The organism is Marinifilum fragile (assembly GCF_963677365.1).
Classification (GTDB): Bacteria; Bacteroidota; Bacteroidia; order Bacteroidales; family Marinifilaceae; genus Marinifilum; species Marinifilum fragile.
In genome coordinates this window covers 3979336-4037006 of record NZ_OY781962.1, presented here as the reverse complement: position 1 = coordinate 4037006, position 57671 = coordinate 3979336, and the positions used below count along the sequence as shown (strand labels likewise).

Below are 57671 nucleotides of genomic sequence, written 5' to 3'. Positions count from 1 at the left end.
TGTCAAGCAACTTGAAAATGCTAGATATGTAATTTACTTCTAGGCCTTGGAGTTCAACATTCGAAATATCTTTCAATATGAAAGTATTATTTTTAAAATAAGATATTAAATGCCAATTAATAAAGCATGCAATACATAGCATGAAAATTTAAAATAATAACTTTACACAAACTCACTAAATAATTATTAATAAAGTTTTTTGTTATAAAACATTAAATACCATCAATATACACTAAACAATAGTACAATAGCCAATTATACCATTATAACAATCCCAAAATCCTTAACATTCTTATAACTTATAGATAATTTTTTATTTAACTTGTTAATGTTATAAATTTTATTACATTTGATCTTTTAAACAATTAACATATTTGAAAATGAAAAAATTTTTTACTCTAATTTTAGCCTGCCTTACATTTGCAGGTGTTGCTACAGCACAATCAGATTCGTTTAAATCCTTCAGAGTTGATGCAGGTTTACTTTATGCTATGCCAGGTGGTGATGCATTAGATGCTGGAGTTGGTTATTATTTAAATCCAAAGTATCATATTACTGATAACGTATTGTTAGGTGCAAAATTAGAAGGTGCTGTTATGGGTGCTGCTAATGACGATGCTTTTGATGTTTCAGCAGTAGTATCTTACGCTGCTACATTTGATTATTACTTCAACACCAATTCTTTCCGTCCATTTGTAGGTGCAGATGCTGGTATTTATAGCTTAGGTAATGTTGAGTTCAATGGTTCAAATGAATTTGCTACTGTTGAAGGTGAAATTGATCTTGGAACAAAATTTGGTTTTGCTCCGAAAGTAGGGTTTTCATACGGACATTTTGACCTTGCTCTTCAATATAACCTAATCATGGGTCAGGAAGATGGATATGACGAGTATAACTATTTCTCTATTAAAATGGGATTCCATTTTGGTGGTGGAAAAAAATAGTAACAACTTATAGAAACGATAAAGGATGTCATATTATGACATCCTTTTTTATACTACAAAAAGTGAATCAACACTCATAAATAATGCGGAAAATCTCACGCAAGCATTCTTGTCTTTGCTCAATAAAGCCCATGTGTCCTGATGTTTGCAATACAAAAGGAGTTAAATTATTCTCTTTGGCAATTTGCCCAGCTACCTGTAGTGGAATAAAATTGTCCATTTTTCCAATGATACTCACTTTGGGCATATCCAGAGCTTTTACCACATGATTTCGATCAGGACGATTCATCATGGCTTCCAAGGCAGCTATAATTCCTTTATCAGAAGTATTACAAGCAATTTTGGTGATTCTTTCTATTTCGTGTTCAAACTTTTTCAGGTTGTTATTCGAAAAGGTGTTAGGAATGCTGGTTTTACAAATCAGTTCCTTTTTTCCACTTTTCACCAGTTCAATTTCCTTCTTTCTATTGGCTTTTTTCTCTTCGGTATCAGGATTCGGTGTTGAATGAAACAAGCAAAAACTTTCCAGTTTTTCCTTAAATAAATCGGCGTAAGCCAATGCTACATATCCCCCCATGGAGTGTCCTATGATATTAATTCGCTTCAAATTCAAATGCTCAGCCAATTGGTCAACAGCTTCTGCCATCTGATCAATACTGCAAGAATCGCTTTTTAATTCAGAATATCCATGCCCTGGTAAATCAACCGTAATTACTCTGGCCAATCGGGAAAGATCATTGGCAAAAGTTTCGAATGTTTCTACGGATTCAAGATATCCATGAAGAAGAACTACCGTATTTCCCCTCCCATTATCTCTGTATCGTAATCGACAATTTTCCAGTTCTAAATACTGATCCATATGCAAATTTGATATTTTAACAAGTAACACACAGCAAAAGAGCAAATTGTATTCTTATCGGATAAAACAATTTTTTACAAGTTTTAATGACATTCTAAATTAGTAGAATATCAAAAAAGCTTGTTCTATAACATACAAATATTTAATAAATTGCATCGTTTTGAAAAAATACATTACAGAAAATATTCCTTAATTGGTTTATAGTTAGAATTATACCTAGTTTTATGATTCTAATTTTCTAAAAATCTGAATTATAGGATTATCCTAGAATCAATCTAAATAAATTGTATATGTTCCTAAATATTGTTTCAGCCATAGGGAGCGTCTACATTTGCAATGAATTATAGTAAAAGCTTATAATAAACAGTCTAATTAAATCTTTAAACTTATGAGCAGTTTTTTAAGTTCATCTATTGGAAAGAAGTTGATAATGAGTTTATCAGGTCTTTTCCTTGTACTATTTTTATTGGTGCACTTGATCTTGAACTCCTTCTTGATGTTTGATAACACAGGAGAGTTATTTAATGCAGGAGCACACTTTATGGCAATGCCGGTAATCCGCTTTGGTTTACAGCCAGTTTTATTTGGTGGTTTTATCGTGCACATCATCTATGCAATCATCTTGACTTTGCAAAACCAGAAAGCTCGTCCTCAAAAGTATGCTTCGCAGAACTTGAGTAACAGCAGTACTTGGTCTTCAAGAAACATGTTTGTTTTAGGTGGTCTTGTATTGGTTTTCATTGCAATGCACTTGATGCATTTCTTCGTGCCAATTCAGATTCAAGGAAATGTACATGACGATTATCAATTGGTAAAGAACCTATTTACTAATGGATCAACAGGCCTGGTATACACTGGTCTTTATGTAGTTGGTGCAATCTTATTGGGATTACACTTAGCTCACGGTTTCTGGTCAGCATTCCAGTCTATCGGAATGAGTAATATTATTTGGAGAGCTCGTTTGGAAAAAGCGGGTTACATCTACGCAATTATTATTTCTGGCGGATTCATTATTATTCCTTTGTATTTACACTTTTTTGCTTAATTGTTAATATTTAAACGGTTATGACAGTATTAAATTCGAAAATTCCAGCCGGACCATTAGCTGAAAAGTGGTCGAAACACAAAGCTGCTATTAAAGTAGTTAGTCCTGCGAATAAGAGAAAATTAGATATTATCGTTGTAGGAACCGGTTTGGCCGGTGGATCTGCTGCCGCTTCTTTGGCAGAAATGGGATACAACGTAAAAGCATTTTGCTACCAGGATTCAGGCCGTAGAGCTCACTCTATTGCTGCTCAGGGTGGTATTAACGCTGCTAAAAACTATCAAAACGATAATGACTCTATTTATCGTTTGTTCTATGATACAATTAAAGGTGGTGACTACCGTGCACGTGAGGCAAACGTATACCGTTTGGCTGAGGTAAGTGGTGACATCATCGACCAATGTGTTGCTCAAGGTGTACCTTTTGCACGTGAGTATGGTGGAACTCTATCTAACCGTTCATTCGGTGGTGTATTGGTAAGCCGTACTTTCTATGCTCGCGGTCAAACCGGACAGCAGCTATTATTAGGTTGTTACGCTTCTATGAACCGCATGATCGGACAAGGTAAGATCGAAATGCACGAGCGTAACGAAATGTTAGATCTTGTGATTGTTGACGGAAAAGCTCGTGGTATCATCACTCGTAACTTGGTTACTGGTGAAATTGAACGTCACGGTGCACATGCAGTTGTAATTGCAACTGGTGGTTACGGTAACGTATTCTTCCTATCAACCAACGCAATGGGATGTAACGGTGGTGCTGCTTGGCAAGCATACAAAAACGGAGCATTCTTCGGAAACCCATGTTTCGTGCAGATTCACCCAACTTGTATTCCTGTTCACGGTGAGCAGCAATCTAAGTTGACTTTGATGTCTGAATCTCTTCGTAACGATGGACGTGTATGGGTTCCTAAGAAGAAGGAAGACGCAATTAAATTGCAGAAAGGTGAAATGGGACCAAATGATATCGCTGATGAAGATCGTGATTTCTATTTGGAAAGAAGATACCCATCATACGGTAACTTAGTACCACGTGACGTTGCTTCTCGTGCTGCTAAAGAGCGTTGCGATGCTGGATTCGGTGTTAACGCTGAAGGAAAAGCTGTTTACCTTGATTTTAAATATTCAATCGAAAGATTAGGACAGGATGTAATCGAAGCTCGTTATGGAAACTTATTCCAGATGTACGAAAAGATTACTGACGTAGACCCTTACAAAGAGCCAATGCAGATTTATCCTGCAATCCACTATTCAATGGGTGGAACTTGGGTTGATTATAACTTGATGACTACTGTTCCAGGTTTGTATGCAATTGGTGAGGCTAACTTCTCTGATCATGGTGGTAACCGTCTTGGTGCTTCTGCTTTGATGCAAGGTTTGGCTGATGGTTACTTCGTATTGCCATACACAATTGGTGATTACTTAGCTGACGAAATTCAGACTCCACGTATCGACTTGAATCACCCAGAATTCGACAAGAAAGAGAAAGCTGTTAACGAACGTCTACAGAGACTATACAACGTAAAAGGTAGCAAATCTGTTGACTCATTCCACAAGCGTTTAGGAAACATCATGTGGGATTACGTGGGTATGGCTCGTAACGAAGAAGGTTTGAAATATGCAATTACTGAGATTGCTAAGATCAAAGAAGACTTCTATAAGGATGTTCGCATCCCAGGTGATTTCGATGCAATGAATATCGAACTTGAGAAAGCAGGTCGTGTAGCAGATTTCCTTGAATTGGGTGATTTGATGGCTCGTGATGCTTTGAATCGTAACGAATCTTGTGGTGGTCACTATCGTGAAGAATCAGTAACTGAAGAAGGCGAAGCTAAACGTGACGATGACAACTTTACTTATGTGTCATGCTGGGAGTACAAAGGTGAAAACCAAGAGCCAGTATTGCATAAGGAAGATTTAGTGTTTGAAACTGTAGAATTGACACAACGTTCATACAAGTAAACCATGGCAGATAAAGTAATTAAAGAATTAACTATAAAGGTTTGGCGTCAAAAAAACGCTAAAACTGCAGGTAAGTTTGAAACTTACAAAATCAATGACATTTCTGGAGGTACTTCTTTCCTTGAAATGTTGGATATTTTGAATGAGCAATTGATTAACGATGGACAAGAGCCTATCGCATTTGATCACGATTGTCGTGAGGGTATCTGCGGTATGTGTAGCTTGTTTATCAACGGACGTGCTCATGGACCAGACGATGACATTACAACATGTCAGTTGCACATGCGTAAATTCAACGAAGGCGAAACAATCACTATTGAGCCATGGAGAGCCGGTGCTTTCCCTGTAATCAAAGACTTGATTGTTGACCGTACTGCTTTTGAAAAAGTATTACAAGCTGGTGGTTACATTTCAGTAAATACTGGTGGTGTACCTGATGGTAATGCAATTCCAATCTCACAAGATGATGCAGAAGAAGCAATGGATGCTGCTGCTTGTATCGGTTGTGGTGCTTGTGTTGCAACTTGTAAGAACTCTTCAGCTATGTTGTTCGTTTCTGCTAAAGTTTCTCACTTGGCTAAATTGCCACAAGGACGTGTTGAAGCTTCTCGTCGTGCGAAGAACATGGTAGCGAAAATGGATGAGCTAGGTTTTGGTAACTGTACCAACACTGGTGCTTGTGAGGTGGAATGTCCTAAGGGAATTTCTATCGCAAACATCGCTCGTTTGAATCGCGAATTCTTATCAGCTAAGATTAAAGACTAATTAGACTGAAATCCAAATATGGTGAGCGCTGCCCTTAGGTAGCGCTCTTTTTTTTATTGCACTAATGCATATGATTTTCTCAGACCGAGAATAAGTCTGGATGAAATCGTATTTTTTCCTAATGCAAACTTGAAGATAGAGATTGGTTGGAAACAGGTTTCAAAACTTGTTTGACCTTAATGTAATCCTCATCCTTTGTATAGATTGAAATCCGAACGCGAAAAATTCCCTCATTTAAATTTCCGACTTGTTTTGCTGCTTCTTTGGATAAATCTATAATACGTCCTTTTGCAAAGGGACCTCTATCATTAATTAAGACGATTACAGAGCGTTTATTTTCCAAATTGACCACTGTCACCCAAGTTCCAAAAGGAAGGCTCCTGTGAGCTGCTGTGTACTTCCATTGGTGAAATATCTCGCCAGAACTCGTTTTTCTTCCTTCAAAATAGTCAGAGTAAAAGCTAGCTTTACCTTCTTCAGAATAATCTACTTTCTCCTGAGATTTTACCGAGGAGAAAAAGAAACTCAAAAATAAAGCGATACAAATTATCTTCATCTGTCTTTTAATGTGATGATGAAATAAAGATGCATAAAAAAATCCGGCCTATTGACCGGATCTTAATCTATATTTTTAGCCGAATTTATTCTCCAGTATCTTGTTGCATATTCATTTGGTATGCTTCTCTTGCTACTCTGTCAACCAAATTCTTAACAAAGTACATATCGTGCATCGAGCTAAAGATCTCATTAAGTTGTTCTAAGGTTTCTTCTCCAATCAATTCTGATAGGATCACTTCCTCTTGCGTACCGTCTTCATTTGTAAAAGTAATTTGGATATCAAATCCATGACGACAGAATGCATCATCTGATTCATCTTCCTCACCCTCTTCAGTGTTTGCTTTTGGAAGAACTGTAATTACAGCATCCTCTTCCAATTCACCATCACGATATACCATATACTCTTCGCTTGAAGAATTCTTCACAATCTTGATATTGCCTATTGTCAAAGCATATTCGTATTCTGCTTCAGCTTCTTCTGTAGAACGAATATATTCCACTTCTTCCATGAATAATACTTCACCATCTTTCTTCAAATTGTAAGCGAATTCGGTTGTATCGCCAAACTGAAACTCATGACCCACTGAATATCCATTAGGGAAGCTAAACTCTGATTCGTAATCCCAGCTCATATTTGTTGACATGTTCATGTTCCAATCAACAAAAATTGCTCCTGCAGCTTCTTCTTCAATTGTAATATCAGCATCTAATAAGTAGTCAAACTCAAACCCTTCGCTATTCATTACTGTTGAAGAGTTGTATTGTGAAGCGGTAATATTAAAATCATTATCTAATTCTGAATCACCATCTTCCCCTACATACAGTTTCCAAGGTCTTGTAGCCTTTTCCTGAGGTAAATTGATTACGAAAAAATCACTATCTCCCACTCTTTCAAATGCTGAATTCCAATAACCATTACCCATTTTAGTACTAGTTCCTTCATCTGGTACAGGAAGAATATAATCATAAACACCTTTAATATCTTCAAGAGTAATGGTGTGACCATATGAAAATCTTTCGTCCGATTCTTCTTCTGTTCCTTCTTTTGTATTATCACTCATGGTGATCAGTCCATATCCTTCTGAGGCAGTAATTTCATCAACAGCAACTGCTAATGATTGAGTCTCTGAAGTAAGATTCTGTTCTAATGATTGATTCTGTTCTGGTGTTTTATCATCAGAACTTGAACAACTCCAAAGTGCGGCTGAAAAAGCCAACAACATTCCTACAGCAACAATGTTTCTTTTCATATCCTTAAATTTTAGTTGATAATCTTTCGAATGTGATTTTCCAGTATTTTACAACTGGTTTCGATTAAAAATTTCGTTTAATTTCTCATCTTAAATCCTTTACAATTAAAATACCGAAATCATACGAATATATCCTACCTGATTCCTAAATTAAACTAACAACCTATAAACGTATTAGTTATGACTTTTATTGCAAACTCTCAAAATATCGTTGTAAGCGAAAAAAATAATCAATTGTGGAATTTAATGGACAATTTCTGTGGAATTGTTCTACAAAATCAATTTAAAATTAATACATTCGTTATGCGAACGGTAAAATAGAAATATATATTTTATGTACATTCGCTAATCACAATACCATTATTGCTTAAACCAGATTAATTAATGCCTTACCGCAGATTACCAAATACCGATACGGCACGTGTACGTGCTCTTAAAGCAGCCTTAAGTATCAGCATGAGAGTAAATCGTTTTGACTTGGCTTTCTCCTACTCTTTGTACCAAAGAATCGAAACTTTTGTACCTCATTACGAGCTTGCAATAAGAAATCACAGGCAGGCATTAAGTCAACAATCGAGTAAAAGTAAGGAGTACAACGAGAAATTGAGAAAAGCTCGCTTGTATGTATCTCATTTTATACAAGTTTTAAACTTTTGTATCATTCGAGGTGAAATGAAGCCTGAGGTTCGTGAATTTTATGGAATTCGGAAAAATTCGAAAGCCACTCCTTCCCTATTAAAAGATTCGAAAGTAATTGAGTGGGGAGAAAAATTGGTTAAAGGTGAACAGGAAAGAACCAGAATGGGGGGAAATCCAATTTACAGTCCTTCCATTGCACTGGTGCGCGTTAATTGTGAAAATTTTAAACAAGCATTCAATTATCAAAAAACACTACAAAACAACACCCATCGTTTTTCTGAAAAAGTTGCAGAGTTTCGTGAAGATGCTGATAAGCTTATTCTTGATCTTTGGAACCAGGTTGAAAAGAAGTTTGGATCGCTAAGTGATGAAGAAAAGCGTGCAAAATGTTCAGAATACGGTGTTGTATATGTTTGGAGAAAAGGTGAACTTGAAAAGTTAGAACAAGTTAAAATGGCCGAGAAAGCATCTCTAAGCCTTCCTTTTACAGATGCTTCTGAAAACTCGTAGCAACAACAATACAATTATGACCGAAATTAAACCTGTGAACCAATAATTTTCGTTGGCTCCTATGGTTTCCATTTCTTTTGGAACATTTCCTTTATCGATATAATATTTGGTAATAACAGCCATTCCGTTGTTTACCAGGTGTGCGATTATTGGCACCCATAAACTTCGTGACCAAATCAATAAATATCCGAAAAGTATTCCCATTGCCATACGTGGCAATAAGCCATAAAATTGCATGTGAAGTGCCGCAAAGAAGAATGCCGTAATAATAATTCCCCAATGAATATTATTTGTAAGCTTTCCGAAAATTCCCTGTAAAACTCCGCGAAATAAAAGTTCTTCTCCAATCGCAGGAATCAATGCAATAACCAGAAGATTCACCAATAAATCCGAAGTTGAGTTCATAATCAAAAACTTCTCGGTTACAACTTTTGCTTGTTCCTCACTATTTTTCATCCAGGTTTCGATACCCGACATGAATTCTGGTAAACTTAAATGGGAATTTAGCTGTGCCAGAAGGTTAATCATGGGAAGTGAAAAAATGATAATAAATGTTGCCAACAGTACCTTTGAAACATTGGTACTTTCGGCTAAAAACAAATATTCACGAACTTTTTTACTTACCAAAAATGCAATAATAAAAGGAGGAATTATAAACATTCCAACAGAATAAACCGATTGATAAAATTTCAAAACCGAAATATTTACAGAGTCACTGTTTATATCAATAGCTTGTAAATCTGTAAAAATGTTAATGTCAAAAAATATTAATGCCAACACAGTACCTACAAACATGGCTAGCAGGAAAGATACAACTACTGCAATTAAACTAATTATCAAATGGGTAAATGGGCTGTGATGACTAAAAGATCCTTTTAACATGTTTCTTTTTTTTAGTTGAAACACAAAATTAGCAACAAAAGGCAATTATCAAATTCCAAATCTCAAATCAATACTCCGTTATGAAGCAAATCATGTGTGTGGTAATTTGACAATTCGACTGTTCGAGACTTTATTATATCTTTGTGCACTGATTTTTACCGAATATAAAAAAAGCTGAAGTGAAGATAGGAAATTTGGACTTAGGGAAACAGCCAGTTTTATTGGCTCCAATGGAAGATGTTACCAATCCTCCATTTAGAGTGTTGTGTAAGCGTTATGGTGCCGATTTAATGTACACGGAGTTTATCTCATCGGATGCATTGATTCGTTCGGTAAACAGAACTATGAAAAAGCTTACCATCTTGGAAGAAGAGCGTCCTGTGGCCATTCAGATTTACGGGAAAGAGGTTGATCCAATGGTTGAAGCTGCCAAAATTGTTGAAGAAGCCAAGCCGGATTTTCTTGATTTAAACTTTGGTTGTCCGGTAAGAAAAGTTGCCAGCAAAGGTGCAGGATCGGGAATGCTTCGAAACATTCCACAGCTTCTAAAAATTACTGAAGAAGTTGTAAAAGCAGTAGATATTCCCGTAACGGTTAAAACCAGATTGGGTTGGGATGCTGATTCAAAAATTATTGTTGAGCTTGCAGAACAACTTCAGGACGTTGGTATTGCAGGCCTTACCATTCACGGAAGAACCCGTTGCCAAATGTATAAAGGTGAAGCAGATTGGACCTTAATTGGTGAGGTAAAAAACAATCCAAGAATGCACATTCCGATTATTGGAAATGGTGATATTACCAATCCTGTAAAGGCAAAAGAGGCCTTTGATAAATATGGTGTTGATGCCATTATGATTGGACGTGCTGCCGTAGGAAAACCATGGATTTTTAGGGATGTGAAACACTATCTGAAAACTGGAGAATTGCTTCCTCCCGCAACCGTTGCTCAACAGGTAGACATGCTAAAAGAACAAATCGATGCTGCTATTGACTGGATTGATGAAAGAAGAGGAATCTTACACATGCGCAGACATATGGCAGGCATGTTTAAAGGATTGTACAATTTTAAGCAAACTCGTATCGATATGCTTCGTGCGGATCACTATGATGATTTAATGGTAATTCTGAATAAAATTACTTCAGAATGGGGCGAACTACAAATAGAAGAAGATTAAAAAAATCACATACTAACCGACACAAAAAACGCAAAGATGAGATGTCTTTGCGTTTTTTGTGTTTTTTGCTCTCTTAACCAAGCACTATTTTAAAATCTTAGGTAGCTCTTTAATAAAATAATCAGGGTTAAAAACATCGTATTCTTCTACCCTCCTGCTCCATTGCATACTTGATTTTGTAATGTATCCTTTCTGTAAAGCTCTAATTTGATCTTCACTTAAAGTAAGTTCAGCTTTAAATATCGTAAAACCGTAATTCGGATATTCTTTGGGCTCAAAATCTCTTGTATAATTCAGGCTTACAATTTCACCATTAGACAATTCTAAATCGATTTTTGACCTCTTTGTGATAAAACCAAAAAATCGAAAACCTTCCTCATCCATTATTTTCCATTCGGTTTTAAGAATCACTTTTTCTTCATCTGCTACCAACTGGAAATCACATTTTACAATATTCTTGTTTTCCGAAAACTTTTTGAGTTTTAAACTAACTCCTTTTATAACTGTTTCAGGTTTTAATTCGGCCTTTTTCAGTAAAATTGGTTTAGATAATTCAATGTCTGATTTAACTGGAACCTTTGGTTTGGGATCCGCCTTTTTTACTTCTTCATACTTCCAAGTTCCATTGTCATAAAGCAATACAACTCTTCCATCAGGAGTTCTCAATCTCATTTGTGCATCTACTGTATAAATGCCACAAAAAAGAAGTACTGCAACAAGCAATAAGTTCTTCATTATTCAATAATTTGAGATAATGATTTTATAAAATATGAAGGCGCAACAACTTTATATTCTTCTGTTCTTCTGCTCCAAGTCATATATGCTTTATAAACTATAGAGTTTCTCAACAAACGAATTTGTTCTTCGTTTAATTCCAGTTCTGCTGAGTAAGTCGAAAATCCATATTTCTCATACTCTTTAGGCTCAAACTCTTTGGTATAAACCAAATCAATTGTTTTGCCGCCTATTAACTCCAACGAGATTTTGTTTCCTTCTTTTATGAATCCAAAATACGAATAGGCTTCACCGTTCATAATTTTCCAATCTGTTTTCAATACGGCTTTTCCATCTTTCGATATTAAAGTAAAATCGCAACGAACAATATTTTTGTCTTTAAAATATTTCGAAAGTTTTTCACTTTGTCCTTCAATAAATGCCATTTTTTCAAGGGTGGCATCTTTCAAACTAATAGGAGAATTATCTACAACAGATACATTGGTTGGTACTGTAACTTCTCCTGCTTTCTTTTGAATCTCCTTAGTATCTGTATTGGGAAGTTTTACATCGGCATAAGTCCAGGTTCCATTGTCGTAAAGAATCACAACTTTTCCATCGGAAGTTAAGGCTGTTTGCTGAGCATTTACAAAGATTGAAATTCCAAATGCTAGCACACAGAATACAAAAATCTTCTTCATTTCGGTAATTTTTAATAAGTTATTGCCATTAGAAATCAACTTGATTCCTATTCATTAATCGGTAGTGGGAAATACTTATCAGTTAAACTGCAAGTATCTTTTGGTAATGTATTGTACAGGAAAACGCGATGCGAAATACCCAATCAATACAACCGTTATAAAGATGATAAAAATATCAGAAAGATGCACATTTACAGGATAAGAGTTCATAAAGAAACTTCCTGCGGCCAATTTTACAAATCCGAATTTGATCTGTAGAAAACAAACTATTATGCCCAAAATTACCCCTAAAAGCGCACCCGAAATGGAAATCAAACAACCCTCGATTAGAAACAATTGTCTTATGGTTTTCTCATTGGCACCCAAACTTCTTAAGGTGCTAACATCCTCTTTTTTATCCAATATCAGCATGGTTAATGAACCTATGATATTAAAGGAGGCAATCACCAAAATAAATGATAAAATGAAAAAGACTGCGGTCTTTTCTGTCTTCATCATTTTATAAATAACATCATGCAATTCGAAACGATTTTTTACCTGAAAATCATCACCGATTATTTCTTGTATTTCAGATTTTACCTCATCAATATCTTCAGAATCATTTATTCCGAGCTCGATGGCACTTACTTCGTTTTGATAACTGAATAATTTTCGTGCAAAACTTAAAGGAACCAAGGTATATTGTGTATCAAAATCGGCTTGAATCTGAAAAAAACCCGATGGCCATATGATCTCAGAATTAAATGCATTCATTGGATTGTGTCCGACCGTAGCATTACGTTTTGGCACATAAAACTTTATTGGATCAACAAAGGTTAATCCTACACCCAAATCTAATGCTACACCATACCCCAACACGGCAAACTGATACTTTTTTGTATCCAACACAAAACTCCCATCCGTTATCATGGTATCAATTCCCGTCATCAGGCTAAAGTTTTCATCAACTCCTTTTACAATTGCAGGTCGTTGACGATTGCCATATTTGAGAAGTGCATTTTCTTCCAAAACTTCGGAATAGAATGCCACTTGTTCCATGTCTTTAATTTGTCTGAAAATTGAATCGGGAACAAATGTTTTGCCTTTTGCAGGAAGTATTTTTAAATCGGGATCAAAACTACTAAACTGCTTATCAATAAATTGATTCAAACCATTAAAGGCAGACAGCACAATCACCAAAGCCATGGTACCAACCGTAACACCAACTACTGAAATTAGTGAAATGATATTGATAACATTCTGTTTTTTCTTGGAAAACAGGTATCGCCTGGCTATGTGAAAAGGTAGATTCAAATTCGGTGGAAGAGTTTATGACAATAGGTTGTCGATATTCTCAATATAATCCAAAGAATCATCAATATAGAATGCCAATTCGGGAACCACTCTTAATTGTTTACCAACTTTGGTTCCTAGAATTCTACGGATGTTTTTGGTGTTCATTCTAACCACCTCAAGCGTTTCTTCCGACTTGTCTGAAGGGAAAATACTAAGATACACCTTTGCAAGTCCCAAATCCGGGCTAATTCTTACAGTGGTAACCGATATCATTTTTCCTCCAAATAGATTTCGTCCTTCCTGCTGAAAAATCAATCCTAAATCCTTTTGTAATAATCTTGAAACTTTGCTTTGTCTTGTGGTCTCCATATATACTTTTCTAAATTTTATACAAAGATATAATAAAGTCTTGAAAAGTCTTGAAAAGTAGAAGAGCGGAAAAGTTAAAGTTCTTTAATAAAAGCATTTGCTTTTTATACATTTGCAGCATGCTTGAATTCATCGAATATGGATATTGGGGATTGTTTCTGGCAAGTTTTTTGGCAGCAACCATTCTTCCTTTTAGCTCAGAGGCAATTCTTAGCCTTTGTGTTTATTCTGGTTTTGATATCAGCTTGACTATAGCAATTGCAAGTTTAGGCAATTGGTTAGGTGGCTTAACGGGTTACTATTTAGGATACTTGGGTAAATTGGAGAGAATCGAAAAATGGTTAAAAATTAAACCTGATAAAGCGATTAAATCCAAAGAGTTTCTCAGAAATAAAGGAAATGCGCTTGCCTTTTTTGCTTTTCTTCCTTTTATAGGGGATATGATTCCAATCGGATTAGGATTATTACGCACCAATCCATACTGGATGGCACTTTTTATGGCAGCCGGTAAAGTTTGCAGATATGTGGTTTGGGCCTGGCTAACAGTGCAAGCTCTGTCTTAAAATCCCAAACATCAAATCTCAAAAATCAAATTAAATTTTCAATAACGATAGAATTACCTAATACTATTTTATTTATCGGATAGGTTTCATAATTTTGTCGAACTAAAATTTTTAAGTATAAACAGCTCATATTTGAGCGATTAATGAATTGAATAATGAAGACAGTAGTAAGTGGAATTCGATCTACAGGTAACTTACACCTGGGAAATTACTTCGGAGCGGTGAAGAACTTTGTGCAAATGCAAAACGATAACAATTGCTTTTTCTTTATTGCTGATTGGCATTCCCTGACTACGCACCCAACTCCTGCAGATCTTCACATCAATGTAAAGCGCGTATTAGCTGAGTACCTGGCTTGTGGAATTGATCCTGAAAAAGCAACAGTTTACGTACAAAGTGATGTACCAGAAATTCCTGAATTGTATTTGTTGATGAACATGAATGCATATTTGGGTGAGTTGGAAAGAACAACTTCTTTTAAGGATAAAGCTCGTAAACAACCAGAAAATGTTAATGCAGGTTTGTTAACGTATCCTGTTTTGATGGCTGCGGATATTTTGATTCACAAAGCTCATCAAGTTCCAGTAGGAAAAGATCAGGAGCAAAATTTGGAAATGGCACGTAAATTTGCGCGTCGTTTCAATAACATTTATGGCGAAGAAACTTTCCCAATTCCTCAACCTTATTCATACACAGGTGAGTTTATTAAAGTTCCTGGATTAGATGGATCGGGTAAAATGGGTAAATCGGAAGGAAATGCAATTTGTTTGGTTGATGATCCAAAAGATATCCGTAAGAAAGTAATGAAAGCCGTTTCGGACAGTGGTCCAACTGAAATGAACCAGGAAAAACCTGAAGCAATTCAGAACCTGTTTACACTAATGGATATTGTTTCTGCAAAGGATACTTACGATTTCTTTAACGACAAGTACAACAATTGTGAAATTCGCTATGGCGATATGAAAAAACAGTTGGCTGAAGATATTATCAACTTTACAAGCCCGATTCGCGAGCGTATTTTAGACATCATGCAAGATGATGCATACTTACACAAGGTAACCAAATTGGGAGCTGAAAAAGCACGTGAAAGTGCTGCTAAAACAATTGAAGAAGTTCGCAGATTAATTGGTTTTAGAAAATTCTAAACTCAGTATATTTAAAAGAAAAAGCCAGCTTAAAAGCTGGCTTTTTTTAATTCAAAATTTTCTCCAGAAAACTCTCAAAAATACTTTCCACTTTCTCTAAAGATGCATTCAATCGATGATCACCTTCAATTAAATGCAGTGTACATTTCGACTCTTTGGCATATCGAACCGAATGCTCGTAAGGTATAACTTCATCCGATTTTCCGTGAACAATTTGAATATTCTTACAATTAATCGGATACTCCTGTTTCGCATATCCTTCTAAATATAAAGCAGGAGCCATTAGAAAAATGGCTTTCGGATTAATCTTCTCTGAAGCTACCAAAGAAACATATCCGCCCATACTTGAACCAACCAATATAAAATCCTTCTTTTCTCCCTTTAAATAGTTTAAAAGCTGACTTGCACGATCATCGGGATTAGAATATGCCCGATAATCCAAACTATCTATTTCGAATCCTTTTTTCTTAGCGATTTCGCTTAATCTCTTTATTTTGGTTCCCCAAGGACCACTTTCCTTTCCATGTGAAAAAACAACTTTCATTTTATGAATCTAGGTTAAGTTTTTTTAATATTCCAATGCCAATTCTTTGCCATCAATTACGCGGAATGCACCTTCGGCCAGTGCTTCCATTTCATTTTCTCCGGGGTATACAAAGAATTCCGTTAAACAGCCAACATAATCCTTTAAATCTGCAATAAAACGATCGGAATAAGCAATGCCTCCTGTAATAATAATTCCATTGGCTTTGCATTTCATTGCTGCATGGTAAGCACCAATTTCCTTGGCAATCTGGTACACGAAGGCATCATAAACCAACTGAGCTTTTTCATTCCCTTCTTCAATCAATTCGAAAACATCGCGCAAATCGTCAACACCCAAATAGGCCTTCAATCCACTGTTTTTGCTTAGAAGAGTTTCCACCTCTTTTCTTGGTTTCGAGTAGCACAAATCCATAATGCCACGCGTGGGAATTGCACCTGCACGATTCGGAGAAAATGGACCCATTCCCATCAAAGCATCATTTACGTCGGTAATTTTTCCACCTTCAACCGAGGCAATGGAAATTCCTCCTCCCAAATGAGCAATCACATACTTGGCATCTTCATAGGCAATTCCTTGCTGAGCCGCAATTTTTCTTGCTGTCATTTTCATATTTAAGGGATGTCCCCTGCGATTCCTTTCAATACCAGGAACACCGGAAATTTGAGCCTTTTCGATAATGTTACCAGCCGAAACAGGATCAACCGTATAACTTTCATCTAAACCAAGATGTTCTGCCAATTTGTTGGCCAGCATACTTCCCAAGTTCGATGCATGATCTCCATATTTTCCTGTACGTGCATCTTCTAAAAACTCATTGCTAATGCGATATGTTCCTCCTTCCAAAGGCTTTACAATACCACCTCTTCCTACAATACCAACCACTGAGAAATCTTTTTCAGTCAACATACCATTCAAACAGTCTTTTAACATTTCAAATCTGTATTCAAACTGATCGGTAACATGATGAAACTGATCTAAATCCTTTTGCAAATGTCTCGCAACAAAATCTTTAACCAGTCCTTCTCTGTTGTATAGGGCAATTTTTGTTGAGGTTGATCCCGGATTAATCACAATCACTATTTCATTTCTATTCATAGTTAAAGTATTATCTGCATATTCTGTTTTTTACTTTCCCCCATTCGTCAGTTGACAAGAAACTCTCATCCATATTGGCGATCATATCAAGCATTTTTTTCATGGGAATGGCCAAACTCAAGGTATTTTCAGGTACATATGGACGAGCTGAAACATCAAACATTCCTAGAATCGCCTTCGGTTTTTCTTTTTTACTTTCCTGATAGGGAAAGGTAACTATAGAACCACAACCCGATGAAAAAGGTACAATTGTACTTTGCAAATCGGTTTGATCGTAATTGGCTAATGTAAACAAACCTGACAAAACATCGGGTTTAGCAAAAAAGATTACCACTTCGGGTTCATCTTCTTCTGACAATTGATCCCACCTTTTAAAACTGATGTATTTGGCAGGAGCATTATAAACAGGAAACTGATTAATTACTTTCTGAGCAATATCACTATTCTTAAGATATCTTTCCTTTCCTGTAGAAAGAAAGTTAGCCAATCCCGGCACAAATTCTGCAAATCCGCAATAGGTTTTTCCTCCACCACAACTTACCGAATCAGCTGAAAAACTTAAGCTTTCTCCATTTCTTATCTTGTTTAACTGACCAATAATACACATCCAGTTTTTCGGTCTGATTTCTTCATCTTGCAATCGATCGTTTCCGTACCAAAAAGCAATGGGAAGATTGGTTTCTTCACCAAAATACTTCTTAAACTTTTCAATAAAATTTTCTTTTACGTTGATATCCATATCTTTTGGTTTTAGGCTTATATAAAAATATTAAATTTGAGTTCAATATCATCAAACAAGAAGAATTAAATACAATAACAGAAATTGACAAAAAAAGATATCTTTGTATGAATAAGGCAAAAGAATTTTCCATGAACAAAGAGCTCTTAATCGAAAAGTACAACGTTCCTGTACCACGATACACAAGTTATCCAACTGTACCATTTTGGGGAGATGAAAGACCAGATGCAAAAGAATGGTTGAAAATAGTTAAACGCACTTTTGATGAATCGAATTCGTCAAAAGGAATTAGTATTTATGTACACCTTCCCTATTGCGAACGCCTTTGTACTTATTGCGCCTGCACAAAAGTCATCACACGCGATCATGGTGTTGAAGAAAAATATATAGATGCATTACTGCAGGAGTGGAAAATCTATCTGAATACTTTTGGAGAAAAACCTGTTCTAAGAGAATTGCATTTGGGTGGAGGAACTCCAACTTTCTTTAGTCCTGAAAACCTTAAAAAACTGATTAATGGCATTAAAGAACATGCCGATTTGCATCCTGAATATGAATTCAGTTTCGAAGGACATCCGAACAATACCACAAGAAAGCATTTGCAAGCTTTGTATGATGTTGGATTTAGAAGAGTAAGTTTTGGTGTTCAGGATTTCGACCCCGAAGTACAGCGTGTGATTAACCGCAAGCAAAGTTTTGAAATTGTAAAAGAGGTAACCGAAACCGCCAGAGAGATTGGCTATAAATCAGTAAATTTTGATTTGATTTACGGATTGCCTAAACAACAAATTTCTTCGGTTCGCGACACATTCGAGAAAGTTTCGGAGCTGAAACCTGATAGAATTGCTTACTATTCGTACGCACATGTACCTTGGAAAACCAAAGGTCAGCGCATGTTTACCGATGCCGATATTCCGGATAGTGCTGGGAAACGCGCTTTGTACGATCTAGGAAAAGAAAAACTGGCAGAACTAAACTACAGCGATATTGGTATGGATCACTTCTCCTTGCCTCATGACGAATTGTTTGTGGCACGTGAAGAGAAGCGTCTGCACCGAAACTTTATGGGATACAACACTTCCCACACGGAATTACTGATTGGTTTGGGTGCCTCATCTATTTCTGATGCAAAATATGCTTACGCACAAAACCCAAAAGAAATTCACCTGTACAAAGCAGCTTGTGAAGAAGGTGAATTGGATTTGGTCAAAGGTTATTTCCTTACTGATGAAGATTTGACAGTAAAAAGAGCTATACTAGACATTACTTGTCGTCGTGAGCTGTTCTTTACCGATGATTTAAAGAAATACCTACCTGATAGCATTACCGAAGAATTGACGATAATGAAAGAAGAAGGAATTATAGAACTGGACGAGGAAAAACTAGTGGTTACCGATTTGGGTATGATTTTCCTTAGAAACATTGCCAAACCATTCGACAACAAACTGCGCTACTCACAAAAAGGTAGCGATAAAATGTTTTCGAAAGCGATCTAAAAGATTAATATTCTCAAATAATAAAAGCTTTCAGTCCAATTACAAAAATGTAGTTGGACTGAAAGCTTTTTAAATATCTCACATTTTCATAAAAAAGAGGCTCCAAAATGGAACCTCCACAATTTAGTCGTAAGTAAAATATTTATTACCACCTGTTGTGACCTCTATGAAAACCTTGTCCTTTGCCTGCTCTACTCATAAAGATTACCAGCTGATCCTCATCAAGTAATTCGCGAACTTTCATTTGATGTTCATATCTCTTTTTTGCCAAAGCGTTTTGGATATCCGCCAAACGTTTTACGTTGGCAATTAATACTTTTTTATCTGGATTTTCATCCGTCATTAAGTTTCTTTGCTTCAATCTAAGTTCTTCCGCCTCATCACGTAAGGATTTGGTATCCTTCATGTGAGCCAAACGCAAGTCTTTCATTTTTGCCTGCTGATCATCGCTTAAATCAAGCATATTTCTTTTTGCTTTGCCGGCATGCATGCCTTTTTGTGCACCCATACCTTTTCTGCCTTGCATTTGTCCATGTGCATGCTTGCCATGCATTCTTCCCTGTGTCATTCCATCATTTCCTCCACGGCCTTGTTTCATTCCTTTTCGGTAATTTGGTCGGGCATCGGCGCGCAACAATTGCTCCTCGGTTAAAAATGAACGCATTTCCATTCGCATATCTAATTTCTGAAGGTGCAATTCCTTTTTTAAAGCAGTCATCTTATCGATATTGGCATAAACTTGTGACTTATTTGGTTTTTCAGCCGAAACCAAAGTTTTCTGCTTTGCTCGCAACTCATTTAATTCATTCTTGATATCTAAGCTCTGCTTGGCATACTTTACACGTACTTCTTTCATTTGTTCTTTTTGTGCATCGCTAAGATTACAACGCATCTCTTTTCTGCATTGGTCACTTCTCTGTCCGCGTTCACCTCTATTTTGTTGTGCATATAGGTTCGACATTCCAGCCACTACAAACATGCAAATCATTCCAACTATTACTGATCGTTTCATCTATCTAAAATTTTTAATGTTCTCATTTACTAATTTCAGCGCTTTTTAAAATCGAATTCGGTTCTTTGACTTTTGAAAAGTTGGAAGGTTTAATTGGCTTTGTTTTTTTATAGAATTAAAAGAAGTATCAGAATATAATAACCTTCAAGTAACAAGCCGCAAGAACAATAAAAAAAGACTCCCTTTTCAGAGAGTCTTTACTATGCTTTTATCATTAGATTTGAAGCTTACAACTTGTAATTTCGTCTAGTTAAAATGTGTTTCTGCTTCTATCAAGGTTTTATCCAGTTCCCTAATGATTGGATAAAATCCTATATCATCAATTAAATCTCGAGCAATATAAGCTTTCAATTGCGTCTCTATCACTTTACGCGATTGTCTTAATCCTTTTGAATCTGGTTTCACTCCTTTTTTATCAGCGTAAGCTACCAGGTTTTTAATAATGGCTTTATCCTTCACAAAATTTAATACATCCTTGTGAGTTTTTAAACCTTGCATTTGCTCTCTGTACTGATCTACAAAAGAGAATGCATACTGATATATGATACCATTTCTTCTCAGATCGCGGAAATAATTCGAGTAGCCCGAAGTATCCACAGGGATGAAAACATCCGGCATGATACCTCCTCCTCCATAAACGGTATTTCCACCCGGAGTGGTATACTTTAATGAATCATTAAAGTGGATGGAATCTTTTTTCTCAAATTCACCATGAATAAATCGAAGGTTCAAATCATTGTAATACTCTTCTTTGCCATTGTTGTATGGTTTTTGAATACATCGGCCTGTTGGCGTGTAATAACGTGCCACTGTTAAACGCAATGCCGAACCATCAGGCAGTCGTCTCTGTTCTTGCACCAAACCTTTACCAAACGAACGACGTCCCACAATTTTACCTCTGTCGTTATCTTGTATTGCACCTGCAAAGATTTCACTTGCCGAAGCCGAAACCTCATCAATCAGAACAATAACCGGCAAATCCTGAAATCTACCATTCCCATTTGATTTATAATCGGTTCTAGGCTGTGATTTGCCTTCGGTATAAACCATCATTTGATTCTCAGAAAGGAATTCATTGATCATGTTGGTAGCCTCAGACAAATAACCTCCTGTATTTCCTCGAAGATCAACAATCAACTTCTTTACTCCTTCAGATTGCAACTTCTCCAATCCTTCTGAAAATTCAAAGTATGTTGTTGCTGCGAAACGGCTCACTTTAATGTATCCCACTTCATCATTAATCATATAAGCAACATCAACACTCGGAACTGGTATTGATCCTCTCAACAATTCCATTTCCAAAGTTTCATTCGTACTTCTGCGATAAACACCAACTTTTACCGGAGTACCTTTTGGCCCTTTTAATCGACCAATGATATCATTATCTTTTAATTCTTTACCAACAATGGAGGTATCATTAACGGTTACCAATCTATCGCCAGCTTTTATGCCTGCCAATTCCGATGGACCACCTGGAATAACACGAACAATTGCAACAGTATCCTGGTAACGAATAAACTGTACTCCAATTCCTCCAAAATTTCCTTTCAAATCTTCGTTTACTCTTTGCAAATCCTTTGCGGGGATATATATGGTATGAGGATCAAGATCCTTAAGCAGTGCAGGAATTGCCTGCTCCACCAAATCTGCAGAACTAACCGTATCTACATAATCTGATTCAACCATATCTAAAACAACCTCTAACTTGCTTTCTGCCTTAGGTAGCTGGAATATGGTTGATTCTCCACTACTATTCCCTTGAAACAGGGAGTTAATAAACATACCAACTATAATGGCTAAAGTCAGTAAAATTGGCAGAAATATTGCACTTCTTTTATTATTGTAACTCATGTATTTTGTTTTAATTCTCTTCGTTCAGATTGATATATTTTAATTCAACGCCGGCTCTTGACAATAAATCAATTCCATCAGAGCTATGATACTCTTCGGAATAAACCACACGAACAATTCCAGCCTGAATAATCAACTTAGCACACTCGATACATGGGGAAGCGGTAACATACAACGTAGCATTTTCACTACTGTTCCCCGATTTTGCAACTTTGGTAATAGCATTGGCTTCTGCATGTAGTACGTAAGGTTTGGTTTTAAAGTTTTCATCTTCACATACATTTTCAAAGCCAGAAGGTGTTCCATTGTATCCATCCGAAATGATCATTTTGTCTTTTACGATAAGGGCTCCCACCTGTCTTCTTTTACAATATGAATTTTCGGCCCACACCAATGCCATTCTCAAATATCTCCTGTCCAACTTATCTTGCTTGCTTAGCACACTAACTGATTCTTCATTCATCATATTTTCAATCCATATTATGTAATTCTAACAAATGTATAAAAATATATTGGGAGTTCATCCCGATAATTTAGGAATCCTTTCAATTAACCATAATCGAATGACCCTAAAATAAAATACACTTACCTTCAATTTTTGTCATTTTGTCAATTTTTTCATCTGAATTTAATACAACTTGTAAATCATAGATATATGTTTTTGCTTCTATATTTACGCATTAAGCAACTAGCTAGATAACAACCTAAATACCAATTTGATTAAACAATCAAACCTACTTATTTAAAGTATTAAAAAGTTGAATAGAATCTTAAAAAAATCAAAATCTTAAAGAAGAGATGCTGAATTTATATCTCATTCAACTATTTTTTCCAAAACATTTAATTGCAAGCTTTTAAATCCATTATAACCAAAACCTCTTGAATGAAGCATTTTTACCCCTACTCATATACTGCTCTTTTATTTGTTTACTTCTTATTTTCTAATCCGCTAATTGCAATTAGTGCACAGATTCCACCTGACAGCACGATCGATTTAAGTATTGACAAACCAGCAATTTGTGAAGGAGAAACAATAAGCATCTTTTTAGCAAGTAGTGAAATTGGTATTGAATACCAACTTAAAGCCAATGGTGTGAACGAGGGTACTCCAATTCATGGAACTGGCTCCCAAATATCATTTAGCTCACAACCAAGAGCAACTACAACATTTAGTGTTACAGCTACCAACACGAGTACTGGAGAAAGTGTTGATCTGTCAGAGACCATTACTGTTGCGGTAAGCGCCGGACCTAAATTAAATTTGTTAGTTACGGCCAATCACGCTCAAATTTGCGAGAGCTTAAATACACCTGTGGTAATTTCAGTTGAAAATTCTGAAGCAGGATTGTCTTACTGGTTAAAAGATCAATCCGGTTCAGTTTTAGACATGGCAACAGGGAACAGTGGTGCACTTAACTTTACATCGGTTTCGCCGACAACAAGTACAACCTACATTGTAGAAACCACTATGGTTGGATGCAATGACAGACTTGAATTAGAAAACAAATATGATTTAACAGTGGTTCCATTACCAATCGCAACAATGGATGTTAGCATTACAGAACCAGAAATTTGTGTTGGAGAGAACACTGTTATCTCTATTGATTCCAGTGAAGTTGGTGTAAAATATCAACTTTTTGATGGTGCCTATTTGAAAGGGGATATCATTGATGGAACAGGCTCAGCCTTATCTTTTCCGGAATTCTCGCCTTTCCGCTCGGTAACCTATCAGGTAATTGCCACAAACCAAGCTTGTGGCACTCAGCAAAAGCTTGATGAAAGCATAAGGGTTAATGTTGGTTTACAACCTGAAATTCATCTTCATCCTACAATCGATAAACACACCATTTGCGAAGGCGAACAAGTTGTAGTTTCTTTAACTCCAACCGACACAAAAGTTCAATATCAACTTTGGGATGGAAGCACAGCCATTGGATCTCCAATAACAGGTAATAACGAAGGAATTAGCTTTGAACCAACAGCACCTAGTAATTCAACCACTTACCGAATTGAAGCATTAGGTGAAAGATGTTTGGATCCGATTGACATTCGATACACCGTTGATATTGATGTTCACCATTCTCCGGATATTAGCAAAATCATTTTAAGCAATCGCGATACCATTTGTGCAGGCGAAGAGGTAATTATTTCGGTAGAAAACAGTCAAGCTGATATTTTTTATCAATTGCATGATGGCAGCCAACTAATCGAACCTAATGTAGTTGGAAATGGTGGTACCATCCAATTTCCAGAACAATATCCGAGCACTAGCAGTACATACACGGTTTATGCTCATGAAACGGTTTGTACTGATCCACTTGCTCTTGACAATACCAAATTGATCACGGTTCCCGATATCAGTACCAATTCTGTTGAAAACTTTGCTACTCCTGAAGAATTCTGTGAAGGAGAATCTATTGATATTGAATTAACCAGTACCATTTCTGGCATTGAATATATCCTTCAAGATGGTGAAAACATCCTTTCAGAGATTGTCGGAGATGGCGGTCCAATTGTATTTGAAGATATTGTTCCAAACATCAACTCTAACTTGTATGTAAGCATTGGTAATTGCAATGACAAACTAATTGCAGCAAAACCCAATTATACATTACAAAGCAATCCTAAATTGCAGATTGTTAGCACCGATGTACACACGGGATACGATGGTAAGCTTGTAATTTCGGTTTCAGATGGTGTTGCTCCTTATACCTACATCATTAATCCGGGAGAAACCACAACAAGCGATAATCTGGTTTATGAACTTACCAATCTTGAATCTGGCACTTATCAGGTTTTGGTAGTTGATGGAAATGCCTGTCGCTCTTCTGATGCCGGACAATTGGTTGAAATAAAACTCGATGAAAATCAGAAGATCATTGTTAACAACGCTTTAACTCCTAATGGAGATGGAATAAATGATACCTGGAAAATTCACTACGCCCCTAGTCTAGGAAATCCGGAAGTATACGTCTTTAATATCTACGGTCAGGAAGTTTACCACTCCAAATCATATCAAAACGATTGGAAAGGAAGCTTTAATGGTTCAATTCTACCTAATGGTGCATACTATTATCTAATTGAATTTGAATCAGGAGAAATTAAACCTGTAAAAGGAAGCTTATCAATCCTGGGAAATTAAAACCACTCAACAATGAAACCATTTTACGTTACTAAATATATTCCGATATTCATTTTTATTCTGGTTTGTTTCTGCGGAAATAAGCTAAAGGCGCAGCAGGTTCCCTTGCTCGACCAATACTATATCAATCCAACAGTGTACAATCCTGCAGCTGCAGGAGCCAACAATCTGTTTAATGCATACCTGTTGAGGAATCAGAAATTTGCTGATTTTGATGGTGGGCAGGTTACACATGTTTTTACTGCCGATGCAGCTTTGAGAGAAGCAAAATACGGACTTGCATTTAGTCTTGTAAACGACAATGTTGGAATTTTTGACAACACACAAGCCCTGGCAAGCTATTCTTACAGACTTGAAATTGCTACCGATCACTTTTTAAGATTTGGCCTATCGGCCGGGATATCCGATTTCAGGGTAAATATGAACGATTTAAGAGCAAATCCCGACGATCCTTACCTGATTAATACAGATTTTAAAAACACCGAACTCATAGCCAATATGGGTTTGTACTACACCTATAAAAATGTGGTGGTGGGTTTAACCATTCCGCAACTTTTAAACAACTCGGTAAGTGAAAGCAGGGATGGATCTGAATCATCATACAAGCTGGTTCGTCATGCCATGCTAAGTGGAGGTTACGAATTTAAAATTCCACGCATAAGAGACTTAAGTGTTACACCATACCTTATGATGAGATATGCAGACAGTTCACCTGTTCAGTTCGATGTAAATGTTATTGCCAAACTTGCAGACAAAGGTTGGTTCGCAGTAAATTACAGAGACGATTTTTCTGTTGGGTTAAATATAGGTGTGAATGTTTTAAAGAACTTTGTAATTGGATATTCATACGATATTGGCATCCAAAAAACAGGAAGATATCCATCCAATAATCATGAATTTCTTATCGGATATCGATTAAAATCAAAAAAGAAAAGAGAACCGGAAAGGATTCTAGACAATGATATAAGCACTTTAAAATCCTTATTGGCTGAGAAATACAAAAAGATTGACCGTTTGCGCCACGAACTGGAACAGATAGAAAAAGAAGAGAAAATGACCGATGAAGATCGGGATGGTGTGCCTGATGAAAAGGACAATTGTCCGGGTACTCCACCATTCTACATTGTTGATGAAAATGGTTGTCCTGTAGATTCCGACCAGGATGGCGTGGTAGATAGTGAAGATTACTGTCCTGAGATTCCTGGTATTGCAGCAAACAATGGCTGTCCAGAACAAAAGGAAGAAAGAATTGAAATGGAAGAGCGATTGGAGAATATCTACTTTGCCTTCGGTAAATATGAATTAACCGAATATTCTCGCAGAAAACTAACTCCCGTTATCAAAATGATGGTAGAAAATGTTTCTTACATTCTTAAAATGCATGGTCATACTGATGATATTGGTTCTGATGACTCAAATATAGAATTGGCAAACAAACGCCTTACAACAGTTAAAAACTATTTAATTTTAAATGGAGTGCCAGACAATAGAATCGTCATTATTCCGCATGGAGAAAAAAATCCGCTTGTCGCAAATACCGATAATCAAAGCAGAGCCAACAACAGACGTGTAACTTTCGAAATTTACGACTATCAGTAAAAACAAACCCCCAATATGAATTCATATTGGGGGTTTTAATTATTTTGATCTCTTTATTTAAACAGAAAAACTTTTCTTTCTTGAGTTCCTGGACGACCAATGATGTTTTTGATATAGTCATTCTTTTCGTTCAAAACACCAGCTTTCTGAACATATCCTTTTCCCATTGGCATACTTGCTCCCCAAGCGCCACTTGGACTGCAATTTTCAAAATCAGTAATTTTTACAATGGTGTGTACTCCCACCGTAATAATACAGGTTTTGTAATTTTTTGCAAGTTCTAAAGTTTCTTTGATATTGTCCTTGGTCAAGTCAATTGTTTTATCAGCTTGCTTTTCTGCTAATTTATTGATGGTTACAATTGGCTGTCCTAAATCTGCAAATTCATCATTAAAACTAATTGAACCTGCTACAAATTCTTTCAATACCTCAAGTTTTGTATTCTGTGCACTTAATGAAAATCCAATCAGCACAAATAATATAACTATTGATTTTTTCATAGTTGGGATTTTATATTAATAAAGATTAAACTATTAATTGATATACAAATCTACAAAATATGTTCACTTTATTCCATATTTTATTTAAAATAAATTTTATCCCAAACTAAATTCCTTGCGCATTGTAGTATTTACAAGTACTTGCTACAAACGAAAAAAGCTTAGGCACCACCCCAAGCTTTCTTTTACTAACCACTATTTACTAACCTAAATCTTAGAGAAACTATCTGTTTGTTTTCTCTATTGTAAAACTATCTCATTTAATCGTTAAATGGGCTCAAAGGAAGTTAAAGAAACTTAAACTCTTTTTTTTGCAATGCATATAAAATAAAAAACCCGGCTGGTAAGCCGGGCATTCTATTTAAAATCCTAATCTATTATTCTATGAAAAAACCTAATCTATCTCTTTGTCTGTAACAAATATATTTAACATTTGAGTTAATAAATGAGAAGATGTGTTAAAGAATGTAAAAATTTTAAATACATATCGTTTTTAAGCTCTAGATCGAACAAGCTTTTAATATACTTTCAACTTGTCCACCTATTCCTGGCTTATTGGCAGAGAATGCTTGTTCAAATGCAGCTGTCCCTACAGTAAAAGCAGCAGCATTGCTTGCCTTAACCGTTTCTATCCTTTCTACACTGTCAATGCTACCGGCTACAATGATCGGTTTTTTTGATGATTTACATACATCCGTAATCAAACTTGGGATATCTTCTTCTAAATGGCGATAAGCCAATAAATCCAATCCATCTACCCCATCAAGACTGGTTATTTCTTCAGCTTGAGCAGCAATTTCAGCAATTGTCCCCTTCAAAATACTTGGATGATCTTCAACTCGACCCACAAAAGGATAATATTTTAGTGGATGATCTTTCACCAAAGGAGCAATCAGTTCAGGTCTTGTTCCTCCTAACAGATAATCTACATTTAAATCCATTGCCACCTTTGCTGAGTTGATTTCGCTCTCCGAATCTAAACTTACCACTTCCAAATAAACCGTAGCTCCTTCCTGCTTCAAATCATGAGTTAACTCTTTTAGCTCTTCAAAAGGCAATCCCATATCTTTAAAACCGATATGTTTTACTCCCTCTGCCACAATTTCTTTCACATATTTTCTGGCATCTTGTACTGTTTTATCATCCCGCGTAAGCATGAATATAAGATCTATGCTCATTTATACTTTATTTGTTAATGTTAGTAATAGTGTTTTTTGTTTTGTGAATGCAAATATACTTTATCCATTCATTTACAAAGAATTTATATGGAAGGAAGTATTCTTTATACAACGGATTTCCTCTTTTGATTGGCTATTTCATGAATCAAACTAAGGATTACACGAAATCAATTGTAAAATATCAAATACAGCCTGACATTTCTGCCAGGCTTTTTGTATTTAATAAATTGATACTAATTAAATACTCTAACTTTTATCGAACAATCTCATATTATATAAGTGGAAATACAATTGTTCTTGCAAAGCATACAAAAAGATTGATTTCATCGAACTTCCTTTTATAAGTTAGCGGATAAAAACTTTTTTGATATTTTTCTTTACAAACACAGACAGACCTTTCTGTTTTTATATACATTTGCATCATGGAAAAATTAAAACCGAAAGAAAGAATAATGAATGTTGCCATTGAACTATTCCATAGGCAAGGTTACAACTCAACTGGTGTTAATCAAATTATAAAAGAATCAAAAGTAGCCAAAGCAAGCTTTTATGACCATTTCGAATCTAAAGAAAAGTTAGCTGTTGAATACCTTAAGCGAAGACATTTGGTATGGTTTGGTGGCTTAACTGAATTTACCTGTAAAGCAAAAAATTTCAGGGAGATCATATTAAAATCATTTGAATATCTTAAATACATGAACAAGAAGGAGGACTTTAGTGGCTGTGTCTTCTTGAATATGCTTTCTGAACTTAAAAGTGAAAATAAAGAGATATACGAAATCATCAAAAGTCACAAGTTAGATCTGCAACAATTCTTTTCAAAAAATATTGCCGATAATATGAAAGCCTTTCAAATATATATGCTTTTTGAGGCTTGTTTAATTACAAGTCAAGTTTATCGAAATCAAAATCAGGTTGATAAGACTATCGACTTATTAAAATCGGAAATTCTATTATGAGAGATTATCTTTTAAAAATAAAAACCAGCTCATCAAGTCCAGGCAGTCTGGGATTCAAATTCTCAATATTCTCTGGACTGGGAGGGTTTGTTGCTATAATGGCAGTTTCGCTCCTAACCTATCATTTTAATGCTCCGTTTTTAATGGCCCCATTTGGAGCAACCTGCGTACTTGCCTTTGGTGTACCTAATAGTCCATTAGCACAGCCTAGAAACATTATTGGTGGACATATATTATCAACAATAATTGGTATTGGCTGTTTTTACTTATTGGGGAATGAATGGTATTCACTGGCTCTTGGTGTTGGCTTAGCAATTGGAGTAATGCAATTAACAGGCACAACACATCCACCTGCTGGAGCCGACCCAATTGTGGTTATTCTGGGAGCAAAAGGACTTGCATTTATTGTTAATCCCGTCCTTTCAGGAGCTATTGTTATAACAATTATTGCAATACTTTTTAATAATTTGAGCAAAAACAGATCCTATCCATCCTATTGGATTTAATTCTAAAGTAAGAACATTTTGTTCTTGATAATTTTAAGAGCATAGAAGACATGATTCTATGATAGACCTCCCTACCGCACGAAACGAAATTCGATGAAATCAATTCTTTCGTATGGTTCGGCTAAATTTAAAATTGAACCTAAACAAATACAGCCTGGCAGAAATGTCAGGCTTTTTTGTATTCAAGAACAACAATGCTTTAACATTAACTAGAACCCAATTTTGTCTACTCAACACCGAGTTTTTCTATAATACTTATTTCTAGAGGGATGTGGCATTATTTTTCTACAGCCAGACTCTCGCCGAGCAAAAAGTTGATCATCTGGCTTGCCCCAGAGGGTAAAAAAATCAAAAGTTGAGCTCCTAAATTGCGCCAGATGGTCGCCGAGCAATTTTTTGAGCTACTGGCTGGCGCCAGCACATGGCCAAGGGAAAAATTGACCTCCTGGCTGGCCACAGGCAATCAATTTGCAAAAAATTGAGGTCCTGAATTGCGCCAGAGGCTGAATTTTCAATTTTTTTATAGACTGGCGCAAGAAAAATATCCTGGCTCAACAATATTCATAAAAAAAATCCTTCCGAATATCATCGAAAGGATTTATCTTTAATAAATTATGAGTTATTCTCAAAATTCTCAATAATGGTAGTCAACCTTTCAATTTTATTCTCAAAATCTAACTGCTTTATTTCTAAATTATTTATCATTTGATACAAATTGGCAGAATGATTCCCTAAATCAAAGCTCATGTATGATTTTACTGCCCAAACTTCTAAAATATCTTCCTGATTAATGGTCTTAATGGGGTAGCTAGTATTATCACTCTTCAGAATTAACTGTTTACGTTCTTTCAAGCGATTTAAAACTCTTTTTACAACCACCCCAGACTTAAGCACAACAACATATACTAGGCCATCCTTTATGAATTCAGCATCATCAACTGCCATAGCAAAAACCCAAGAACTATTTGTTAAAGTGGGCTCCATACTATCTCCTGAAACTTGAAACCCTCTAAAAGTAGCCCCTTGAAATTCAGGACGTGGTATTGAAAACGCAGGTTGCTGTTCCAAATATTGGGCATTATCTATATTTTCGGGGTAGCCAGCGGATGCTCTTACATCTAGCATTAATATATTCTCTTTTTCATTACTATCAACCGTAATACATTTAGGAATTACAAATTGCTTTTCTGATTTATCATTTTCTTTTTGATAATTTATCTCATCTCTCCCTTTTACTATAGACTTACTCTTAAAGGGTTCTCCACTACCGGTCAAAAGCCATTCAATGTTAACGCATTCAAACTTTCTTGTAATATCAGAAAGGATATCAAAGCTTGGTTTATTTTTAGCATTGAGAACATTGTATATCTTATCAGCCCGCGAATAGCCTAGAAGCCTTGAAAAAGCTAGAGGACTATATCCAAGTTTGGTTATTATTAATTCAAATCTTTGACTGTAATCATTATTATTATGACTCATGAAATATATATTGATTTTGCGAAATACAATTTTTATTGTATGTTTGTACTGATTATTTGAGCAAAGATAGTAAAAATAAAGACAATTATCAAGCAATATATACTTATAATCATTAGTAAATCAGACACTAAGGAAATTTTTGTTTTTCTAAACAACTGATTAACAATGATTGAAATAAATTTATTTAATTACAATAATTATCGAAACTAACCAAACACAATTACAATGTATTATAAAGTAAAGTTTAAAAGGGCAAGCATTTTTTCTCCATAGTTATTTATAGAAAAAATGTATGTATAATCAGTAAAGAAAAACAATAAACAAATGACTACTAAGCATTATTAATTTTTAGAGAAGAAGCGTATTGTGAAATTTATTATAAAAAGCTTAATTAATAAACAAAGGAGACAAGTTTATTACTAAGCTCACAGAGTACTCATAAAAAATAAAGCAGAATATAATATTCAGGTTCTATCAATTAAAACTCCTTATGATTTATTGAAAAAAACAATAGTACACTCAATTCCAAAAAATAAAGGCAATTAACCAAACGAATGACTTTCTATCTAATTCATCATGCACCTAATAGATAGAGCTCGACCAGCAATAATGTTTATTATCAATATAATCACAGCTTTATCAATTCTATTGTAGTTTAGAATTATTCTACAATAAGCTTTATAAACTCACCAATATCGCTATGAAAAATTAACAATGGATAATCAAAATCCAACTATTTAAATTTACATTGAACATGGGATACAACAAACGAAATTTACTAATTAAGATAATCGAGGTACAAAATATATATGTAGAACATTCTAAAAGAGGAGCAACAGGGAAATGGATTTTTAATGAATTAATTCATCCGAAGTTCAGAATTAGCAGAGCTACTTTTTACAATTATCTTGGAACCAATGCAAAAAAGGAATTAAAGGAATTAGATGCAAGTGATAAATGAAAAGTTTGTTTCTGATACGAACTAAACGCCATGTGTTTATAAATTGAGGAGCTCCGGTTTTTTGATCCAATCACTAGCCGGACTTTAAATTATTCATCAGAAACGCCATGACCTTTACCATACTTCATAAAAAGACTGTTGATTTCTTCAAACCTACCAACGATTAGGAGCAAAATTGAATATAACTCACCATATCATACTAATTGATAGCTGGATAGTATGGTGTGGATATTATATACTGAAATGCATGTGTATTTTTATTTGAGTTCAATGCTTCTAGTCTGTTAATTGTAATTGGACCTGTCTCTTCACTTTGAACATTTCGAAGAAGAAAGAGTAGTTTTTTTAACAATTTGAAACCCTTGTAATCCTCCCTTTCATTTTCATCCTTTCTTTTCTTAAAAATCACCTTTATAACAAAAATCATTTTTCCTATTGGATATTTGTCATTAGGACATGGATAATCTATAGTTCTAAGTTTGAATAAAACAAGCGGTAATGCATTGTTTTTATACTCACCTTCAAATTGATTAAGATCCCACTCGTAATTTAATTGAGGTAAGAATCCATCTTCCACATGTTTGTTAATACATTTTTTAATTGATAAATACAATCCATCCATAATTATTAACATTTTAATTTATTAATACAATGTCATCTTTAACCCATACAGGTATATTACAAAAATAACACAACACAAAATTATATTATGATATTTCACTTGTCTTTGTAAAGATACTTTTACTTTTAATCGATCCTTAATACAATATCGACTCTCGCTTTTGTATAAATATGGTAAAATAAAAATCAGTACCAAGTAAAAAGTCCAATGATTAGACTATTCTATACAACTGTTATATAGTTTTTTGGAGCACATAGAAATGATTTGCAACTTTGAAATCGAAACAAAGAAAAAGTAATTTACTTATCTAGTATTCATTTAAAAAATGCATAAAACCAAATTGAATCCTCTAATAAATTAGTTACAACCACTAATGATTTGTCATTTTTTATGTATTTGTGAAATCTAAATCAACAATCTCTATAAATTCATAGTACGGATACAAAATAAATACATAACCAAATAGACCAATCACTAAATTTAAATGAAAAATGGACAAAAATATTATAGCAAGAATAATTAACGAAACAGCAAACAAATCGGAAGAAGACCTACTATGTAGCCTGGAAAAAAAAATTAAGGCCGCAGATAGTGCTGGTGATTTTAAAGCACAGGCCGATTATTGGAAAGAACAATATCAAAACTTACAAAAGCAATGTATTCGTGCCATAAACGGAAAAAATGGCTTAAAACGACTAAGCGAGATTCTTGAGGAAGATGTCTATACACCAACAATTTAAAAATATAGCCTATGGAAAAAAAAGTAAACATTACACTTGGTCAGGTTTTGTCAATGGCTTTAACTGTTTTTATAATTACTCTTGGGGGCTGGATTAACATGAGCGGAAGAGTAAAAGCTCTTGAAGTAGAAACAGATATTCGCATTAGGCAATTAGAGACACAAGTGCAGAAAAACAGGGACTATTTTCACAAAATTCTGGATGAAGTACAGCAGGTGAAAATTGTTCTTGAGAACAAAAAAGACAGGGAGAAATAACAATGACATTCACTTTTAGCAAGAGGTCATTGGATCGACTTGGGAAAGTTGATCAGCGATTACAGCAACTAATGCATAACGCCATTGCCTTAAGTCCCATTGATTTTGGAATACCTGAATATGGCGGCTTAAGAACCGAAGAAGAACAACAACAATTGTATCAAAATGGCCTGTCGAAATGCGATGGTTACAAGATCAAAAGCTATCACCAAACAGGAAAAGCAATTGACATCTATGCCTATGTAAATGGCAAGGCCTCCTGGGACAAGATTCACCTGGCAATTATCGCCGGAGTAATTCTGGGAGAAGCAAATCGAATGAACCTGAATGTTAGGTGGGGTGGCACATTTGGCAGTGCCACGTTTAAAGGCTGGGACATGCCACATTTCGAGTTAAGTACAGTTTAAATTATCAATCATGGGATTTTTATCAAGCAAACGATCAGAAAAAATAATTGACGGAGCCATTAAAGGCATTGATGCCCTTTTCTTTACTAAAGAGGAGAAAGCGCAGCAATCGTTAAAAGTTGCCGATGCTCAAATGCAGTACCTCAAAACAACTCTAAGTGAAAACTCGGCAAGATCATTAACCCGCAGATACCTTGCCCTGGCAATAGTTGGTGTATTTCTGCTTCTTATACTGGGAGCAGGCCTTGCCTACCCTATAAACCAGGAATACGCAAAATTTCTGTTCCAGCTGGTTGGTGCATTAAACACACTGGTAATGATGGTGGCCGGATTCTTTTTCGGAGCTTACATGATTGGTTCGCACATTTGGGGAAATGGACGAGCAAGAGAAAAAACAAAGTAATCACCAAAGGCTAAGTCCTTAGCAACAATGGCACAACAAATTCATTAAAAATTGAATCCCTCCCTTCTTCGATGAAATGATTTCATCAGTGCCATTACTTGCATGCCACTCAAGCCAATACCAAATTACATTGGTATTCAACCAAAAATGTGGCATGCAAGAAACAATTAAATATCTACTGGAAAAAGCACATACCACTTTCGGCTAAAAAAATAGAATAATGCAAAATGTAGGTAGCGACGGAAAGTTGTATTGTTTTTTCCTAAGTGGATATGATCCGGATATTCAAAAATCTTCAGATAAGGGATTATTAATTAAATGCAAGTAGCATTAAAAGATATTAATTATGGATATAAAAAATTTAATAACAAACAACGCCATTTTAGCCTTGCTCCTGGAACAACAGGAGATTGAACAAGTAAAGCAAGAAGTTGGCCTTGTTCCTGGTGAAGATGGGTATGAAACACATGCCGGAAAATTCTATACCTCTGCCGATGTCATTACCTTAAGAGAAAATGCAGACTTTGGCCTTGGTTCAACTAGTTTTACCGGGTTGGTAGCTAAAAAATACGATGGAATTAACGATGGGCAATTGGTATTTGATGCCGATGGATATGCTCGTGTAGGTGATAAAGGTAGCCTGCAAATGATTGCCACTCGTGAGGATGTTCCCTTAAGCAATGGAATTGCATTCTATGACCACAATACCCGTAAATTTAAAACCAAAGCAGAATCTACCTTGTCGGTAGCACAATCGGTAAATGCCAATAAGTTGGATAACATTGAATCATTCCGTTACTTAAGAAATGACATCAATAATCCAAAACTAAGGGTAAGTGGCGGATTAACACTTACTTTAGAGGCTGATTCCGACAACTCAAACGAATCTGATAATGTTTCATTCATCCTTTCTCAGGATGGTGGCGGAACAACAGCCACTTTAGGCTTAAACAGTTCAAACGACCTTTACCTTAATCATGGTAGCAAGCAGGTGTTCAAATATGACGAAGGCAATGAAGATGTAATATTCAATTCAACCATTCATTCCTCGGCGAAGTTCAACAAAACAGTGTTGTATTCGCCAGAAAGTACAACTGATATCATGAATATCCGCAGATATGGTAGTGATCATACCCTTCTAAATGTATGGAGTCCTCCTCAAACAGCTTGGGGTGGTGCAAAAGAATCTACCTTATCATTGGTTCGCGGCGATGGAAATGAATACTTCATGGACATTTACAATATGGACTACGGATCCTCCGATCAAGGAAATAACTTGGATTATGGCGAACCAGAAATGGGAATCAGACTCCAGAAAAGAGGAAGTGGAACCTATACCCCATTCTATATTGAATATGGAAATGGAAACGAAGAATTTAAAGCAATTACAATTCTGCCAAATGATACGGATACAGTTAACCATACTTCGGTAGAACTAAATAGATTAATTGCTAATTACGATGGAAACAGAAAGTTTGAAACGACTTCTGATGGTACTATCACGACTGGTACTCACACCATTTCCAATACCAGTGGAGTTGGCGAAATAGGCAGTAAAAATAGCTCTTGGTTTCATTTTGAAACAGACAGACCAGCCTTTCATTTTAATACAGGCATACATGCAACTGACCGTTTTGCTGTTTATGGTACGAATACCTACCTCGCTAATGGAATGTTAAAGTTAAATTCAAACGATTGGATCAAACACACCGATGCTGTAAACGAAGGTTGGGAAATTGTTACTGACGGGACAAAAGATTTTGAAATTCTTAGAAATATAGGAATCATATCGCATAGAGATACTACATTTAAAGGTACTATAGGAACAGCTCCCTTTATCTCTGGAATTGGAGGCAAAGGAACCTGGAGAATATCACAAAATGCAAACGCTGAATTTGATAACCTCGATTTAAGAGAAGGCCTAACATGTAATACTTTCACCAATAATAAAATTAATATCTCAAATGGTGATTTAATTGTATCAGATACGGATACAATTGAGTATGTAGATAGTAATATATTATATTTTTCAAAAGAGCAACCATTTCGAGTAGGTGATATTTTAAGATGCCAGGGCTCAAGCTCTCCCGGCAACATTAAATCCTACTACATTACAGTAGAAAGTGAAGGGACATCCCAGAGTCGAACCGATGATGAAGGTGAATTGATGAAGTATATCACATTCACGGAAAAAACCGGTTCTGGTACAATTGAAATTGGAGACATTCTACTAAGATGGAACAGTTCAGATACGGATAGAAAAGGATTACTTTATTTGAGTTCCAGCTCTAATTACGCTCCATTTTATGATGTGATATATGACGGACAAACGAAAGCCAGATTCGGACGTTTGGATGGAATTACCAGCACAACAGGAAAGGTGCTTTCAGGATATGGCTTATGGGCACAGAATGGATACTTTGAAGGATGGTTGAATGCCAAGGAAGGTTTAATTGCAAATTGCTCTATCAATGCGAACTCAGTATCTACATCTGGTTGGATTTTAAATAGTGATGGCTCAGGAAATTTAGCCAATGGTGCTATTGCATGGGATGTCAATGGGAAGACTACACTTGGATCAGGTGTTACGCTTCAATGGGAACACCTAAGTGCAGAATCACAAGCCAATCTTGTCGGTCCACAAGGAGTAAAAGGTGATCCAGGTAATGATGGGGTGACTACTTACACCTGGATAAAGTATGCTGATAGTGCGTCAGGTTCAGGTTTGTCAAATTCACCTATTGGTAAAGAATACATTGGTTTTGCATATAATAAAACATCAGCAACTGAATCAAATAACGCTGCTGATTATACATGGTCTTTAGTTAAAGGAGACAAAGGGGATACAGGAGTGCAAGGTGCGCCAGGTACAGATGGTGTCACAACCTATACCTGGATTAAATATTCTGATTTTGCTGATGGGACAAATCTTTATGATACGCCAAGTTCAAACACGCTTTACATTGGAATTGCTACGAATAAAACATCTTCAACTGAAAGCACAAACAAAGCTGATTATAAATGGTCTTTGTTTAAGGGGGATCAAGGTATTCAAGGCTTAAGGGGAATACAAGGATTACAGGGGCCTCAAGGCCTAAAAGGTGAACGAGGAATACAAGGACCTGTAGGACCCACTCCAACTGCAGATGAGATTAAAACTACAATTATTTCATACGCAGGAGTCATTACACCAGAGATTCGTTCAAACCTAATTGGAGCAAATAAATTAAACGCAGACCATATTGATGCTACCTCACTACATGTAGGAGCTGGTGGTATCACTTTAGATTCAAGAGCTGTTTTACAATGGAATAATCTAAGTGGAACAACAAAAGATAATTTATCAGGTATTAAATTTGATCCTCACTTCTCGACAAACGACATGAGACAGTGGTCTCAGTCTTATAGTGGTAAGGATGTGGCTCCTTTAACCATTGGCACTATTACTGACAATATTTATAAAGTGTCGCAAAGTATCTGGGTTTATTCGAGAAATGCAATTCTCGTTGATACCACAAAAAGGTATAAAATGCGTTTTAGAGTCAGATCTACTAACACTTCAACTGATGGAACAATATATGCTGGTGTAGCAACTCTTGATTCAAATTATAATAATCTCACAGGAGGTGCAGGAACTCATCGATATTTTTGTAGGTCTGGATATGCTCTTCCCGATACCAATTGGCATGAATTTGAAGGAATAATCTCAGGCATTGGCGATGGCAGTAACAACTTTAGGGCAGGCACCAAGTATGTTAGACCAATGTTCATTGTAGATTATAGCTCGGGAACTGCTCCAATGGAAGTTGACTTCTTAACTTTTGAAGAAGTTGTAGAAAAAGGGGACAAAGGAGACACTGGCGCAAAAGGAGCAACAGGTTCCCAAGGACCACAAGGTATCCAGGGGCCTAAGGGAGATTCACCAACATCTACTGAAATTAAGAATACCATTATCAGTAATTCATCGGTAATAACCCCTACTATTATTTCCAATATGGTGGGAACTAACAAACTAACAGCCAATAATATTGACACTAACACAATAACCTCTTTAGGTGCAGTAACAGCAGGATCTTTTAATCTAGGAAATGATAAATTTCAGGTAAATTCCAATGGCTATTTAACTGCAACCTCAGGAACTATAGGAGGTTGGAATTTAAATGGTTCTTCAATTTATTCAGGATCTTACCAAGGTTCAAATGCCTATACTTCAAGTGGTATAACAATCCATAAAGATGGAGCGATCAGAGCTAAGAATTTCAGGATAGACACAGATGGGAATGCATATTTCAAAGGAGATATCACAGGAGCTTCAGGTACATTTAGTGGAGCATTAACCTCAAGTTCAGGTACAATTGGAGGATTCAAGATCAATTCTACAAAATTAGAGGCAAATAGTACAGATTCAATGTACACCTATACCGGTGGTTATGAATATAGCGTCCCAACAAAAATCAACATTGATGCCAGCCAGGCAGAAATCCGTTGTTCACATAGCTCTAAAGGAAATGTAAGCAGTGGAACAGCATATATTTCTTCACAAGGAATATTGGCTAATTACGCAGGTACTCAAGCAGTCTCTGCTGCGTCAGGCTGGGAGATAAAAGCTTCGGTTGTAGCTTTGGGATTCGGTAAATTAAATTATTCGGCCTATACAAACTCGGCTATTTTAACAGGTTTGTATGCTTCCGGATATAACTCTGTTTCTGCTGCCAATCGCGCACCAACCTATGCAGCCTACTTGAATGGACCAGTTTATTCTAAAATGCAAATGGGAGGTGCTACATGTAGTTCTAGTTTTAGCTGGAGTACAAGCAGTTCAAGCCCTACAGAACTAAAACCATTTCAAAACTCAAGTCATGCCTATAATTCATTCTACATAACAAGTACATCTGGTTCTAAATTATATGTATCCCTTCCGAGAACCTATAGTCAACAACAGTTAATACCAGATGGTACAATAATTAGAATTGGTTCGATGGGACGTGATTTTGGTGTTGTGGCAAGTTATTATTCTCGCATGAGATGGGATAATCACACTACAAGAACATCTGGAATTTACAGCTCGACTGAAGAAAACCGTTGGGTTTCATGGATTTTAGTCAATGGAGCTTGGACTTTATTAAATGATAGAAATAATTAAAATTTTCAGAATACAAACACTTTTTAACAATAATGCTAGCACAACTCCGTGCTGGCATAAACAAAAAATTATTTTACAACATGAAAAACAAAAATTTGTACGAGTTAAAAGAGGTAATCAACCGTGTTAACAAGAAGGGAAACAACAAGTTCAAATTGGCCTTACTATTGAATGAAAAGATGATTGATGAGCGCATTGAGTCCATTGACAAATTGCGTGAACAATCGGAAGAATACAAAGCTTTTGAGCAAAAGAGACATGAATTGATTGCATCTCATGCTGAATTAGATGAAAATGGACAAGTGATCGTTTATTCACAACCTGATGGAAAAGGAAGTGTTACAAATGATGGTTATGGCTACCCAAACATTGTAAAAGAGAAAAAGAAGTACGAAAAACAATTGACTGAATTGCAAGAAGAAAACAAAGAGGTAGTTGAAGCAGAAATTAAAAAACAATCCGATTTTGTGGAAACCCTTGATCAGGAAATAGATCCTGCCATTGAATTCAGCTCAATTCCTTTCGATGCTGTACCAGAAATCGAATACGAAGAAATGAAAGTCCTAATGCCTTTCATCGAAAAGTAAAAACAAACTAATGTGTTAACAACTAACACAACTTTACTATCCCTTAAATGAAGAAATGAATATCCGGATCTGAAATTTGATATTACTTTTTCTTCTTTTCCCCAACAAGAAAGTAATACCATATCATAAACCTCTAACAAGGGATACAACTCAAACAAACAAAATAGCATACCCTTAATTTTCAATAAATAAAATTGAAAATTGGCAGACCGACAGAACTGTATGCTGGCGGCCTGCCCGGGGTATCCTATGCTATAATTTGAAACATCAAATACTGCTTTTACATTGATCCTCAGCAGTATTTAATAAACAAATATCAATATGATACATGAAAAAGATATATTTGACGATTTAGGTCCAGGAGGAGAACCTGAAAGACTTGAACCTGAATCAGGTAAACAACACAGTTCGTTCATGATTACCGGTCGCGTGTTCGATCATTCCACTTCAGGCTTGGGCAAAGGCTTGTATGTGTATGCCTATCAACACGATTCAGATAAAAACCTGATCTACAGAAAAAAAACTGCCTGTAGAGCTGATGGTAGCTTTAGCATTCAGTTTCTTGCAAGTGAACTGATTATTAATAACAATCCAGACATCAACAATCCTGTTGAACTTTTCGTTTACCAGGGAGGCACACAACTTGGCCTGGTTGGAAATGGTAATGTAGAAATTAGATCTATACAACCCCTCTATCTAAAAAATCTGTTTATTGCTTCAAGATCATCTGTAAGTGGTGTTGTTAAGCGCCAGAACTATGTGAATGCAGCAGGTTGTCTTATTGAATTATACAGAGATACTGACAACGACAGCTCTACTGCTACTTTAATTGATGGAGCAAAAGCTTTTACCAACATTAATGGAGAATATAAAATTCCTTATTATGGCAATGAAAAAAATGCTTTACGATTAAAATTCTATAATAATGAGGATGTTTTATCGGAATTCGCAAGTACCAATCCTTCTATTTTAGGCGATACCGCAACTGAAATTACGACAGAAGTAGTTAACGCAAGCGGCAATTACTCCGAAGGTGAGTGGTTCGAAGTAATCACAGAGACAAATCGTAAAATTTACGAATACGTTTCGAATACTTCTGAAAGTGGTAAGGTAAACGCAAGCTTGGTTTCATGGGTAGATGAAAGTACTCCATTGGAAAAGCTTTTCTATAGAAGAGTGCTCAATTACAGTAATCATAAATATTACCGGGTACTCGATAAAAAGGTAGTTTACCACTCCGATGGAAAAGCACGGGAAACCTACATTCGCATTCCGGAAAGTGTTACTTCCGGACAGATTACATTACACAATCATTATATCGAAACCTACAATTCCTACTGGTCTCCACAATTAGTAACAAGCAATCAAGAAGAGGAAGTTAATTACTTATTTGAAAACAATACTCTGGACGAATACTCACGAATAATTAATCGTGAGGAAGAATTAATTTCTGCAAGCAATACAGCAGACAGCACTACACCTGCTCGTAGCTTAATTAAAGGATACAGTGCAGAAGAGACTCCATTTGTAGCCTCACTAATTGGTGTAAGCGAAGAGGATGTGCAGAATCTAAGCCAGGCACGCGATTTTAAAAGTCAGATGAGATTGGAAGATCACGAAGCAATTCTGTTTGGACTGGTTAACAAGGGGGTAAAATTGGATGTTGCAGTTTTCTTTAGCATGTCTGACAATACTTTACGTGCAAAAATTCAGGAAGCCATTGATGATCGTACAATTCCAACAAAGGACATTACAAAAGCTCTGGAAGACATTAGAACCAAGCTACTTGATGTGGTAACCAAAGAGTTTACCGAGGTGTTCACAGGCATTGAAAGTGATGCTGTAAAAGCAGTTATGGCTGATGCTACAAAGAAAGATGCCTTCATCAAAACAATGGCCCAATTCTCTTATGAGAATACTGATTTAACAGAGGAATTGGAGGGTGATTTTTGGATGGCATTGCCTTTTAATGTGAATGAAGAAGTACAATTGAAGCTTGCCATTCAATACAGCGAGGTTTGCAATGCCAATGAGAAATTTGTAAACCGATTTTTGGATGCAGGATCTCTAAAGCCATTCAGCGAGTTGTTAAAAATGAACAGAACTGACATTATTGCTAAAATTAATGAGGATGCATCGACTATTCTGGCTTCTGATGATATGCCAGAAGGAATAACAACAGCAGAAGCTTACGCTAATTTTATTTACAATCAGATTGAGGATAAATTTGCTACTGAATCTCTTCTTTTTGATTTGGCACAACCGAATGTAGATTTCGCAATTGAAGGAGAGACCAATTTAACAACAATGTTCAATGCCTTAAGAGTCAAATTAATTGATGAAAGCATGAGTAGCAGCGCTCATTTCTATGGCATTGTTGATTCTGCCGGTTCCACATTTGACATTGAAAAAGGACCTGTTCGTGATTTCCTTAAAACCACCACAGTAGATAATGCTCTAAGTACATTCTATTCAAGTTTAGGAGCATACACTAAAGAAGACTTTATTAACTTCTTGACTACTATTCAGCGTGTGTACAGCATTACGTCTGAAGGTAAGTATGATACCATTAAGGCTTTAATCGATAATGCTTACCTATCGTCTTACGACATCGTAAAAGCTGGCAGAAAAAATTTCATCAATAAAATGAATGCTATTTTAGAGGATGAAGTATGCCTTAAATTATACAGAAATGCCGAGTACAAAGTAAATAAAGCACTTGCCATTTTAAACAAATATTCAGGAAGCGCCAATTCGGGAATGCCTGTTATAGTTAAAGACAAGAAACTTTCAGGCGACAATAAAAGTGAGATTCAATTGTTGAGCTTGCCTGAAATGTCAATTCTTTTTGGTGATCAGGATGTAACGGATACCAAACATGGTGAATCAGTATTAGGACCGGCTGCTTATTTAGTAGATGTACTAAATGTATTGAAACAATTCAAGGTTAGTGATACTCCTGGCAAAGAAAGCTTATTCGATAAACTAATTGAACGCCGTCCGGATATTGCAGAAATTCCATTGAATTGCACCAATGCATTAACTCCTTTGCCATACATCGATTTGGTAATGGAAATATTGGAAAATGCAATCTATCATCATGAAAATGGAAATTATTCAATTGATAAATGGGACACCACAAAAACCGAAGAACAGCTAAAAACCGATCCTGAATACACACAATATTCCGTGTATGATAAAATCAAGAAAAACACCATTACTTCATGGCTGTCGAAACCTTTCGATTTGTTTAGTGAAGAGCTAAAGTTGTTTGGCAAAGCCTTGGGAATTAATAGAACCAAACTGGCAGAACCATACTACAAGATGGTTGAAAATGCGGTAAATCCATATTTCGACGTTTTGGGAATGACCAGTGAAGAACAGGTACTTTTCCCTGAAAACCCAACAAATACAAACACTGTACTTGACTTTGTTTTCAATACTGTTTTTGGAGAAAATCCTAATCCTGCACCCACAAAATTACCTGTAAAAGGATTTATCGAAACATCAGTCATGACACTCGATGAATTCAATGCCTTGGTTGGCTCCTACTACGTAAATCCATATGTAACAGATGGTGAAAACTATCAACGCTTTACCATCCACTACAGTGGAAAACAGGAATTGAGTACAGCTTTTCTTGATTTTGGCTCAACAGACAGGCTGAAGGCATTCTTAATGCGCATGTTCCAATTCCGCAGATTAATGATGCTTACTGAATGGTCGACTCCTGTATTGGATGCAATTTTACTATTGAATCCGGCATACAAAGCCTACTACAAAACCATTAACAGCAACAACCAACTGATTACTTTAGCAGCAGCAGAAAGAATCGGTAATGCGAAAATGCAACAGGAATATCTTGGATTGTCTGACAATCAAGTTGCATGTATATTTGGTAAGGCTGTTGTATTGGAATACAATAAAACCACATCTTTCATCAACCAAAACTTTATTGACAATGATTTGCCAGAAGAGCATAAAGAAACATTAAAAGAATGGTTAACCATTGGCGATGAAAGCGGAGCACCTTTAAATGCTACAGCTTACAATTCTGAAGGCGAAGCCCATGTATTTATGGAATATCTACAGGAAGCAATGAACCTAACTGATGAAGAGCTATTGGCCCTTTCAAACTTTCTGGAGCAAAATACCGACAAAAAGCCAAAATTAACTGCAAGAGGTATTCAAAATATGATCACAGCTTGGCAGTTAGCCGAAGGCTATGGTTTAAAAATTGAGGAATTCCTGGCATACTGTAAACTCATTCAGTTTGATGTTACAACAGCTTTGGTTGACAGTGTAGAAACACTAAGCAATGTTCAAAAAACCGTAATTGCTAATCAAACGAATGTAATGGAATTATTGTTCCTCTTGCAACATCACGGAAGTGCAGAAGAGTTAGAGGAATTTGAGAAGAGAGCAAAGAAAATTGTTGCTAATATTCTTGATAAAAAAGACGAGTTTTCTCCTGTTTTAGAGGAAAACCAGCAAATGAGCCAGGAACAGAAAGATGCTTTGGCCCTTGCTCTGCAACCAGTCATTGAAGAACAATTAAATATTACCACAAAATTGGAATTACCATTCGTTTCAAAGGTACTGGAACAAAAATCCATTGATGGTAAGGATGTTGCCAACTATACTGCAGATCCGGGAACTGATGAGACTTCCGTTGTAGAAACCAAGTTGCTTGCTGCTATCAAGTCTTGCCTGAAAAGTTTATCTCTTTCTGAGGAAATGAACATTAATCTGAAAGATTTGGCTCACATAGATAGTAGTCCTGTAAACATCTTCAACTTGCCTATGGATTCTGCGCAGGCAGTTTCCTACAAAGATTTCGCAAAACTTGCTGCGATTTGCCAGGCCAAGCAATTTCTTTTGGATGAGAAGAATGGATTTGACTTTTACAATGCAATTCTATCAAACAATAAAGAAGCTTTGGGCGATCTTTCAACTTATATTGACTGGAATACCAATGTAGAAGAAGGTGTTTCTTTCTTATCTTTATGGAAACACAATGATGAGTCTGAACCAGAACCAAATGACACTTTTTACAATAAAAACCTTAACTGGTTTATTCAGGCGGCTGAGATCAATCAGTTTTTAAACAGATATGGCATTCAATCTGCCGATGCACTGAAACTGATTAAATGGAAATGGACCGATGTTACTGAAGCAGAACAATCAGTTAAAAGCATTGCCAAACTTGCACAGGAAAAAGCCAATGCTGCTGTTTACAAGGCAGAAATGAGCACAGGACGCGACCAGCTTAGAATGAAGCAGCGAGATGCATTGGTACACTACCTGTTTGAGAAAAAGAGTGAACAGTTTACAGATATCTACGATCTGTATTCCTACTTCATGATTGATACTCAAATGACACCAGCTGTTGCAAGCAGCCGCATTCTTCAGGCAACATTAACGGTACAATCCTTTATTAAACGTATTCAATTGGGACTTGAAACCGACGTTGCATTCACTAAAGAAGATGCTAAGAAATGGGAATGGATGAGTCTTTATCGTGTGTGGGAAGCCAATCGTAAAATCTTCCTATATCCTGAAAACTGGCTGGAACCTGAGTTGCGCGACAATAAAACTCCATTCTTTAAAGATTTGGAAAAAGATCTTACCGGTAAAGAAATTACCAAAGAAACGGTTAACGATTCCTACATGGATTACATCTCCAAGTTTGAACAAGTAGCCAATATTGAAATCTGCCAGTTGTACAACGAAGAGCACAATAATTTCTCGGTATTACATGTAATTGGCCGTTCACGATTCGAACCTCGCGAGTATTTCTATCGCAAACTGGTAAATGAATCCTACTGGACACCATGGGAGAAAATGGGAATTGAGATCAATTCTGAACACATAGCTCCTGCCATTATTAAAGATCGTTTGGTAGCTTTCTGGCTGGAATGTACTGATGTAGCCAAGGAACCTAGCGATGATGATTTATCTGTAAAAAATCCATCGGAAGGATCAACCATTACTCCAAAACGTGCACAAAAGCAGTTGGAGATGAAGCTTTGCTGGAGTGAACTTATCGACAACAAATGGACTCGCAAGCGTACTTGTGAAGACAAAGTATTGATTGACAATTCAGGAACAGATCAGAAATATGATTACCGCCTGGTTTATGACAACAGCGATAGCAAGTACTTACACATTTTGAATGATCCAAAAACTTTCTTAGGCGAAAACAAAGGTCATAGCTTCTCGGTGGAATGTTTCAATCATATTCACCTTACAAAGCAAGGAAGCTTCACAGGCAAGGACTATGTAATGCCACAAGGCATGAGTACCTATGGGCAAAAAGCGCAGATGAAGAATTCCAAGAAATGGTTGTCATTACCGGTAGCTGCCACCAATGGTATTGCCTATACCAACAATGTAGTTGAAAACATTAAAGGACGCACCCGTTTGGTTTATCCTCATCAATACAAGCATTTCATCAGCAACGCTCCTTTTGTTGTAGAAACCAACCTACAATCAGTGGTATTCATTCCAAGAGTTAAAGCAGAACGAAGCTCAGTCCTTTTGAAAAAAGTGATTCGATACACCTATACAGAACCTAAATTCAGACCAATCAGAAGGTACTATCACCCTGAGTATTCATGTCGTAACTACGAAGACAGGTATTATCGTGAAGACAGATACTATCGTGAAGAGAGAAATCATGACAGGTGGAGAAGAGATGAGCGTTGTGACTACAAAATGCCTCATTACTTCACCCATGAGCATGAGTTCATGTGCGTAATTAAAGAACCACAAATTAATAAGGAAGTTATTTATGAACCAGTGAATGCTGATCTGCTAATGGCAGAACCATTAACCTTCAAGCCTGAGATGATTGCCGGACTGGCTTATCATCCATACATGGAGAGCTTACGCTCCAATCTACAACGATATGGTATTGATGGAATTCTTGATCCTTTGGGCATTGAAGATGAAAATCACAAGCTATTGCCACAGCAAGCAAATACAGATCTTTTAAAAGATTTTGAGTTGAATAACGAAGTGGTGAAAAATACACTGGAAGTTACAGAACTTGAAGACAACAAGAAGTACATCGCAGAAAAATTCGAATATGATTTAGCTGGTGCCTACTCCATTTACAACTGGGAGCTGTTCTTCCATATTCCATTCCTGTTGGCAAACCGTTTCTTGATTGAAGGCAATTATGAAGAAGCATTAAGATGGATGCATTACATTTTTGATCCACGTGAAACCGAAGGAGAAGGAGCATCCCGTTACTGGAAATTTAAACCATTTGCCGATTACAATGCTACAACTGGTATTGAAGACCTCTTGTTCGATTTGAACATGAAAGAAGATCAGGACCCTTCGAATATAGAGTTGAACAAGCAGATTGAAATGTGGAGCAGCGATCCGTTTAAACCTCACAATGTAGCTCAGATGCGACCTGGTGCTTATATGAAAGCCGTAATCATGCGTTACCTGGATATTATTATTGCTCACGGCGATAACCAGTTCCGCATTGATACCACGGAATCCATCAACGAAGCCATGCAGTATTACATGATTGCAGCCCAGTTATTAGGTCGTAAACCTGAAGTTCTTGAAACGGAAATTTTGGCACCTAAAACCTATGGTGAAATGAACAGCGATGGCATGGGCAATGCCATTGAGTACTTTGAGGAAGGATTGATTAAACCAGAAAATGCAGCCTACTTTGAAAAGTACATAGAGTCAAATGAGTTGGAAATCGCTTCGAAACCATTTAGCAAAGAGAAGGATCAAAAAGGAATGCTAACCGATGTATACGGAGCAATGGAACACGATGGTAATGTGGCCAAGCTTTACTTTGGCATTCCAAAGAATGACAAAATGCTTGCCTACTGGGATCGAGTAGCCGACAGATTATTCAAGATTCGTCATAGCCTGAATATTGATGGAATTAAGCGAACCGTTGCCTTGTTTGCTCCTCCAATCGATCCGGCATTATTAATCCGTGCACGCATGGCAGGCATTAAAATTGGTGAACTTTTGAATCCAGGCAAAGCCAACTCAACTGATTACCGATTCCAAACTCTATTGCAACGTGCGTTGGAAATTTGTGGAGAAGTAAAATCATTGGGATCACAATTGTTATCGGCTCTCGAAAAAGGAGAAACGGAAAAGATTAGCGTACTTCGTACTCAGCACGAAAACAAACTGATTGATGAGATTACAAGTATCAAGACCAAGAGTGTAGAAGAATCTGAAGAGGCCATTGAACAACTGAAATTGCAGCAGGAAAATACCCAGTTCAGGGAAAAATACTATCGCAAGAAGAAAAAAATTAATGGTAAAGAGCAGCAGCAGTTGAATTATATGGATGCTGGAATGGTTTTACAAACTGCATCTCAAGCTCTTCAGATGTCAGCAGGTGCTGTAAGTGCTATTCCAGACATAACATTTGGTGGATCTGGTTTTGGAGGATCCCCTCATTGGGTAGTAAAAATTGGAGGAGAAAAAGCATCTAAACCTCTTCATTATTGGTCTTCTGCTTTAAGCATGTTAGGTTCCATTTCTAGCCACATGGGGACTCGTACAGGTCTTATCGCCGGCTACGAACGCCGTAAGCAAGACTGGAACTTCCAGGCTGATATGGCAAAGCGCGAATTGGAGCAATTGAAGCAACAGGAGTTATCGGCTGAAATTCGAAAGGCAATTGCCATTAAAGATTTGGAAAATCATGAGCTACAGGTAAAGCAAAATCAAGAATATTTTGATGTATTGAGCAACAAATTCACCAATAAGGATTTGTATTTCAGAATGGCAGATGCTATTACAGTTGTATATCGAGATGCCTTTAACCTGGCATTCGAAATGGCCAAGCAGGCAGAAGGAGCTTACCATTACGAGCTGACTCCTGACAAAGTAAGACAGCCATTAACCAATAACTTCTTCAATGCACAGGATAAAGGCTTACTTGCCGGTGAAAAATTGTATACAGAGCTTAAGAAAATGGAGGCCGATTACCTGGCCAATCACAAGCGCAAGTATGAATTGACCAAGCATGTATCACTAGCCATGTTGGATCCACAACAAATTTTAGATTTAAGAAGCAGTGGAACCTGTCAGATTGTAATTCCTGAAGTACTTTACGATTTAGATCATCCAGGACATGTAAAACGCCGAATCAAAAGCGTATCCTTAAGCATTCCTTGTGTGGCTGGGGCTTACACTTCCATATCAGCGAATTTAAGCATTGCCGATCAGAATGTGAAAGTAAAGAACATGGCAACCAGCAGCGCAGTTAGCGATAGCGGATTGTTTGAGTTGAATTTCAACGATGCCCGATACCTGCCATTTGAAGGTGCCGATGCAGCCAACGTTTGGAACCTGTCCTTGCCTACTGCCATGCGTCAGTTTGACTACAGTAGCATTAACGATGTTATCATGCATATCAATTATACTGCTGAAGAAGGATCTGCGCAAGACAAAACCAATGCAGAAAACAATCTGATTACTAGCTTAAATCAGCTTACCGAAGGCAACAGCCTGGCTTCTATGTTCAGTCTGAAAGCACAATACCCTGAAGCTTGGGCTAAAGTAGGAAGTGAGAATGTAAGTATTGAGATTAAGAGGTCGCAATTGCCATTCTACTTGCAAGGCAAAACCATTGAAGTTGAAGCTGTACAAGGCATCAAATTGAAAGGTGAAACTCAGGATGATCCTATCATTCTAACAACAAGTGGTTTAAACAGCAGCAAAGAATTGGCTGATAAAGTAACTGTAGACATATCAAGCAATGCGAACATTCCTGTAAGCGATGACTTTATGATTGTTATGAAATATACCATTTCATAGGGTAAGAATTCATTCTAGCAGCGGAATTTGAAGTTCTCATTCATGAATCAAATAATGCTGTAAGAAGTGTTTCCTTCCGGAAGTCCCGTCACCTAACATTCCGATAAATAATAATTGGTCTTACGAATCGCTAGGGCAACCTGCCCTTGCAACGGGACTTCCTTTTCTATGATAAAGCAGCTTGATACTGTTTATTCATTACTCATTATTAACTGATAATTATTATTCTCATGAACTTCAATCAATCGGAACAATCCGAACAACATAGCAATTCTCAAACATCAGCATTACCACAATCGAATATAAAACCGATTGGGCAGGCCGCTGATGCTGAGAAAAATGATGGGGCTCAAAAAGGGCCTCAATCTTTGATTAATCTCCCCAAGGGAGGTGGTGCAATTCAAGGGATTGGCGAAAAGTTCGAAACCAATCCAGTCACCGGAACCTTCTCGATGAGCGCTCCCCTGTCCATTAGTCCTGGACGAAATGGCTTTACCCCACAACTGGGACTATCCTACAATTCGGGTGGTGGAAATTCCGCTTTTGGTTTGGGCTGGAGTGTTGGCATTCCTAACATTACTCGCAAAACTGACAAAGGCTTGCCTCAATACGATGACAACAACGAATCGGATACCTTCATTCTTTCAGGAGCCGAAGATTTGGTGCCTGTTGATGAAGCAACACAAAGCCAAGGTGATTATGTGATTAAACGCTACAGACCTCGTACCGAAGGTTTGTTTGCCCAAATAGAACAATGGCGCAACACCACAAATGGCGAAGTACACTGGCGCACCATCTCTAAAGAAAATCTTACATCCATATATGGAAAAGATGCATCTGCCAGAATTGCCCATCCCAATGATTCCACAAAAATATTCAGCTGGTATTTGCAAGAATCTTACGACGCATTGGGGAACCTGATGCGATATACCTACCTGAAGGAAAACAGCGACAATGTTTCACCTGATGTATACGAAAAACATCGTCTGGCGAACAACAAAGCCTTTACCAATATCTATCCCAACCAGGTGCAATATGGCAACACCCTTATGTACGATCCTGTTGATGGAAGTTATGCAGGCAATTGGCTTTTTACCCTGGCCTTCGACTATGGCAACTACAGCACTTACAACAGCAATGGAAGTACTGTGACACCATCGGCAAGCTGGAACAAACGTCAGGATCCTTTCTCGGTGTACCGGGCAGGATTCGAAATGCGTACCTATCGTTTGTGCGAACGTGTCCTTATGTTTCATCATTTCACAAACAATCTGGGAGCCGATGCCCAATTGGTAAAATCTACCAAACTACAGTACAGTAAGGATGAACACATGGCACAACTCATGCAGGTGGAACATGTTGCTCACGATGGCGCACAAACTGCATCAATGCCTCCTTTAAGTTTTACCTATAGCAAAGCACAGGTAAGCGACAAATTGCATAGCGTTAAGCAAGATGTGATGGACAATCTACCCAATGCTTTGGCAACATCAGGTTGGCAATGGGCCGATTTGCATGGCGAAGGCATCAGTTCTTTGCTAAAAACCGAAAACGAGGCCTGGTATTACAAGCCAAACCTGGGTGATGCACGCTGGACCGACAGCACCGAAACCATCACCGATCCAACTCCTGTTTTTGGAGAAGTACAACAGCTCGATCTAAAACCCAATGTAAAACAAGCGCGCACAGCTTCTTTTTACCTGGGCGATGTAGACAGTGATTCACAATCCGAAATGATTGTTCATGCTCCCGGCATTCATGGTTACTACAGCTATGAAGATGGTGAGTGGCAAAATTTCCAGTCATTTGACAACATGCCCAATGTGGACATGAACCATCCGGATGTGAAACAAATCGACCTCTCGGGCGATGGTTTGGGCGACTTGCTAATTAGTCGTGGCAATTACTTCGAACTCTACCTTTCAGCAGGGAAAGAAGGATACAAAGGCTATCGTAAAATAGATATGGGTCATGATGATGATTTGGCTCCCGTAATACTCTTCTCCGATGCTAAAAATTCCGTTTACCTGGCTGACATGACAGGCGATGGCTTGAGCGACATTGTGCGCATTACACACCATTCGGTTTGCTACTGGCCAAACATGGGTTATGGTCGTTTTGGCGAAAAAGTACTAATGGCCAATCCGCCATTATTGGATGCGCCGGATCGTTTTAACCCATCGCGAGTACTTTTAACCGATGTTGATGGCACGGGCACAACAGATATCATCTATTTAAATGCATCACAAGTTACTTACTATAAAAACCAGGCGGGTAACTCCTGGAGCAATGCAAACTTTATCAGTGCTTTCCCGGCTGTTGATAATTTATCACAGGTATCGGTAAGCGATCTAATGGGAAATGGTACGTCCTGTTTGATTTGGTCTTCCCCATTACCTCATCATCAGCATCACTTGCTTTTTGTGGAACTTACATCAGGCATTAAACCCTATTTGTTAACGGCTTTCGAAAACAATATGGGCCGCAAGGTGAGTTTGCAATATGCTCCTTCCACCAAATTTTACATGCAGGATAAATTGGCTGGCAAGCCATGGATCACCCGACTCCCCTTCCCTGTTCAGGTACTGGAACGCGTGGAAGATCTTGAGCAGGTAAGCAATACCAAACTGGTAAGTAGATATGCTTACCACCACGGACATTACGATGTATACGAGCGTGAATTCCGGGGTTTTGGTATGGTAGAACAATGGGATACCGAAGATCTTGTAGATTCTACTGACGGGTATCAAGATCCTGTATACACAAAAAGCTGGTTTCACAATGGCATTTACAAAAACAGAGAGGCAATTTCTACTCAATTTGCACAGGAATATTTTAAGGGCGATAGCCAGACCTGGACACTTCCAGATTCTGTTTTGCCTTCAGGCTTAAGCCACGAAGAAGAACGTGAAGCATGTCGTGCACTGCGTGGGCAATTGTTACGTTCCGAGATTTATGCCAAGGATGGATCAGGCAAAGAAGGTCTTCCTTACATGGTAGAAGAAAAAAACATGACCGTAAAGCTCTTGCAAGCCAAGGGCCAAAACAAACATGCCGTGTTTTTACCGATCAACAACGAGGCCATCTCTTACCATTACGAAAGAGATGCAAATGATCCAAGAATTGCCCATACGCTAACTTTAAACACCGATGATTACGGCAATGTATTGGATGCTTTTAGCATTGCTTATCCTCGTCGTTCTGCTTTGGCTACCAACGAACAGAAAAGTTTAAAAGTGGTTTGTACACAAAGCGCTTACATCAACCGTTCCGAAAGCAATCTGCAAATGATTGGAATTGCTTACAAAAGCAAACAACTGGAATTTACGGGTTTGGTGTATACAGGAATTCCTTTCAACAAGGAAAGTTTACAGGCAGCTTTGGATTTTGCCAACGAAATTGATTTCTCTGCAACTCCATCAAGTGGATTGGAGATGCGCTGTTTTCAACACCAGAAATCATTCTTCTACGATGAGGCTTTAACAGGAAGCTTGCCACTAGGCGAAATTGCATCTCATGCCTTGCCTTACAAATCGCTTAGCGCTGATTTGACTGAAGATCTGATCAACAGCATCGATCCTTCGGGCGAGAAATACAGCATAGAACGCTTATCCAACAAGGCAGCTTACGTGTTTGAACCAGGAACTGGTGATCAGTCCGGAGTTTGGTGGATTCCATCGGAAGTAGTCAGCTTTAACAAACTGGCTTTCTACCTACCAAGCATGCAGACCGATGCTTTTGGGAACAAAACCCACATGACATACGATACCTATCAATTGATGCTGACCGAAACCACCGATGCCCTGGGCTTTAAAAACACAGCCGAGGTAGACTATCGCGTATTGCAGGTAAAAAAACTGACCAATCCCAATGGAAATGGACAGGAATTGGCTTTTGATACTCTTGGAATGGTTAAGGCAGTGGCATTATTTGGCTCTAACGGTGAAGGCGATACCCTTGCCGACCCAAGCATGAAATACAGCTACAATTTGAATACCTGGACAAGCAATAGGAAACCCATTCAGGGACATGTAGAAATGCGAGTTGAACATGGTGCAGGCAATACCAATTGGGTGGAAAGTTATGAATACACCGGAGGATGGGGAAACTTGGTAATGACCAAGGTGCAGGCCGAAGATGGTGAAGCCATGCAGGTAATTTATGGCTATGTACAAAAAGTACAGACAACAAATCGTTGGGTAGGTACCGGACGTACAGTTTACAACAACAAAGGAGAGGTGGTAAGGCAGTATGAACCCTATTTTAGTACCACACACGAATACGAAGATGAATTGGTATTGGTGCAACACGGAGTAAGCCCTAAGCTATTTTACGATCCTATCGGACGTAACATTCGAACCGACCTTCCGGATGGTACATTTACCAAAGTAGAGTTTACACCATGGGAACAGCGCAATTACGATCAGAATGACACCGTATTGGAGAGCCAATGGTACATTACCAATAACATCCCAGGCATGGGAGGAGATGGTGATATAGGTAATTGGTGGGATGATCTATTTGGAGGAGGAGGTGATCCTTTTGATCCAAATGATCCATACAATCCCTATGATCCATACGACCCAACTGATCCTACAGAGTCGTCAAAAGAAAGAGCTGCAAGGCTCACAGAATCACATGCCAATACGCCACAGGTGCGTTATTTCGACAATATGGGGCGTGAGTACATGGTAGAAGACGATAACGGCGATGCCGGAAAATACCGTGTGCATACCAAGCTTGATATTGCAGGTCGACCAATAGAAGTCACCGATGCCAAAAACAGGCTGATGACCACCAATACCTTTGCCATGCAACAAGCCTTGCAAGTGCACAATATCGACTCGGGAACACACACAATGCTGAACGATGCAGGTGGGCAGCCACTATACCTATGGGACAGCCGAAATCACCAGGTGCGTAATGACTATGATGCCCTGCGACGCCCATTAGCTACTTACTTAAAAGAAGAAAACAATGCTGAAATAAAAGTACAAGAACAGGTTTATGGTACCTCAGATTTTCTGAACAACATCGGGCAGTTGGAATTTCAGTACGACCAAAGTGGCCGCACACAAATGGTAAGCTACGACTTTAAAGGAAATCCTGAAATGACAGGGAAAACTTTTTACGCCGATTACCAAGGCTACAGAAATCTGGACAACAACCCAGGCTTTATGGCAACAACCTACACCAGCGAAATGAGTGTGGATGCCCTTAATCGCCCGGTGAGCAAAATCCTGCCTGATGGCTCGGTGGAAACCTACCAGTACAACAAGGCTGGATTGCTGGAAAGCATGAGCTCCGGCGGAAAAGCCTACATCAACAACATCAATTACAATGAGAAAGGACAGCGCACAGATATCTATTATGCCAATGGCAGTAAAACCAAATATGAATACGATGCAAAAACCTTCCGCTTAACCCGATTGCTGACCACTCGAAATACAGGACAGGATATTCTGCAAGACCTGAATTATACCTACGACCCTGTAGGCAATATTGTAGAACAGGTTGACAAGGCACAGCAAACTTTCTATTACAGCAACTCTGTAATTGAACCCAAAGGACAATACGAGTACGATGCCCTGTACCGTTTGACAAAAGCCACTGGACGTGAATTGAACAGTTTGGCAATGCCAACGCATAGCGATTTTGCCAACAACATTGGCCTGCCCAACACGGCTGCCAATGCCATGCAAAATTATACCCACAATTACAGCTACGACCAACTAGGGAACATGCAAACGGTAAATGCCGAAGGCAGTTGGACACGCAACTACTTTTACAAGGCCCATAACAATTACCTTTTGGGACATACTGCCGGGGTGAATGAGTACAGCTACGATGCCCACGGCAATATGCTAAGCATGCCACACCTGCAAGCCATGCACTGGGATTACAACGATTGGTTAACACAGGTAGAACTGGATGCCAATGGCAACAAGGCCTTTTATGTGTACAATGCCGGTGGAGAACGCGTTCGAAAAGTAGTAGAGAAAGGCAATATTCGTGAAGAGCGATATTATTTTGGTGATTTCGAAATATATCATAAATTTGTTAACGGTGTACTGGAAACCGAACGAACAACTGTTCATATTTCTGATGATAAAGCTAAAATTGCCACAGTTGACAAAAAGACAGTAGACCAAAGTTCTTTGATAGAAAATCCAACTGCTGTAGTTCGATATCAATTGGATAATCACCTTGGCTCTGCCTCCTTGGAGTTAGACGAAACTGCCAACATCATTTCTTACGAGGAGTACCATCCCTTTGGAACTACCTCTTACCGAAGTGGCCGCAGCGAGACCGAAACCTCTCAAAAAAGATACAAATACGTAGGCAAAGAACGTGATGAGGAAACAGGACTCTACTATTATGGTTTCCGCTACTATGCCGCCTGGATTTGCAGGTTTGTGAGTGTGGATCCTTTGCAGTTTGAATATCCACATTATACGCCATTTCAGTATGCCGGGAATAAACCAATTTCTAATATTGATTTGGATGGATTAGAAGAGTGGTATTACCTAAATACTTTTGAGGGTTGGAGAGAATCTGCAAATGTATCTGGACCATATAGTGAAAAGTTAATGAATCAGTTTGGTTACTTTTCGTTTAAACAAGTTACTGAAATTGAAATTGAAAAAGCAAGACAGGATAAATTAGAAAAAGAGAGAGCTAAACGAATAGCTGTACACAAATGGCAGCAGTTTCAAAAATGGGCAGATAATAGGCCACAAAATAATCCTGCATATGGGGCGCTGGAGTTCATGTATGAGTCAACTTTAGGAGGTGCTGTTGATGCATATGTGGATTTCTCTAATGGTGACTATGGTTGGGGTATATTTAATTCAGTAACGACTTTATTAGTTATCCCAGAGATGAAAGCTTTGTTCGGATCAGGACGAAGTATCAATGCGTTAGGAAGAACTGCCAGAGTTGCAAATCTCATTGAGGATGTAAGCACAGGTCGTAATATTAGAAAGTACTGGAAAGCTGTTACTGAATTTCAGGGTATTAAAGTCTTTCAAAGAGAAGATCTCTTTGATCCAGACTTGATTAGTTCTTGGAAAAAAAATGGTAAAACAATTACTGGTACAAATGTACAAAGAATGGAAAATGGTCTAGCTCCAATAGGTTATGATGGAAAGTCCATTAACTTACACCATATGATACAATCTGAAGATGGAGCAATTGCAGAAGTATCTCAAAGTTTTCATCAAATGTATAAAAAAATTATCCATATTAACCCTAACACAATACCTTCAGGAATT

General features: G+C 37.2%; 40 protein-coding genes (1 of these 40 running past the window's edge). 22 read left to right on the top strand and 18 right to left on the bottom strand.

What is annotated here, in order from left to right; all coding sequences use genetic code 11:
• Nucleotides 1-380: 380 nt before the first annotated feature.
• Nucleotides 381-944 carry an outer membrane beta-barrel protein gene (locus ACKPCA_RS16190; protein WP_306742483.1) on the top strand — a complete coding sequence of 188 codons (564 nt, stop codon included), beginning with the start codon at nucleotides 381-383 and terminating at the stop codon, nucleotides 942-944.
• A gap of 67 nt (nucleotides 945-1011) precedes the next feature.
• On the opposite strand, the gene ACKPCA_RS16185 is transcribed toward ACKPCA_RS16190, so the two are convergent.
• The gene (locus ACKPCA_RS16185) at nucleotides 1012-1803 is read right to left on the bottom strand and encodes an alpha/beta fold hydrolase (RefSeq protein ID WP_306742484.1); all 792 of its coding nucleotides are present in this window, start codon (nucleotides 1801-1803) and stop codon (nucleotides 1012-1014) included.
• A gap of 388 nt (nucleotides 1804-2191) precedes the next feature.
• On the opposite strand from ACKPCA_RS16185, the gene ACKPCA_RS16180 reads away from it, so the two are divergent.
• From ACKPCA_RS16180 to ACKPCA_RS16170, 3 genes are read left to right on the top strand one after another with little or no spacing between them, the layout of a single operon-like run.
• Entirely contained in the window at nucleotides 2192-2848 is a 657-nt protein-coding gene (locus tag ACKPCA_RS16180) for a succinate dehydrogenase cytochrome b subunit (RefSeq protein ID WP_306742485.1), read from the top strand.
• Between the two features lie 20 nt (nucleotides 2849-2868).
• Entirely contained in the window at nucleotides 2869-4809 is a 1941-nt protein-coding gene (locus ACKPCA_RS16175; protein WP_321280025.1) for a fumarate reductase/succinate dehydrogenase flavoprotein subunit, read from the top strand.
• Between the two features lie 3 nt (nucleotides 4810-4812).
• Complete coding sequence (locus ACKPCA_RS16170; RefSeq protein WP_306742488.1) at nucleotides 4813-5574, top strand: succinate dehydrogenase/fumarate reductase iron-sulfur subunit; 762 nt, start codon at nucleotides 4813-4815, stop codon at nucleotides 5572-5574.
• A 118-nt stretch (nucleotides 5575-5692) separates the two neighbouring features.
• Here ACKPCA_RS16170 and ACKPCA_RS16165 read toward each other — a convergent pair whose 3' ends face one another.
• Both ACKPCA_RS16165 and ACKPCA_RS16160 read right to left on the bottom strand, forming a co-directional pair.
• Complete coding sequence (locus ACKPCA_RS16165; RefSeq protein WP_321280024.1) at nucleotides 5693-6130, bottom strand: septal ring lytic transglycosylase RlpA family protein; 438 nt, start codon at nucleotides 6128-6130, stop codon at nucleotides 5693-5695.
• A gap of 85 nt (nucleotides 6131-6215) precedes the next feature.
• Entirely contained in the window at nucleotides 6216-7382 is a 1167-nt protein-coding gene (locus tag ACKPCA_RS16160; protein WP_306742490.1) for a hypothetical protein, read from the bottom strand.
• A gap of 384 nt (nucleotides 7383-7766) precedes the next feature.
• Here ACKPCA_RS16160 and ACKPCA_RS16155 point away from each other — a divergent pair, with 384 nt between their 5' ends.
• Nucleotides 7767-8531 carry a hypothetical protein gene (locus tag ACKPCA_RS16155; protein WP_321280023.1) on the top strand — a complete coding sequence of 255 codons (765 nt, stop codon included), beginning with the start codon at nucleotides 7767-7769 and terminating at the stop codon, nucleotides 8529-8531.
• Here ACKPCA_RS16155 and ACKPCA_RS16150 read toward each other — a convergent pair.
• On the bottom strand, nucleotides 8493-9413 hold the full coding sequence (locus ACKPCA_RS16150; RefSeq protein ID WP_321280022.1) for a CPBP family intramembrane glutamic endopeptidase: 921 nt from the start codon (nucleotides 9411-9413) through the stop codon (nucleotides 8493-8495). The two genes, ACKPCA_RS16155 and ACKPCA_RS16150, sit on opposite strands and share 39 nt — an antisense overlap.
• Nucleotides 9414-9592: 179 nt before the next feature.
• On the opposite strand from ACKPCA_RS16150, the gene dusB reads away from it, so the two are divergent.
• Complete coding sequence (dusB, locus tag ACKPCA_RS16145; RefSeq protein WP_306742494.1) at nucleotides 9593-10588, top strand: tRNA dihydrouridine synthase DusB; 996 nt, start codon at nucleotides 9593-9595, stop codon at nucleotides 10586-10588.
• 84 nt (nucleotides 10589-10672) lie between these two features.
• On the opposite strand, the gene ACKPCA_RS16140 is transcribed toward dusB, so the two are convergent.
• From ACKPCA_RS16140 to rbfA, 4 genes are all read right to left on the bottom strand, one after another.
• Nucleotides 10673-11323 (bottom strand): hypothetical protein, encoded by a 651-nt coding sequence (locus ACKPCA_RS16140; RefSeq protein ID WP_321280021.1) that lies wholly within the window; start codon nucleotides 11321-11323, stop codon nucleotides 10673-10675.
• On the bottom strand, nucleotides 11323-12003 hold the full coding sequence (locus tag ACKPCA_RS16135) for a hypothetical protein (protein ID WP_321280020.1): 681 nt from the start codon (nucleotides 12001-12003) through the stop codon (nucleotides 11323-11325). The genes ACKPCA_RS16140 and ACKPCA_RS16135 overlap by 1 nt, the downstream gene beginning before the upstream one ends.
• A 78-nt stretch (nucleotides 12004-12081) precedes the next feature.
• A complete protein-coding gene (locus tag ACKPCA_RS16130) occupies nucleotides 12082-13296 on the bottom strand; it encodes an ABC transporter permease (protein WP_306742497.1) in 1215 nt (404 codons plus the stop codon).
• Between the two features lie 15 nt (nucleotides 13297-13311).
• On the bottom strand, nucleotides 13312-13647 hold the full coding sequence (gene rbfA / locus ACKPCA_RS16125; RefSeq protein WP_054715409.1) for a 30S ribosome-binding factor RbfA: 336 nt from the start codon (nucleotides 13645-13647) through the stop codon (nucleotides 13312-13314).
• Nucleotides 13648-13766: 119 nt separating this feature from the next.
• On the opposite strand from rbfA, the gene ACKPCA_RS16120 reads away from it, so the two are divergent.
• Together ACKPCA_RS16120 and trpS are read left to right on the top strand one after the other, a co-directional pair.
• Entirely contained in the window at nucleotides 13767-14210 is a 444-nt protein-coding gene (locus ACKPCA_RS16120; RefSeq protein WP_306742499.1) for a YqaA family protein, read from the top strand.
• Nucleotides 14211-14365: 155 nt separating this feature from the next.
• Nucleotides 14366-15355: a tryptophan--tRNA ligase gene (gene trpS, locus ACKPCA_RS16115; RefSeq protein WP_321280019.1), complete on the top strand. Its 990-nt coding sequence runs from the start codon at nucleotides 14366-14368 to the stop codon at nucleotides 15353-15355.
• A 46-nt stretch (nucleotides 15356-15401) separates the two neighbouring features.
• Here trpS and ACKPCA_RS16110 read toward each other — a convergent pair whose 3' ends face one another.
• Genes ACKPCA_RS16110 through ACKPCA_RS16100 form a run of 3 tightly spaced genes read right to left on the bottom strand, consistent with a single transcriptional unit; the run spans nucleotide 15402 to nucleotide 17736 of the window.
• A complete protein-coding gene (locus ACKPCA_RS16110; protein WP_321280018.1) occupies nucleotides 15402-15899 on the bottom strand; it encodes a YqiA/YcfP family alpha/beta fold hydrolase in 498 nt (165 codons plus the stop codon).
• Nucleotides 15900-15923: 24 nt separating this feature from the next.
• Nucleotides 15924-16997 (bottom strand): butyrate kinase, encoded by a 1074-nt coding sequence (buk, locus tag ACKPCA_RS16105; RefSeq protein WP_321280017.1) that lies wholly within the window; start codon nucleotides 16995-16997, stop codon nucleotides 15924-15926.
• Nucleotides 16998-17007: 10 nt separating this feature from the next.
• Nucleotides 17008-17736 carry a DUF169 domain-containing protein gene (locus ACKPCA_RS16100; RefSeq protein ID WP_321280016.1) on the bottom strand — a complete coding sequence of 243 codons (729 nt, stop codon included), beginning with the start codon at nucleotides 17734-17736 and terminating at the stop codon, nucleotides 17008-17010.
• A 131-nt stretch (nucleotides 17737-17867) separates the two neighbouring features.
• Here ACKPCA_RS16100 and hemN point away from each other — a divergent pair, with 131 nt between their 5' ends.
• Nucleotides 17868-19232, top strand: coding sequence for an oxygen-independent coproporphyrinogen III oxidase (gene hemN, locus ACKPCA_RS16095; RefSeq protein WP_321280015.1), 1365 nt, complete (start codon nucleotides 17868-17870; stop codon nucleotides 19230-19232).
• A gap of 145 nt (nucleotides 19233-19377) precedes the next feature.
• Here the strand turns inward: hemN and ACKPCA_RS16090 are convergent, their stop codons facing one another.
• The 3 genes from ACKPCA_RS16090 to ACKPCA_RS16080 form a co-directional block, all read right to left on the bottom strand.
• Nucleotides 19378-20244 (bottom strand): Spy/CpxP family protein refolding chaperone, encoded by an 867-nt coding sequence (locus ACKPCA_RS16090; RefSeq protein WP_321280014.1) that lies wholly within the window; start codon nucleotides 20242-20244, stop codon nucleotides 19378-19380.
• Nucleotides 20245-20490: 246 nt separating this feature from the next.
• The gene (locus tag ACKPCA_RS16085) at nucleotides 20491-22095 is read right to left on the bottom strand and encodes a S41 family peptidase (RefSeq protein WP_321280013.1); all 1605 of its coding nucleotides are present in this window, start codon (nucleotides 22093-22095) and stop codon (nucleotides 20491-20493) included.
• A 10-nt stretch (nucleotides 22096-22105) separates the two neighbouring features.
• Complete coding sequence (locus tag ACKPCA_RS16080) at nucleotides 22106-22561, bottom strand: deoxycytidylate deaminase (RefSeq protein ID WP_321280012.1); 456 nt, start codon at nucleotides 22559-22561, stop codon at nucleotides 22106-22108.
• 417 nt (nucleotides 22562-22978) lie between these two features.
• On the opposite strand from ACKPCA_RS16080, the gene ACKPCA_RS16075 reads away from it, so the two are divergent.
• Complete coding sequence (locus tag ACKPCA_RS16075) at nucleotides 22979-25237, top strand: gliding motility-associated C-terminal domain-containing protein (RefSeq protein ID WP_321280011.1); 2259 nt, start codon at nucleotides 22979-22981, stop codon at nucleotides 25235-25237.
• A 12-nt stretch (nucleotides 25238-25249) separates the two neighbouring features.
• Nucleotides 25250-26836: a PorP/SprF family type IX secretion system membrane protein gene (locus ACKPCA_RS16070; RefSeq protein ID WP_321280010.1), complete on the top strand. Its 1587-nt coding sequence runs from the start codon at nucleotides 25250-25252 to the stop codon at nucleotides 26834-26836.
• A gap of 53 nt (nucleotides 26837-26889) precedes the next feature.
• Here the strand turns inward: ACKPCA_RS16070 and ACKPCA_RS16065 are convergent, their stop codons facing one another.
• Nucleotides 26890-27336 (bottom strand): hypothetical protein, encoded by a 447-nt coding sequence (locus ACKPCA_RS16065; RefSeq protein ID WP_321280009.1) that lies wholly within the window; start codon nucleotides 27334-27336, stop codon nucleotides 26890-26892.
• Nucleotides 27337-27836: 500 nt separating this feature from the next.
• Nucleotides 27837-28514, bottom strand: a complete 678-nt coding sequence (locus ACKPCA_RS16060) for a hypothetical protein (RefSeq protein ID WP_321280008.1) — start codon at nucleotides 28512-28514, stop codon at nucleotides 27837-27839.
• A gap of 422 nt (nucleotides 28515-28936) precedes the next feature.
• Between ACKPCA_RS16060 and ACKPCA_RS16055 the strand changes: the two genes are divergently transcribed.
• A complete protein-coding gene (locus ACKPCA_RS16055; RefSeq protein ID WP_321280007.1) occupies nucleotides 28937-29473 on the top strand; it encodes a TetR/AcrR family transcriptional regulator in 537 nt (178 codons plus the stop codon).
• Entirely contained in the window at nucleotides 29470-29979 is a 510-nt protein-coding gene (locus ACKPCA_RS16050) for an HPP family protein (RefSeq protein WP_321280006.1), read from the top strand. The genes ACKPCA_RS16055 and ACKPCA_RS16050 overlap by 4 nt, the downstream gene beginning before the upstream one ends.
• 612 nt (nucleotides 29980-30591) lie before the next feature.
• Here ACKPCA_RS16050 and ACKPCA_RS16045 read toward each other — a convergent pair.
• The gene (locus ACKPCA_RS16045) at nucleotides 30592-31458 is read right to left on the bottom strand and encodes a S24 family peptidase (RefSeq protein WP_054715365.1); all 867 of its coding nucleotides are present in this window, start codon (nucleotides 31456-31458) and stop codon (nucleotides 30592-30594) included.
• A gap of 754 nt (nucleotides 31459-32212) precedes the next feature.
• Between ACKPCA_RS16045 and ACKPCA_RS16040 the strand changes: the two genes are divergently transcribed.
• On the top strand, nucleotides 32213-32419 hold the full coding sequence (locus ACKPCA_RS16040) for a hypothetical protein (RefSeq protein WP_321280005.1): 207 nt from the start codon (nucleotides 32213-32215) through the stop codon (nucleotides 32417-32419).
• Between the two features lie 199 nt (nucleotides 32420-32618).
• Here the strand turns inward: ACKPCA_RS16040 and ACKPCA_RS16035 are convergent, their stop codons facing one another.
• Nucleotides 32619-33041, bottom strand: coding sequence for a hypothetical protein (locus ACKPCA_RS16035; RefSeq protein WP_054715359.1), 423 nt, complete (start codon nucleotides 33039-33041; stop codon nucleotides 32619-32621).
• Between the two features lie 491 nt (nucleotides 33042-33532).
• Between ACKPCA_RS16035 and ACKPCA_RS16030 the strand changes: the two genes are divergently transcribed.
• The 8 genes from ACKPCA_RS16030 to ACKPCA_RS15995 form a co-directional block, all read left to right on the top strand.
• Nucleotides 33533-33781, top strand: coding sequence for a hypothetical protein (locus tag ACKPCA_RS16030; RefSeq protein ID WP_321280004.1), 249 nt, complete (start codon nucleotides 33533-33535; stop codon nucleotides 33779-33781).
• 11 nt (nucleotides 33782-33792) lie between these two features.
• Nucleotides 33793-34038, top strand: a complete 246-nt coding sequence (locus tag ACKPCA_RS16025; protein WP_054715353.1) for a hypothetical protein — start codon at nucleotides 33793-33795, stop codon at nucleotides 34036-34038.
• A gap of 2 nt (nucleotides 34039-34040) precedes the next feature.
• Complete coding sequence (locus ACKPCA_RS16020; RefSeq protein ID WP_321280003.1) at nucleotides 34041-34445, top strand: M15 family metallopeptidase domain-containing protein; 405 nt, start codon at nucleotides 34041-34043, stop codon at nucleotides 34443-34445.
• 10 nt (nucleotides 34446-34455) lie between these two features.
• A complete protein-coding gene (locus ACKPCA_RS16015) occupies nucleotides 34456-34848 on the top strand; it encodes a hypothetical protein (protein ID WP_321280002.1) in 393 nt (130 codons plus the stop codon).
• 346 nt (nucleotides 34849-35194) lie between these two features.
• Nucleotides 35195-39991: a collagen-like protein gene (locus ACKPCA_RS16010; protein WP_321280001.1), complete on the top strand. Its 4797-nt coding sequence runs from the start codon at nucleotides 35195-35197 to the stop codon at nucleotides 39989-39991.
• Between the two features lie 80 nt (nucleotides 39992-40071).
• Nucleotides 40072-40578, top strand: coding sequence for a hypothetical protein (locus ACKPCA_RS16005; RefSeq protein ID WP_054715344.1), 507 nt, complete (start codon nucleotides 40072-40074; stop codon nucleotides 40576-40578).
• Nucleotides 40579-40899: 321 nt separating this feature from the next.
• On the top strand, nucleotides 40900-50397 hold the full coding sequence (locus ACKPCA_RS16000; RefSeq protein WP_321280000.1) for a Tc toxin subunit A-related protein: 9498 nt from the start codon (nucleotides 40900-40902) through the stop codon (nucleotides 50395-50397).
• A 230-nt stretch (nucleotides 50398-50627) separates the two neighbouring features.
• Nucleotides 50628-57671 carry the 5' portion of a SpvB/TcaC N-terminal domain-containing protein gene (locus tag ACKPCA_RS15995; protein WP_321279999.1) on the top strand. The gene runs 63 nt beyond the window's last position, so 7044 of the gene's 7107 nt are visible here — the first part of the coding sequence; it begins with the start codon at nucleotides 50628-50630; its stop codon lies off the right edge, out of view.

Bases quoted from the DNA above. Each gene is read 5' to 3' on its own strand.
- ACKPCA_RS16190 (WP_306742483.1), top strand. From the start codon at position 381: ATGAAAAAATTTTTTACTCTAATTTTAGCCTGCCTTACATTTGCAGGT.
- ACKPCA_RS16185 (WP_306742484.1), bottom strand. From the start codon at position 1,803: ATGGATCAGTATTTAGAACTGGAAAATTGTCGATTACGATACAGAGAT.
- ACKPCA_RS16180 (WP_306742485.1), top strand. From the start codon at position 2,192: ATGAGCAGTTTTTTAAGTTCATCTATTGGAAAGAAGTTGATAATGAGT.
- ACKPCA_RS16175 (WP_321280025.1), top strand. From the start codon at position 2,869: ATGACAGTATTAAATTCGAAAATTCCAGCCGGACCATTAGCTGAAAAG.
- ACKPCA_RS16170 (WP_306742488.1), top strand. From the start codon at position 4,813: ATGGCAGATAAAGTAATTAAAGAATTAACTATAAAGGTTTGGCGTCAA.
- ACKPCA_RS16165 (WP_321280024.1), bottom strand. From the start codon at position 6,130: ATGAAGATAATTTGTATCGCTTTATTTTTGAGTTTCTTTTTCTCCTCG.
- ACKPCA_RS16160 (WP_306742490.1), bottom strand. From the start codon at position 7,382: ATGAAAAGAAACATTGTTGCTGTAGGAATGTTGTTGGCTTTTTCAGCC.
- ACKPCA_RS16155 (WP_321280023.1), top strand. From the start codon at position 7,767: ATGCCTTACCGCAGATTACCAAATACCGATACGGCACGTGTACGTGCT.
- ACKPCA_RS16150 (WP_321280022.1), bottom strand. From the start codon at position 9,413: ATGTTAAAAGGATCTTTTAGTCATCACAGCCCATTTACCCATTTGATA.
- ACKPCA_RS16140 (WP_321280021.1), bottom strand. From the start codon at position 11,323: ATGAAGAACTTATTGCTTGTTGCAGTACTTCTTTTTTGTGGCATTTAT.
- ACKPCA_RS16135 (WP_321280020.1), bottom strand. From the start codon at position 12,003: ATGAAGAAGATTTTTGTATTCTGTGTGCTAGCATTTGGAATTTCAATC.
- rbfA (WP_054715409.1), bottom strand. From the start codon at position 13,647: ATGGAGACCACAAGACAAAGCAAAGTTTCAAGATTATTACAAAAGGAT.
- ACKPCA_RS16120 (WP_306742499.1), top strand. From the start codon at position 13,767: ATGCTTGAATTCATCGAATATGGATATTGGGGATTGTTTCTGGCAAGT.
- trpS (WP_321280019.1), top strand. From the start codon at position 14,366: ATGAAGACAGTAGTAAGTGGAATTCGATCTACAGGTAACTTACACCTG.
- ACKPCA_RS16110 (WP_321280018.1), bottom strand. From the start codon at position 15,899: ATGAAAGTTGTTTTTTCACATGGAAAGGAAAGTGGTCCTTGGGGAACC.
- buk (WP_321280017.1), bottom strand. From the start codon at position 16,997: ATGAATAGAAATGAAATAGTGATTGTGATTAATCCGGGATCAACCTCA.
- ACKPCA_RS16100 (WP_321280016.1), bottom strand. From the start codon at position 17,736: ATGGATATCAACGTAAAAGAAAATTTTATTGAAAAGTTTAAGAAGTAT.
- hemN (WP_321280015.1), top strand. From the start codon at position 17,868: ATGAACAAAGAGCTCTTAATCGAAAAGTACAACGTTCCTGTACCACGA.
- ACKPCA_RS16090 (WP_321280014.1), bottom strand. From the start codon at position 20,244: ATGAAACGATCAGTAATAGTTGGAATGATTTGCATGTTTGTAGTGGCT.
- ACKPCA_RS16085 (WP_321280013.1), bottom strand. From the start codon at position 22,095: ATGAGTTACAATAATAAAAGAAGTGCAATATTTCTGCCAATTTTACTG.
- ACKPCA_RS16080 (WP_321280012.1), bottom strand. From the start codon at position 22,561: ATGATGAATGAAGAATCAGTTAGTGTGCTAAGCAAGCAAGATAAGTTG.
- ACKPCA_RS16075 (WP_321280011.1), top strand. From the start codon at position 22,979: ATGAAGCATTTTTACCCCTACTCATATACTGCTCTTTTATTTGTTTAC.
- ACKPCA_RS16070 (WP_321280010.1), top strand. From the start codon at position 25,250: ATGAAACCATTTTACGTTACTAAATATATTCCGATATTCATTTTTATT.
- ACKPCA_RS16065 (WP_321280009.1), bottom strand. From the start codon at position 27,336: ATGAAAAAATCAATAGTTATATTATTTGTGCTGATTGGATTTTCATTA.
- ACKPCA_RS16060 (WP_321280008.1), bottom strand. From the start codon at position 28,514: ATGAGCATAGATCTTATATTCATGCTTACGCGGGATGATAAAACAGTA.
- ACKPCA_RS16055 (WP_321280007.1), top strand. From the start codon at position 28,937: ATGGAAAAATTAAAACCGAAAGAAAGAATAATGAATGTTGCCATTGAA.
- ACKPCA_RS16050 (WP_321280006.1), top strand. From the start codon at position 29,470: ATGAGAGATTATCTTTTAAAAATAAAAACCAGCTCATCAAGTCCAGGC.
- ACKPCA_RS16045 (WP_054715365.1), bottom strand. From the start codon at position 31,458: ATGAGTCATAATAATAATGATTACAGTCAAAGATTTGAATTAATAATA.
- ACKPCA_RS16040 (WP_321280005.1), top strand. From the start codon at position 32,213: ATGGGATACAACAAACGAAATTTACTAATTAAGATAATCGAGGTACAA.
- ACKPCA_RS16035 (WP_054715359.1), bottom strand. From the start codon at position 33,041: ATGGATGGATTGTATTTATCAATTAAAAAATGTATTAACAAACATGTG.
- ACKPCA_RS16030 (WP_321280004.1), top strand. From the start codon at position 33,533: ATGGACAAAAATATTATAGCAAGAATAATTAACGAAACAGCAAACAAA.
- ACKPCA_RS16025 (WP_054715353.1), top strand. From the start codon at position 33,793: ATGGAAAAAAAAGTAAACATTACACTTGGTCAGGTTTTGTCAATGGCT.
- ACKPCA_RS16020 (WP_321280003.1), top strand. From the start codon at position 34,041: ATGACATTCACTTTTAGCAAGAGGTCATTGGATCGACTTGGGAAAGTT.
- ACKPCA_RS16015 (WP_321280002.1), top strand. From the start codon at position 34,456: ATGGGATTTTTATCAAGCAAACGATCAGAAAAAATAATTGACGGAGCC.
- ACKPCA_RS16010 (WP_321280001.1), top strand. From the start codon at position 35,195: ATGGATATAAAAAATTTAATAACAAACAACGCCATTTTAGCCTTGCTC.
- ACKPCA_RS16005 (WP_054715344.1), top strand. From the start codon at position 40,072: ATGAAAAACAAAAATTTGTACGAGTTAAAAGAGGTAATCAACCGTGTT.
- ACKPCA_RS16000 (WP_321280000.1), top strand. From the start codon at position 40,900: ATGATACATGAAAAAGATATATTTGACGATTTAGGTCCAGGAGGAGAA.